This window comes from Rhodohalobacter sp. 614A (assembly GCF_021462415.1).
GTDB lineage: Bacteria > Bacteroidota > Rhodothermia > Balneolales > Balneolaceae > Rhodohalobacter.
This window is the reverse complement of record NZ_JAKEDS010000003.1, coordinates 230,391-276,642: the sequence shown is the minus strand read 5'-3', so window position 1 is coordinate 276,642 and position 46,252 is coordinate 230,391. Positions and strand designations below refer to the sequence as shown.

Annotated in this window: 30 protein-coding genes (1 of these 30 running past the window's edge); 25 read left to right on the top strand and 5 right to left on the bottom strand. The window is 41.9% G+C overall.

The window, feature by feature from the left end; translation table 11 throughout:
- Positions 1-357 precede the first annotated feature (357 nt).
- Complete coding sequence (locus L0B18_RS14960; RefSeq protein WP_234572605.1) at positions 358-930, top strand: RNA polymerase sigma factor; 573 nt, start codon at positions 358-360, stop codon at positions 928-930.
- Between the two features lie 10 nt (positions 931-940).
- Here L0B18_RS14960 and L0B18_RS14955 read toward each other — a convergent pair whose 3' ends face one another.
- Positions 941-1,663 (bottom strand): SAM-dependent methyltransferase, encoded by a 723-nt coding sequence (locus L0B18_RS14955; protein WP_234572604.1) that lies wholly within the window; start codon positions 1,661-1,663, stop codon positions 941-943.
- Positions 1,664-1,739: 76 nt separating this feature from the next.
- On the opposite strand from L0B18_RS14955, the gene fni reads away from it, so the two are divergent.
- The gene (fni, locus tag L0B18_RS14950; protein ID WP_234572603.1) at positions 1,740-2,762 is read left to right on the top strand and encodes a type 2 isopentenyl-diphosphate Delta-isomerase; all 1,023 of its coding nucleotides are present in this window, start codon (positions 1,740-1,742) and stop codon (positions 2,760-2,762) included.
- Between the two features lie 23 nt (positions 2,763-2,785).
- Here the strand turns inward: fni and L0B18_RS14945 are convergent, their stop codons facing one another.
- Positions 2,786-3,667 carry a lytic murein transglycosylase gene (locus L0B18_RS14945; protein WP_234572602.1) on the bottom strand — a complete coding sequence of 294 codons (882 nt, stop codon included), beginning with the start codon at positions 3,665-3,667 and terminating at the stop codon, positions 2,786-2,788.
- A 185-nt stretch (positions 3,668-3,852) separates the two neighbouring features.
- Here L0B18_RS14945 and L0B18_RS14940 point away from each other — a divergent pair, with 185 nt between their 5' ends.
- From L0B18_RS14940 to L0B18_RS14905, 8 genes are all read left to right on the top strand, one after another.
- Positions 3,853-4,344 (top strand): outer membrane beta-barrel protein, encoded by a 492-nt coding sequence (locus tag L0B18_RS14940; RefSeq protein WP_234572601.1) that lies wholly within the window; start codon positions 3,853-3,855, stop codon positions 4,342-4,344.
- 107 nt (positions 4,345-4,451) lie between these two features.
- Positions 4,452-6,638 carry an alpha-glucuronidase family glycosyl hydrolase gene (locus L0B18_RS14935; RefSeq protein ID WP_234572600.1) on the top strand — a complete coding sequence of 729 codons (2,187 nt, stop codon included), beginning with the start codon at positions 4,452-4,454 and terminating at the stop codon, positions 6,636-6,638.
- A gap of 90 nt (positions 6,639-6,728) precedes the next feature.
- Positions 6,729-8,261, top strand: coding sequence for a TolB family protein (locus L0B18_RS14930; protein ID WP_234572599.1), 1,533 nt, complete (start codon positions 6,729-6,731; stop codon positions 8,259-8,261).
- Positions 8,262-8,334: 73 nt separating this feature from the next.
- Entirely contained in the window at positions 8,335-9,576 is a 1,242-nt protein-coding gene (locus tag L0B18_RS14925) for a glycosyltransferase (RefSeq protein ID WP_234572598.1), read from the top strand.
- 181 nt (positions 9,577-9,757) lie between these two features.
- A complete protein-coding gene (locus tag L0B18_RS14920) occupies positions 9,758-11,128 on the top strand; it encodes an Nramp family divalent metal transporter (protein ID WP_234572597.1) in 1,371 nt (456 codons plus the stop codon).
- A gap of 133 nt (positions 11,129-11,261) precedes the next feature.
- Complete coding sequence (locus tag L0B18_RS14915; RefSeq protein WP_234572596.1) at positions 11,262-12,692, top strand: alpha-L-fucosidase; 1,431 nt, start codon at positions 11,262-11,264, stop codon at positions 12,690-12,692.
- Positions 12,693-12,854: 162 nt separating this feature from the next.
- The gene (locus tag L0B18_RS14910; protein WP_234572595.1) at positions 12,855-14,438 is read left to right on the top strand and encodes an aspartate:alanine exchanger family transporter; all 1,584 of its coding nucleotides are present in this window, start codon (positions 12,855-12,857) and stop codon (positions 14,436-14,438) included.
- A gap of 88 nt (positions 14,439-14,526) precedes the next feature.
- Positions 14,527-17,331, top strand: coding sequence for a family 78 glycoside hydrolase catalytic domain (locus L0B18_RS14905; protein WP_234572594.1), 2,805 nt, complete (start codon positions 14,527-14,529; stop codon positions 17,329-17,331).
- Positions 17,332-17,410: 79 nt separating this feature from the next.
- Here L0B18_RS14905 and L0B18_RS14900 read toward each other — a convergent pair whose 3' ends face one another.
- Complete coding sequence (locus L0B18_RS14900) at positions 17,411-18,370, bottom strand: sugar-binding transcriptional regulator (protein WP_234572593.1); 960 nt, start codon at positions 18,368-18,370, stop codon at positions 17,411-17,413.
- 155 nt (positions 18,371-18,525) lie between these two features.
- Here L0B18_RS14900 and L0B18_RS14895 point away from each other — a divergent pair, with 155 nt between their 5' ends.
- The 15 genes from L0B18_RS14895 to L0B18_RS14825 all read left to right on the top strand — a co-directional run bounded on the left by L0B18_RS14895 (position 18,526) and on the right by L0B18_RS14825 (position 44,604).
- On the top strand, positions 18,526-21,756 hold the full coding sequence (locus tag L0B18_RS14895) for an alpha-L-rhamnosidase (protein ID WP_234572592.1): 3,231 nt from the start codon (positions 18,526-18,528) through the stop codon (positions 21,754-21,756).
- A gap of 140 nt (positions 21,757-21,896) precedes the next feature.
- Positions 21,897-25,343 carry a ThuA domain-containing protein gene (locus tag L0B18_RS14890; RefSeq protein WP_234572591.1) on the top strand — a complete coding sequence of 1,149 codons (3,447 nt, stop codon included), beginning with the start codon at positions 21,897-21,899 and terminating at the stop codon, positions 25,341-25,343.
- 470 nt (positions 25,344-25,813) lie between these two features.
- Complete coding sequence (locus L0B18_RS14885) at positions 25,814-26,407, top strand: RNA polymerase sigma factor (RefSeq protein ID WP_234572590.1); 594 nt, start codon at positions 25,814-25,816, stop codon at positions 26,405-26,407.
- Between the two features lie 207 nt (positions 26,408-26,614).
- On the top strand, positions 26,615-26,902 hold the full coding sequence (locus L0B18_RS14880; protein WP_234572589.1) for a hypothetical protein: 288 nt from the start codon (positions 26,615-26,617) through the stop codon (positions 26,900-26,902).
- A gap of 382 nt (positions 26,903-27,284) precedes the next feature.
- Positions 27,285-30,386, top strand: a complete 3,102-nt coding sequence (locus tag L0B18_RS14875; protein WP_234572588.1) for a SusC/RagA family TonB-linked outer membrane protein — start codon at positions 27,285-27,287, stop codon at positions 30,384-30,386.
- Between the two features lie 20 nt (positions 30,387-30,406).
- A complete protein-coding gene (locus L0B18_RS14870) occupies positions 30,407-31,915 on the top strand; it encodes a RagB/SusD family nutrient uptake outer membrane protein (protein WP_234572587.1) in 1,509 nt (502 codons plus the stop codon).
- Between the two features lie 339 nt (positions 31,916-32,254).
- Positions 32,255-34,615 carry an alpha-L-rhamnosidase-related protein gene (locus L0B18_RS14865; protein WP_234572586.1) on the top strand — a complete coding sequence of 787 codons (2,361 nt, stop codon included), beginning with the start codon at positions 32,255-32,257 and terminating at the stop codon, positions 34,613-34,615.
- Positions 34,616-34,856: 241 nt separating this feature from the next.
- Positions 34,857-36,266, top strand: coding sequence for a purine-cytosine permease family protein (locus L0B18_RS14860; protein ID WP_234572585.1), 1,410 nt, complete (start codon positions 34,857-34,859; stop codon positions 36,264-36,266).
- A 183-nt stretch (positions 36,267-36,449) separates the two neighbouring features.
- The gene (locus L0B18_RS14855; RefSeq protein ID WP_370647600.1) at positions 36,450-38,648 is read left to right on the top strand and encodes a bifunctional rhamnulose-1-phosphate aldolase/short-chain dehydrogenase; all 2,199 of its coding nucleotides are present in this window, start codon (positions 36,450-36,452) and stop codon (positions 38,646-38,648) included.
- Between the two features lie 22 nt (positions 38,649-38,670).
- A complete protein-coding gene (locus tag L0B18_RS14850) occupies positions 38,671-38,844 on the top strand; it encodes a hypothetical protein (protein WP_234572583.1) in 174 nt (57 codons plus the stop codon).
- A gap of 45 nt (positions 38,845-38,889) precedes the next feature.
- Positions 38,890-40,173, top strand: coding sequence for a TIM barrel protein (locus L0B18_RS14845; protein WP_234572582.1), 1,284 nt, complete (start codon positions 38,890-38,892; stop codon positions 40,171-40,173).
- A 93-nt stretch (positions 40,174-40,266) separates the two neighbouring features.
- Complete coding sequence (locus L0B18_RS14840) at positions 40,267-41,754, top strand: FGGY-family carbohydrate kinase (RefSeq protein WP_234572581.1); 1,488 nt, start codon at positions 40,267-40,269, stop codon at positions 41,752-41,754.
- 41 nt (positions 41,755-41,795) lie between these two features.
- A complete protein-coding gene (locus L0B18_RS14835; protein WP_234572580.1) occupies positions 41,796-42,527 on the top strand; it encodes a (Fe-S)-binding protein in 732 nt (243 codons plus the stop codon).
- Between the two features lie 3 nt (positions 42,528-42,530).
- Entirely contained in the window at positions 42,531-43,952 is a 1,422-nt protein-coding gene (locus L0B18_RS14830; protein ID WP_234572579.1) for a LutB/LldF family L-lactate oxidation iron-sulfur protein, read from the top strand.
- A gap of 13 nt (positions 43,953-43,965) precedes the next feature.
- Positions 43,966-44,604, top strand: a complete 639-nt coding sequence (locus L0B18_RS14825; RefSeq protein WP_234572578.1) for a LutC/YkgG family protein — start codon at positions 43,966-43,968, stop codon at positions 44,602-44,604.
- A 32-nt stretch (positions 44,605-44,636) separates the two neighbouring features.
- Here the strand turns inward: L0B18_RS14825 and L0B18_RS14820 are convergent, their stop codons facing one another.
- Positions 44,637-45,728 carry an InlB B-repeat-containing protein gene (locus L0B18_RS14820; protein ID WP_234572577.1) on the bottom strand — a complete coding sequence of 364 codons (1,092 nt, stop codon included), beginning with the start codon at positions 45,726-45,728 and terminating at the stop codon, positions 44,637-44,639.
- Positions 45,729-45,789: 61 nt separating this feature from the next.
- Positions 45,790-46,252 carry the final stretch of a hypothetical protein gene (locus L0B18_RS14815; RefSeq protein WP_234572576.1) on the bottom strand. 2,030 nt of this gene lie beyond the right edge of the window, so the window shows 463 of its 2,493 coding nt (coding positions 2,031-2,493); the start codon falls outside the window, past its right edge; it ends in the stop codon at positions 45,790-45,792.

The window sequence follows — 46,252 nt, the reverse complement described above, 5'->3', positions numbered from 1 at the left end:
GTGATACCGGCACATCCGGTGAACAGGGCTACGATTAAAGAGGCGGTTGCAAGTCGGAGGTTAAGTTTTGCTTTCATATCAGTAAGGTTTGTTGTTTTTATTGAATATTAATTTGAATTCTACTGCTCAATGCCAAAATTTTTGATATACTATACATAAGTAGGATGCACAAGAAGGCAGTTTGTTACAGAATAAATATGGAAATTAGAATATATTTTATATTAGTTTTTATAACATAAATATATACAAAGAATATTAAATTTTTTTAAATATATTCATGTATGATGGCTTTCTGCAAAGCATTTTTTAAAAATGATTTTTTTGTAAAGCATAAAGAATCAGACAGTTATCTCTTTTTTGGAACAGAAAAATATTTCGAGTAAAGAATTTTACGAGTTAATTACGTCGGCTAACACCTCTGAAATAAATCGAATATCTAATTTATTTATTCAAAGGATGGCGTTGTATTTGGCTTCTGTCATGAAGGCAAATGACGAGACTGCGAAAGATTGTGCTCAACAAGCTTTTGAAAAAGTTTATACAAAAATCATTGAAGGTTCCATCACCGAAATCAATGATATTTTTGGATATTTAATCCGTTCTGCCCGCAATGAATATCTCATGATTCTCAGAAAAGACAAGGTTGAGGTGCCAAGTGAATACTCTTATTTTTCGGGAGTTATTGGAACAACTGGAGATGAAATAGTGGGCTCTATTTATTCCGAAGAGAGAGAAAAATTACTCGAGTATTGCATCAGTAAATTAAAGAAGGGTAAGCGGACGTTTTTTTTGCAGGTTCTGAAATTTATAAATGAAAAAGACAAAGACGTTGCAAAAAAACTGAATATGAGTCACGGTAATTTTAGAACAAGGAAATCAAGAGTTATAGATGCTCTTAGAGATTGTGTAAAGAATGCGGCCAAAGCCTAATGCATGAAGTTTATTTGGCATTTATCAAGAAAAGAGCTGGGATTTTTTGTAAATCAGGGCGTTTCTCTTCAATCCAATTCCTGATCACTTTTGTTTTTATGTACTCTTCGTCAGAGGTTAAATTTGCTGCAATACACAACTTTGTCGATGGCCGAAGAGTCTCTAATAGTAAAGAGTAGATGGAACTGTTTCTGTGCGGAGTTTCCATAAATACATGTGTAAATCCTGATCTGAATGAATCTCTTTCAAGCTCCTGAATTTTTTGAACACGTTTTGAATCATCTAATGGCAAGTACCCGTGAAATGAAAACTGCTGGCCATTTAGTCCTGATGCCATCAAAGCAAGTAAAATTGAGGAAGGGCCAACAAGTGGAACAATTTCAATATCCTTTTCATGAACCAACTTTGTAAAAACTGCGCCGGGATCGGCAACCCCAGGCGCTCCGGCTTCCGACATGAGGCCAACAGATTGATCTTCCAACAGCTTAAGAAAACTGATGACCTCATGTTCAGGTGTTTTTTTATTTAAAACTCTGAAAGTAATTTCGTGCAGTGGGGTAGGGTGATCTATCCATTGTAAAAAGCTCTGGGCTGTTTGAACTTTCTCAACAATGAAACAATTAAGTTTTTTTATCAATTGAACGGTATAATCCGGTAAAACTGAATTATTCTTACTTTTAGCTATTGGTGTTGGTATTAAATAAAGCGTATTGGTAGATCTCAATGTTTGCATTATGAATGATGAAATAATTCAATTGGTTTGGGAATATAATCGGGTAAAAGCCATTTTATATTCTGTACTATAAACTATGTCAATTCAGAAACGAAAAAAAGAGCATGTTGATTTAAGTGTAAACCAGCAGGTTGCTTATGATAAAAGTGCTGGTTTTAATCAGTTCGACTTTCTTCATAACGCCTTACCTGAGATTAATGTATCGGATGTTGACCTGACAGCTCGTTTTTTGAATAGAGAATTCTCCTTTCCTCTTTTTATATCATCAATGACGGGAGGATATGCAGAAGCAGGAGCGGTAAACACTATTATTGCCGAATTCTGTGAGGAGAAGAACTTGCCTTTTGGGGTAGGTAGCCAACGGGTAATGTTGGAAGATCCTCAACAGGTAGAATCCTTTTCTATTGTACGATCACATGCCCCAACAGCTTTTATTGCGGCAAATATTGGAGGGGCTCAATTAATTGGAGGATTAGAAGAGAAAAAAATTCGCATGATGATTGATAGTATTGAAGCCGATGCAGTCATCGTTCATTTAAATCCGCTTCAGGAATTGATGCAACAGGAAGGAGATCGGAAATTTTCAGGTATAGAAGACGGGATTGCTGACCTGATCAAAAAAGTGGAATGCCCGGTGATTGTTAAGGAAACGGGCGCGGGTATATCATCCCAAGTAGCTCAACGGTTATTAGATCATGGAGTATCTGTAATTGATGTAGCCGGTGCAGGGGGAACAAGCTGGGCAAAAGTGGAAAATCTGCGAGACAATCAAATGGATCCAATGCATGAATTTGATGATTGGGGATTATCGACCGTGGAATGCATTTGCCAGGTTGACTCATTAAGAACAAACTATTCCTTTGAGATGATAGCCTCTGGCGGAATACGTAGCGCTTTTGATATTTTAAAAGCCATGGCTTTAGGAGCTGATTTTACGGCATCGGCTCAACCTATCATAAAAGCGATTGTAGAAGGAGGTTTTGATTCACTTGATGAACTATTTTGCAATTGGGAAAAACAGGCCAGATATATATTAACATTGGTTGGTTGTTCCAAAATCGATGACCTGAAGCCAAACGTTCTTATCAAGAGAACCTAAATCAAACAATAAGAGCGAATGTATTACTCAGAACCGGACGTACTTACGTATTCTTTCTCAGCTTCATCTGCCAGGGCTAATATGGCATCCCGATATAAACTGCTGGGATTGTACCGGTAAACAGCGCCTTCCAGCGAACCTGTCACTTCATAAAAGTGAGCCAGGTAATTGGCAATGGAATGGATATTATTTGTCATGTCGAAAATATCCTCTCCCACAAACCATCGATTAATGGAATACGGGATAAACTGACCGTATGACATCGCTCCTGCATAACTCGATTTGAGCTCAAAAACATCGATATTATTCCGGTTTGTAAAGATCAGAAGTTCTTCCAACTGGGCTTTTGCAAAATCTGCACGATAATCTTCATTATACATAGATACGTAAACATTCAGAGGATTATAGCGACCGATATTTTTCCCGAAATCAGACTCTATTCCAATAATTGCAGCAATAACATATTTAGGAATTTGGTATGTCTCCTGAGCTTCTTGGAGAGGGCTGGAATAGGTTGTCATAAATGCTCCGATACGTCCTTTTTTATCATCGAAGCCCAATACCCGTTTGTAGTCTTCCAGAGTTCCGATTTTCTTTTCGGCTGATTTTCGAAAGCGATCTCCAATTCCATCGTAAATCTCAAATTGCGGATCATCGAGTAGCGATTTTAAATCCAGATCTTTTGATTCGAAATACTCAATCAGAGAATTCAATCTTGTCGGATAAACCTGGTCTGCTGAATCCTCAGAAATTTCTTCCTGAACCATTATTGTACGAAGCGATTCTTCATTTTTTGGCGACGTATTATCAACAGAAACCGGATTAATCAGTAAAAGTTGGCTCGCAAACAGGGGAATAAGAATATTGAATGAATAGGGGTGCATGGTACTTTCTTGTCGGTTCAATGATATTTTTATCATTAATAACAAAAAATGAGCCATAAGTCAAAGTAATTTCGCATAGCTTAAAAAGTAGCTATGACAAACAATGATTATATTTAATTTTGGATAGCTATTTACACTTTGAAATATTGAAATTGATTTTCATATTCATTCAATAAAATTAAAAACTAACACACAGAGTAAACGAGATGAATAAATTTACATATGCTATTATTCTATCATTAGGTATGTTTTTGTTGGCAGCCATTTCTGCACAGGCACAAACAATTACTGCAGGGGGAGGAGTCGGATACGGGAGTAAATCCGAAGATTTTAATTTCCAGGTAAATGCTTATTACAGCATTCCGAATTTGCCACTAAGAATTGGAGGGGATGTGGGTTTTTCAAAACCGGAAGATAATCTTACCCAAATTGAAGGAAATGCAAATGTTCACCTGATGCTGCTGGATAAAGAACTGATAAGTATTTATGGACTGACCGGCTTGAATGTGCTTTATTCGAAAATTTCTGTTGGTGATGTTTCTGATTCCAGCACAGATACCGGATTAAATGTTGGTGGCGGTGCTGAGGTCGACCTGGGTTTCGGAAGGGCATTCGGTGAAGCTAAATATGTTTTGGGCAGCGAAAGAGAAGAACAACTGGTACTTGGAGTAGGTGTTCGTGTAGCTATAACTAATTAGTATTTGAGAGTTTCCGTTTCTAAAAAAAGCCTGATTGTTTAATCAGGCTTTTTTTTTATAAAATAAAGGGTCTCGTAATACAGTATTCTTTTAAAAAAGCCATAACTATGAAAGTATCTGTTTTAACCTTTTTATTACTAGTACTCACCTCAATTTCAATCCATCCAACAGTAACTTTTGGCCAAAATATAGATGATGGATATAGAGCATGGCTTAACTACGAAAAAGTAGAGAATCAAGAATTACTAAATGATTATCGGAATGTTTTGAGTTCCGTGGTGCTGAAGGGAAACTCTCCGACGATGGCTGTAATTAAGGAAGAATTAAATATAGCTCTTCCAGATTTATTGGGTCTTGAGATTTCTTTTTCTGATCAGGTTCAAAATAACGGTACGCTACTGATTGGAACGCCTGAATCTTCCTCTCAAATATCATCGCTTAATTTTGATGAAAAACTGGCTCAAATCGGAGATGAAGGTTACCTGATCGAACACGCTGATTTGGATGGATATCGCTCTCTAGTAATTACTGCGAATACAGATATTGGATTATTATATGGCGTGTTCGGGTTATTAAAACAGATTCAAACTCACCAAAATATTTCTGAGATATCCATTCAAAGTGCTCCAAAAGTGGAATATAGAATGGTCAATCATTGGGATAATTTAAGTCGCCTCGTTGAACGTGGGTACGCCGGACTTTCTATTTGGGATTGGGGAACTTTGCCTGAATACAAACATCCGCGTTATACCGATTACGCCAGGTTAAATGCTTCCATTGGGATTAATGCTACAGCCGTTAATAATGTAAATGCTGATCCCCGAATGTTATCCGATCAATTTTTGGAGAAGCTTGTGGTTCTTGCAGATATTTTTCGTCCGTATGGTATTAAAGTTTTCATATCCATCAATTACCAGGCGCCGATATCGGTTGGAGGGTTGGATACGGCCGATCCTCTTGATCCAAATGTTCGAAATTGGTGGGCAGAAAAAGCGGATCAAATTTATGATATGATACCGGATTTTGGTGGTTTTCTTGTGAAAGCTGATTCCGAAGGACAGCCGGGGCCGTTCGCGTATGATAGAAATCACGCTGAAGGCGCGAATGTTTTGGCAGAAGCTCTTGAACCTCATGGCGGTGTGGTGATCTGGCGTGCATTTGTGTACAGTCCGGAACAGGAGGACCGTTTCCGTGAAGCTTATGATGAATTTGTTCCTCTTGACGGTCAATTTAAAGACAATGTAATTCTTCAGGTTAAAAACGGCCCGATTGATTTCCAGCCAAGGGAACCGTTTTCGCCGCTGTTTGGAGCAATGGAGGAGACGAACACAATGCTCGAACTCCAGATCACTCAGGAATATTTCGGCTTTTCATATCATCTGGCCTATCAGGGAACACTTTTTGAGGAAGCTTTGGACTCCGATACATTCGCGAATGGAGAAGGATCTACGGTCGGAAAAGTTGTGGCCGGAGAAGTTTTTGATTACGAGCACACTGGAATGGCCGGGGTTTTGAACATTGGAACGGATCGTAATTGGACCGGGCATCCGTTTGTTCAATCCAGTTGGTATGCTTTTGGCCGGTTGGCCTGGGATTACACACTTTCTGCCGGCGAAATTGCTGATGAGTGGCTGAAAATGACGTTTACAAATAAACCGGAATTTCTTGATCCCATTAGCGAAGTCATGATGATTTCTCGAGAAGCCGGTGTTAATTATCGATCCCCTCTGGGCTTAACACATCTTTACGCCCAGGGACATCATTATGGTCCCGCACCGTGGACGTCTGATTTGCCACGCCCCGATTGGACGGCAGTTTACTATCACAAAGCAGATGTGGATGGAATTGGATTTGATCGCACCCAGAGCGGTTCAAACGCTATTGAACAGTATCATGAACCGGTTAGGAAACGATTTAATAAAATAGAATCAACACCAGAAGATTACCTGCTGTGGTTTCATCATGTTGACTGGAATTACGAGATGAATTCCGGACGGACACTTTGGGAGGAATTGGTTCATAAATATTACGAAGGAGTTGAACAGGTCCGGTGGATGCAAGAGCAGTGGAATTCTATAGAAGGATTGATTGATGAACATCGGTTTGAACATGTGAAGGCACTACTTGAAATCCAGGAGAAAGACGCTGTTCGATGGCGGGATTCGTGTGTGCTCTATTTTCAAACTTTTTCCGACATGCCGATTCCTGACCAATATGAAAAACCGGAGCATGATTTAGAGTATTATAAATCGCTTGAGAGAAGTTTGTATATCCCGTCACCGCGTTATGACTAGTGCAGCTTTCTGAATTACTTTTTCAAGCCAAAAGATAGTATAATGACAATACAGCCACTGTCTACCTGAACATTTTAAAAATGAAGCGCTATGGTTAAATCGTTTTTTTATTTAATAATTCCGATTCTATTCAGCCTGATCATTGGATTTACAGGATCATTTTCCAGTCACAAAATTAATGATCTGGGAATCTTTGAGAACACACTCGACATCGGTGATGTAAAACATGAGGGGCGTGTATCGTACGATCCGAAAACAGGAGGGTATACTCTCATTGGTTCTGGCGAGAATATGTGGTTTGATCATGATGAATTTCGATATCTCTGGGCTCCCATTCAGGGTGATTTTATCCTTCGTGCCGAACTCGAATTCATAGGTGAAGGTGTAGATCCACACCGGAAAATTGGCTGGACGGTTCGGAATACACTCACTCCTAATTCTGCGATGGTAAATGCGGCGGTTCATGGAAATGGGCTGACATCCCTTCAATATCGAAAAGAAGTGGGTGCAGAAACCCTGGAAAGTGTCTCTTCTGATAGTTTACCGAATGTTGTTGAGTTATCAAGGATTGGCGGTACATTTATCATGAAAACTGCAAAAAAAGGAGAGCCTTTTACCATTGTGGAAGTTTCGGATGTGGAGTTGAGAAACGAGGTGTTTGCCGGTATCTATATCAGTGCTCACAATGCAGACGTGGTTGAAACGGCAGTGTTCAAGAATGTAAGAATTACCAAACCGGCCCCGGCTGATATGACTCAATATCAGCAATATCTGGGAAGCCGATTGGAGATACTCGATATCGAAACGGGAATTCAGAAAGTAATTCACAGAAGTGAACATTCCATTCAGGCTCCAAATTGGACGGTAGATGATAAGCGTCTAGTTTTTAATTCGAATGGATATTTATACAATTATTGGTTTGATGACGGTAAAATTACGTATCTGAATACCGGAAATATTACCAATAATAACAACGATCATGTTCTTTCTTTGGATGGCACCATGATCGGGATCAGTAGCCAACATCCTGAGACGGGAAGTTCCACGATCTATATCATGCCTGTTGAGGGAAGCGACAATCCGAAACAAGTTACAAAACCAGAGGCTGGCCATTCGTTTCTACATGGAATTTCGCCGGATAATCAAACCGTGATATTTACCGGTTTCCGAAATGGCAATCCCAACCTTTTTGGTGCTGATGTAAATACCGGGGAGGAAACTCAGCTGACCGATACACCTACTTTGGATGACGGATCGGAATATTCACCGGATGGAAAGTATATTTACTTCAATTCCAATCGAACAGGAGCAATGCAAATTTGGCGAATGGATGCCGACGGAAGTAATGAAACACAGCTCACTTTTGATGAGGATTTCAACGATTGGTTTCCGCATATTTCGCCGGACGGTAAAAAGATGGTTTTTGTGAGTTTTGGAACCGATGTAGATTCCGGAGACCATCCTTTCTACAAAAATGTAACGCTCCGCATGATGCCTGTTGAAGGTGGAGAACCGAAAATTATTGCATATTTGTATGGTGGACAAGGAACCATCAATGTGCCGAGTTGGTCACCCGATAGCAAAAAAATTGCGTTTGTAAGCAATACCGGCCGATTTTTTTAAAAATTCACATTCCTTCACATTCTGTTGTGATGGATAATCCGCGAAGTTTATAAAGATAACGAAGGCGATGAGCATGCCTGTTCAGAAAAATTTACTCATCATCGGAAAAGTGTGGCCAGAACCGAAATCTTCGGCAGCAGGCAGCCGGATGATTCAACTTATTGAATTATTTCTTGATGATGGGTGGGACATTACATTTTCGAGCCCGGCGGCAAAAAGTGATTATTCATTTGACCTTTCTGAAATTGGCGTAGATGAACAACCGATACTTCTGAACGATTCTTCATTTGATGATTTCATCCGTCAATTAAACCCGGATGCAGTGCTTTTCGACCGCTACATGACCGAAGAACAATTTGGTTGGAGAGTTGCGGAAAACTGTCCTGATGCGCTACGAATTCTTGATACGGAAGATCTCCACTGTTTGCGGAATGCACGTCAAAATGCATGGAAAAAAAACTTGAAATTTGAAGTAGATGATCTGCTTTCTGAAGAGACGGCAAAAAGAGAAATTGCCAGCATTTTGAGATGTGACTTGTCGCTGATTATCTCTGATGTTGAAATTCAAATTCTAAAAGATGCTTTTCATATTGATGAGAAATTACTTCTCTATCTGCCGTTTCTTTTGAATTTTGATAAAGAACCGTTTCATGAACCCACGCTTAGTTTTGAAGAGCGAAATGGATTTGTTGCTATCGGAAATTTCAGACATGAGCCAAATTGGAACGCCGTTCTGTGGTTGAAAGAGGAAATCTGGCCGTTCATTCGGGCGAAGTTGCCATCAGCGAAACTGTATGTCTATGGTTCCTATCCCGCAAAAAAAAACTTTCAACTCAGCAATCCTGATGATGGTTTTTTGATTAAAGGCAGGGCAAGCGATGCAAAAGAGGTAATCGGAAAAGCAAAAGTTCTGTTGGCACCTTTACGATTTGGTGCTGGAATTAAAGGAAAATTAGTAGAAGCGATGTTGTGCGGAACTCCTTCTGTCACCACAACCGTTGGTGCGGAAGGGATCGTGTTGGGCTGCAAATGGAATGGTGCAATCGCCGATGATCCTGAACAGTTTGCAAATGCTTCTGCCGAGCTTTATCAGGATTCAGATTTTTGGAAAACGTCACAGAATACAGGATTTGAATTGCTCAAAAGCAGGTTTGACCGGTCAAAATTTGAGCCGGAATTATTAACCCGGATCAAATCAATCATGGAAAACCTCGAAAAGCACCGGAAAAATAATTTTATGGGATCCATGCTGATGCATCACACCATGAATAGCACAAAATTCATGAGTAAGTGGATCGAAGAAAAAAACAAGTAGGTTCGTGTAAATCACAGGATCAAAGTGCAGATTAAGGATAGTCTTTTTCTGAAATCTGAAGAATTTGTCTTGTCGATTAAAATAAACTACTATTTGTTGGGATGCGGGAACCTGCCAAAACATGATTTTAAGCCTGCATACTTGGTACCGTTTCAAAAAAGGGTTGACTTAAAAAATACGAATGAAGGATGAAAACAGGGATCGTCCCAAAGATCCTTACATACTAACCGAAGAGGAAATCAAAGATCCCCCCGAAACTTTTTGGGGAACTCTCAAACATCTTGGCCCTGGTTTTGTAATGTCAGCAGCGATTGTAGGATCTGGGGAATTGATCGCCACCACAACGTTGGGTGCAAGAGCAGGATTCGTAACCTTTTGGGTGATAATACTGAGTTGCCTGATCAAAGTGACCCTCCAGTTAGAATTCGGCAACCATGCCATCAGTAATGGTGAAACCGTAATGAGTGCGTTTAACCGTTTGCCGGGTTGGAAATACAGAGATATTAACTGGACAATTTGGACGTGGCTTTTTATCCAGCTTTTTAAGCTTTTGCAAGTTGGCGGAATTGTGGGAGGCGTAGCCATCACCATGAATATTTTCTTCCCCTCCTTAAATGTTACAATCTGGACATTTATCGCGGCGATACTCGCGGCATTGCTTGTCTTTAGGGGCTATTACACATTTGTTGAGCGGTTCTCGCTGGTGATGATCGCTTTCTTTACTGTGCTCACATTTCTATCGGTTTACTTTTTACAGTTTACGGATTTTGCTTACTCGTGGCAGGATATTGCATATGGTCTCAAGTTCAATCTGCCAACCGCAACGGTTGGGGTGGCCATTGCCGCTTTTGGTTTGACGGGTGTTGGCGGGGACGAAATCATGTATTATCACTACTGGTGTATCGAAAAAGGATACGCAGCTTATACCGGTCCGGCAGCAAATAACCCGGAATGGGTGAAGCGGGCGAAAGGCTGGATTAAAGTGATGTATTGGGATGCCGTACTTTCCATGATTGTTTACACCCTGGTTACAGCGGCATTCTATATTTTGGGAGCTGCGGTTTTACATGCACAAGATCGCGTTCCGGAAGGATACCAAATGATCGAAACTCTTTCGGGGATGTATACAGAAACCCTCGGCCCCGGTGCCAGGAATATGTTTTTGATTTGTGCCGTAGTTGTTCTCTTCTCTACGCTTTTTAGTGCGTTGGCCAGCTGGACCCGAATCTTTGCTGATGCCTTTGGCAAACTTGGGTTTCTAAATTTCCATGATATTGAACAAAGAAGAAAAGCCATTGCCATTTTTGCGTGGGTATTTCCTTTGCTTTGGGCATTGATGTTTTTGTTTGTTCAATTGCCTGTGTTGATGGTAATCATCGGTGGATTCTTTACATCAGTCCTTCTTCTGATTGTCGTTTTTGCAGCTATCCACTTCCGTTACAAACAATTAAAAGTGGAATTAAAACCGACCATTTTTTACGATATTGCTTTTTGGGTAAGTGTAATCGCCATTTTGATGGCGGCGATTTACAGTATTTTCAGGTTTTTCTGATGACATATAAATATGAATGACTCATTGCGAACAAAATGAAAAAAAGTGAATGAAGTTTGGCAATCCTAACCTTTTATTCAGATTGATGATTGATTCACTCTGTTTATAATGACGATTCAAATAAAGTAACCACATGATGAAAAGGACTATATTTCTCATTCTAGCTATATGTTTTATAACGCTGCTTTCTGCCTGCCAGGAATCAGAAGAAAAGGACTCCAAAGAGGAAACAGCTCTCACCCGTGAACAAATTCTCAACGAATCCGAAGAAGATTTTGATGACCGAATGGAGTGGTGGCGTGATGCAAAATTCGGCCTTTTCATCCACTGGGGACCCTATGCAGTACCAGCAGGTGTTTATAATGGCAAACGAATTGACAATACCACCGGAGAATGGATTATGAACGGTGCTCAAATCCCGATTGAAGAATATGAGGAGTATTCCCGGCAATTTAATCCTACTCAATACAATGCAGAAGAATGGGTACAAATCGCGAAAGATGCAGGGATGAAATACATCATTATAACGTCCAAGCATCACGATGGATTTGGTTTGTGGGAATCAGAGGTTGGGGATTATAACTCGGCCGAATATGCAGAAATTCAAAAAGACCTTTTAGATGATCTGAAAGTTGCCGCTGACAGACACGACATAAAACTCGGTTTTTATCACTCCATTATGGATTGGCATCATCCGGATGCTCAGGCGCCTCATTATCCAACCTACAATACCAGTGAAAAATCAAACCCCAATTTCGACAGCTATGTTGAAAATTACCTGATTCCGCAGGTTCGCGAATTGGTAGAAGAGTACGATCCCGCTGTTATGTGGTTTGATGGAGAATGGATTCCGGAATGGAAACACGAACAAGCAGTAGATATGTACGTGATGCTTCGCCAGATGGACCCTGAAATGATCATCAATAATCGTGTGGATGTAGGCAGAAAGGGAATGCAGGGAATGAACGAAGAAGGCGGTGCATTCGTCGGCGATTTTGGTACGCCTGAGCAGGAGATTCTTGAGAGCACCAGCGATTTTGACTGGGAATCCTGCATGACAATGAATGATACCTGGGGATATAAAGAATACGATGACAACTGGAAATCCTCAGAAAACCTGATTTTTAATCTTGTTGATGTTGCTGCAAAAGGAGGGAATTACCTCCTGAATGTAGGGCCAACTGCAGAAGGATTGATTCCACAGCCAAGCGTTGAGCGTCTTGCAGATATGGGCGACTGGATGGCCATAAACTCGGAAGCCATTTATGCCACAGAACGTCTTCAAAATCATTTCAGTGAAGGAGAAAATATTCGATACACAAAAAAGAAAGGCGAACCGGTTTACTACGGAATAACTTTTGACACTTCAGGTGAATCCGTTCAATTCAGCTATCTTCAACCGGAGGAAGGTTCCGAAGTAACTCTTCTTGGGCATGATCAACCTTTGAATTGGGAGTTTACAGATGAGGGTGGGCTTACCATTCAGATACCACAGAAAGTGATGGATAATCAGTCAGCTGAAACAGCGTTGGTCTTCAAAATCACGGGGAAAGAAGTTAGCTAAAATGAACCAGGAAAATATGTAGCAATTGTATGGGGTTAATGGGAAAAATTTTGGTCCGGACCTTTTTTTGGTAATACTTTTATTGATTCATCATTTCTTCAGATAACTCTGAGAATTTATAACAGAGAGATCATCTCCTTCAAATAGTAAAAAAATCATCAAATGGATTTCTTGTCACACACCTATTTTGCCCTGTTTTTTATCATTGTTTGTGGTTTTCTATTAGGTAGAATTCAAATCAGGGGAGTTTCGCTGGATGTTTCTGCCGTCATTTTTGTGGCCCTGATTTTTGGACATTTTGGAATTCAGATTCCCGCAGATTTTCAATACCTGGGTCTCGTACTTTTTATATTCACGATTGGGATTCAGGCTGGTCCCGGATTCTTCACATCTTTCAAAAAGCATGGGAGAGAACTGGCAATTTTAGCAACTTTTTTGATTTTGATTTCAGCTGTAATCACTTTTCTGATCTTTACATTTTTAGGAGTTGATAAAAACCTTTGTATTGGTCTGTTAACCGGAGCGCTGACAAGTACTCCCGGCCTTGCAGCAGCCATTGATATTACGGGGTCCTCACTCGCATCTATTGGCTATGGAATTGCCTATCCGTTTGGTGTAATAGGTGTGATTCTGTTTGTAAACTTTCTGCCGCGTATTCTTCGCAAGTCGGTTTCTGAAGCAGAAGAGAAGTATAAAGAAGAACAGATTGAAGAATATCCCGAAGTAGTTACGAAAAATTTTATTGTTGAAAATGAGAATGTAACCGGCCAAAGTATTGGTGAACTGAGGATACGAAGTATGACTAAAGCGGTCGTCTCGCGGGTAATGCATGGAGATATCTCAATTACCCCAAAACAGGATACCATTTTACACAAAGGTGATCTGATTAAGGCCGTTGGCACAAAAGATGCACTTGAAAAAGTAGAGCTGTTAATCGGATCACCAACTGATGTGCACATACCATTGAGCAAAGAGTATGATGTTCGCTCCATTCTTGTCACGAATAAAGAGGTCGTGAATAAGTCGCTGCTTCAATTGAATATTCTTCAAACCTACAATGCCACAGTAACCCGTGTGAGGCGTTCAGGAATTTCATTTTCGCCAAATTCCACACTTCGTTTGCAGATGGGAGATAAGTTGATGGTTGCCTGTAATAAAGAAGATATGAAACAGGTAAGTCGCTTCTTTGGTGATAATGATACTCGGCTATCTGATACGGATTTTCTTCCAATAGCCGTCGGAATTATAATTGGTATTCTTGCGGGGAAGTTCAGTATCAGTTTTGGGTCGTTTACATTTAGCCTGGGACTAACAGGTGGAATTTTACTGACAGCTTTGTGGCTTGGCCGAATGGGGAAAACCGGTCCATTTATATGGACGATGTCAGGCGGAGCCAATCAGCTTTTACGGCAGCTGGGTTTACTTTTTTTTCTGGCTGCAGTAGGTACAAGTGCAGGTTCCAGTTTAGTTTATACATTTACAGAATATGGATTATCCCTATTTATTTACGGGCTCTTAATCACATTGGTTCCGCTGATCCTCACAACGATAATCGCTCAATATTTCTTTGAGATAAATCTGTTAACTTTTTTGGGAACGCTAACGGGTAGTATGACCAGTACTCCCGGCCTGGCTACGGTCGATAGTATGTCAGATTCCGATGCAGCGTCCATTGCATACGCAACTGTATATCCTGTTGCAATGGTATTATTAATTGTGGCTGTACAAATTTTAAGTTTGATTTGAACTGGAAAATTTATAATCAGTGGTTATTTTTAAAATTCATGAACAAAAAGTAGATTAATGAGAATCTGATCACTCACTCATTAATACGATGAAAAAAATCATTATTCTACTTCTGCTCGGTGGTTTTATTTTTTTATTTACCAACTGTTCTAAAGATGAAAATCTTTCAGGGATTCGAAGTTTAGAGGTTGAGCATCTTTCTAATCCTTTGGGTCTTGATGTGAAAGATCCGCAATTTTCCTGGATTTACGAGAATGGTTCACGCGGTGCTTCCCAGTCAGCATATAGAATTATAGTTTCTGAAAATCCTGATGATCTTGAAAATGAAGAAGGCAGTCTATGGGATTCAGGAAAGGTAAACAGTTCGAGTACGATTAATAATCCATATGAAGGTTCGGCTCTGGAGAGTGGACAGAAATATTTCTGGAAGGCCAGGGTGTGGGATCAGAATGGGAATCCCACGTCTTGGAGTGAAACGCAGCATTTTCAAATGAGCTTGCTGGATGCAGACGATTGGCAAGCCCGGTGGATTACCACTCCCGACAGCACGGTTTCATCGCCATTGTTACGAAATGAGTTTACGATTAATCAGGGAATTCAATCGGCAACCGCGTTTATAACCGGAGTGGGTTACTACGAATTCTATCTAAATGGCGAAAAAGTTGGGGATCATGTACTTGATCCGGCCATTACAGATTTTAGCAAACGGATCCTATACGAAACGTATGATGTAACGGATCATCTGAATGAAGGAACAAACGCCGCTGGTTTTTGGCTTGGAAATAGTGCTTTCCGAATCAAACCGGAAGAGGGGCGATGGACCTGGTTTGGTTCGAACAATCAATTTGGAACACCAATGGGGATTCTTCAGCTACACATTCTTTACGAAGATGGCTCAGAAGAGGTTATTTGGAGCAACAATGAGTGGAAAACAGATGCAAGTCCCATTCTTTACAACAACGTTTACGGGGGTGAAGATTACGATGCCCGGCTGGAACAGGAGGGATGGAATCAAGTGGATTTTGATGATGCACACTGGCAACCTGTGAAAGTTGTAGAAGATCCGGATGTTCTTATGGATTCCCAGATTATGCCGCCAATCCGTGTTGTAGAAACGATTGAACCGGCCACGCGAACCAATCCGAAATCCGGTATTTACCTGTTTGATCTCGAACAAAATATACCCGGATGGTGGAAATTATCAGTTGATGGGGAGCAGGGAACGGAGATCAAAATTCGGGCAGCAGAAACCCTGAATAATGAGCTTTTTCCAAACGCGCTTGAGCCGGGAGACAGTCTTAGTACCAGCGAGCAATATCATGCGAATGTCTGGACAACATATATCTTAAAAGGAGACGGAACCGAAACCTACGAACCAAAGTTTTTCTATTCAGGATTTCGATACATTGAAGTTCAGGTAGATAATCCCGACGCGATTGGATCGCTGGAAGTTGACGGACAGGTGGTTCATTCTGACTTGGAGCGAAATGGACATTTTGCTTCTTCTGATACACTTCTGAATCAAATTTACGAGGCGGCGATATGGTCACAACGAGGAAATCTGCACGGCTATCCCGAAGATTGTCCGCATCGGGAAAAGGGCGGATATAACGGAGACGGTCAGGTTATCGCTGAGACATCCATTCACGATTTTCAGATGCATTCTTTCTATCAAAAATGGCTGAATGACATGAAAGACGCTCAATATGAAAACGGCCGTATTCCCAACACATCTCCGTTGATGTTAGGCGGCGTTGGCGGAGGAATCGCCTGGGGAAGTGCATACATTTTACTTCCCTGGTGGATGTATCAATACTATGAGGATACCCGGATTCTTGAGGATCACTACGAGAGCATGAAAAGATATATGAGCTATCTTGAAAATCTTGCTTCGGAAAATGATGAAAACCCGGATGAAGATTACATAATCAACGAATTTGGTGGCTATTGGGATTCACTGGGAGAATGGGAAGCCCCGGTTCGCGATCGAACCGGCCCCAACAATCCATTGACAAATACTTACTACTGGTATCTTGATGTTTTAACGTTTGCGGATATTGCAGAAGTTTTGGGGAGTGATGAAGACCGACAAAATTATCTGGCATTGGCCGATTCTATCAAGGAGGCCTTTAACGAGAAGTTTTTCCTTGAGGAGCAAAACTTGTATGGAACAGAAGAACTTTACCAGGGATATTTGCTCTTTGCTTTGAGTGGAGATTTAGTGCCGGAAGAAAACCGCCAGGCCGTTCTGGAAAACTTAATTCACGATATTCAGGTTACAAGCAACGGCCATCTGGGAACAGGAATTCTGGGTACCAAACACCTGATTAATGTCTTGGCTGAAGAGGGAAGAGAGGATGTTCTTCACGAAGTAGTAACCAAAAAAACATTTCCAAGCTGGGGCCATTGGATTGAAAATGGAGCCACCACGCTTTGGGAAAGCTGGGATGCCGAAAGCTCTCATAATCACCAAATGTTTGGAACTGTCAATGAATATTTCTACAAGTATTTAGCGGGAATTCAGGCCCCGACAAATGCTGGAACATCCATCGGTTACAAGGAAATTCATATCAAACCATATATTCCGGATGACATGAATTGGGCGGAAGCCTCGGTTGAAACGGTTCGGGGAACGGTATCATCCAGGTGGGAAAAATCGGAGAACAGTTTGACTCTGGAAATAACAATTCCTGCAAATACAACAGGCAAAGTTAGTATTCCAACTATGAGTTGGAATAATGTTCAAATTTCAGAAGGTGGAGAGACGGTTTGGAGTGAAGGAGAAGTTGTAGAAAGCGATACACAAATTATCAGCGGGCGAGAAGAAAACGGTTTTGTAGAACTTGATGTGACATCAGGACGCTACGAGTTTGAATTGACAGCTGAAGAATAAGAAATCAGCTGTCGATTTTTACATTGCGGACTCAATGATTTACAGAGGTTCGTCCCACTTTAAAAAAAAGATAATTGTATCAGATTTCTAATACTTTTTTGGCAGTAAGGCTATCCGAAATCAATACGTTTATATTTTTTCCCAATAGTGCGGCATGAATCACTTCCTCTTTTTCGGGTCCCCCTGCAATGCCCACAACCGTTTCAATTTGCATGACCTGCTCCGGAGAAACTCCAAGTATAAGATCTTTCAAGCGGGTTTTAGCCTCATTACCATTCGCATCAAAGAAATGAAGTGCGATATCGCCAACAGCATCAGAATTCAATATTTCCCGACAAGTTGATTCTGAGAGCTCTTTGCTCTTTTTATTTAAAACGGGGTTGGTTTTTAAAGCGCCAATTCCAACAAAAAGAGTGTTGATTATGGGAAATAAATCAAGGGCATTTTTTACTTGTGGGTCATCCATCAAAACCTCTTTGGCCTGAACACTTCCCACAATTCCCGGAGCCGGGAGAAGAGTCAGTTTTGCATTAAGGAGCTGAGAGAGCCGCCGGGAGATATCCGCAGCATGGGCTTTTGCTTCAGGAGGCCCAACTCCTCCCAGGGCCTGAACAATATGCAAGCCGTTAATAGGTTTAGGCTGCATGGATTCAACCATTGCCTGTAAAGTAGTTCCCCAGGTTACGCCAATCACATCTCCTTCCTGGGCGGTGCGGTTCAGGTAGTTTGCCGCTGCCGACCCGATCTGACGTTTGATCACATCTGCCGACATATCAGCGTCGGATTCAACGAGAATCACCTCTTTCAGCCCAAACTTATTTTCAAGAGAATGTTCAAGTTCAACAAAATTGCTGTTCGGCGTTGTAATTGTAATCTGCACAATTCCCTGTTCCCGGGCTTGTTTAAGCATGCGAGACACTTTCGGCCGGGAGAGGTGAAGCCTGTTCGCAATTTGCTGCTGGTTATAATCCTGGTTGTAATACATTGTGCTGATCTTACTGATCAGCCTAATATCAATCGGGTCTTTGGTTCTTGCCATTCTCTTTGATTATCAAAGTGTTACATCATGAAAATAATGTTGATTTTCAGAGTCGGTTTCATAAATTGAATATTGACAATTATTCGAAAATGAACAAATGTTCAATTCATTTTTGTTTCCATTTCGAAACCAACTGAATTCGAAAATCTATCTGTATGAATAACATGAAAATTTTTCACTTCTTCATCTCTTTTTCTCTGTATGTGGTAATAATGTCAGCCGGAAGTTTTTTTGAGGCCAACGCTCAACCTGCTAATGATTTGGAACTCTACGATTTTCAAGTGGAATATTTCACCAATCCGATAGGAATTGATGATCCTAATCCACGATTTTCCTGGAAAATAATGAGCGACCGTAGAAATACGCATCAAACCTCCTATCAAATACAGGTATCTGAAAGCGAAGATTTTTTAAATGTGGTTTGGGATACAGGAGAAATCGGGTCTGATCAGTCGACTCAAATAGCATACGACGGACCTGAATTGGAATCTCGTAAAAGATATTATTGGAGAGTGAAAATTCAGGATAATCACGGGAATGAGGCTGGTTGGAGTGAGGCTTCTTTTTGGGAAATGGGATTGTTGAGTTCAGATGACTGGCAAGCCGATTGGATAGAGCCGGGTTTTGAACAGGATTCAACCATATCTCCGCCAAGCCCTATGTTCCGCAATGAATTTGAGTTGGATAAACAAGTGGAATCCGCGCGGATTTATATCACAAGTCACGGCATCTACGAGATGGAAATTAATGGAGAACGAGTGGGTGATCGCTATTTTACTCCGGGTTGGACAAGTTATCACAATCGGTTGCAGTATCAGGTTTATGATATTACCGATTTTCTGGAAACCGGAGAAAATGCAGTTGGCGTTATGTTGGGCGATGGCTGGTATCGCGGGTATTTGGCTTGGGGAGATGCGCGAAATCACTATGGAAAAACATTGGGTCTTCTGGCTCAGATCGAAGTAACTTATGAAGATGGTAGTGTTGCCACATTTGGCACGGATGATAATTGGATGTCCTCGACCGGTCCCATTCTGAAATCAGACATCTATAATGGTGAAATGTATGATGCCCGTCTCGAAAAAGAAGGATGGACAAAAACCGGCTATGATGATAGTGATTGGTTTGGGGTAAACGTTGCCCATCACACCAAAGAAAATCTGGTTGCACCGGAAGGTCCGCCGGTTCGCAAGATTCAGACCTTAAACCCCATCGAAATATTTGAAACTCCCGGAGGAGATACCGTTGTAGATTTTGGGCAAAACCTGGTAGGCTGGGTTAAAATAAGTGCCGAAGGGAAAGCCGGAACCGAGATTTCGCTTGTACACGCAGAAGTTTTAGATAAGGAAGGAAATTTTTATACGGCAAACATTCGCGCCGCCGAACAGACAAACCGATTTATTCTTAAAGGCGAAGGAGTAGAAACCTTTGAACCTCATTTTACATTTCAGGGATTTAGATATGTAAAAATAGAGGGATATCCCGGAGAGCTCTCCGAAGATGATTTAACGGCTGTTGTTCTCCATTCAGACATGAAGCCTACCGGTCATTTTGAGACATCCAATGCGTTGCTCAATCAGCTTCAGCATAACATTGTTTGGGGACAAAAAGGAAATTTTGTGGATATCCCAACAGATTGTCCACAACGAGATGAGCGGCTTGGATGGACGGGTGATATCCAGGTATTTGCATCAACGGCCTGTTATAATATGGACGCCTCGGGATTTCTTTCAAAATGGATGAGAGATGTGGATGCCGATCAAAATGAAGATGGAAGTGTGCCGTATGTTGTTCCAAATGTGTTGGGGCCTCAGGCAGCCGGTTCATCGGGGTGGGCAGATGCGAGCGTGATTGTACCCTGGACGATTTACCAGGCGTATGGCGATGAGCAGATTCTTGAAACCCAATACGAAAGCATGAAGGATTGGGTAGAATACATGAAAACCCGGGCTGCAATGGACAGTACTACGTATTTGTGGGATAATAATTTCACATTCGGCGACTGGCTTTCTTTTAACAGCACGGCCTCTGATTATCCCGGTGCGTATACAGATAAAGCTCTGATATCAACCGCGTTCTTTGGTCATTCAACGGATTTACTGGCTCGATCTGCCAGAATTCTCGGGAAGGATATGGATGCACAAGAGTACGAAGAACTTTTTGAAAATATCAGAGAAGCGTTTCAGCATGAGTATATGACATCAAGCGGGCGGATAATGTCGAATACTCAAACGGCTTACCTGTTGGCTCTTCAGTTTGATCTGCTTACTGAAGATATGGAATCAAAAGCTGTAGAGTATCTTTTGGCAAGAGTTAATGAACGCGGGCATTTAACAACCGGGTTTTTAGGGACACCGCATCTCAACCCGATTTTAACACAGTACGGGCATACCGGCGAAGCCTATGAGTTATTGCTGAGAAAAGAGTATCCGTCATGGCTCTATCCGGTCACAATGGGTGCAACTACCATTTGGGAACGTTGGGACGGCATTAAGCCGGATGGTTCATTCCAGGATCCGGGGATGAACTCCTATAACCATTACGCCTACGGTGCCATTGGAGAATGGCTTTATAAATCTGTTGCGGGAATTGATCAGGAAACTGCGGGATATAAGAGAATCTCCATTCATCCACATTTTGGAGGTGGATTGAATTACGTAAGGAGTTTTCTTGATTCCATGTATGGCAAGGTGGAATCGCAATGGCATTATAAAGATGACCAAATGCATTTGATCGTTGAAATTCCATCCAATACAACCACCGTAGTTACACTTCCTTTTGCGAACGTGAATGGCGTTCGGGAAAGTGAGAATGTACTGGATCAAGCCGAAGAAATTCTTGGATTTTCCCAGTCAGGTGAGAATGTACAAGTAGAAGTTGGATCCGGACGTTATCAATTCGTGTATTCATCGAACAGGCTTGAATCTCTGTTGGCCACCAGTGAGTTTAGCACCAATACGGAGTTATGGGCTTTGATGGAAAATGAAGAAGCGCGAAGTATTCTGGAAGAACATATTCCCGAATTACTGGAAAGTGAATCATTTGATATCGCATCAACAATGCCGTTGGTACAAGTAGCTCAATTTACGCCGGATATTGTGACTGCTGATATTCTGGAGGCTATCAATCAGGAATTGAAAATGATTGAATCTGAATTTCAGCCAAGACTGCATGTGGATCAAAAAATAGCAGAATTGATTGCTTATGAGGAAGGCAGAGAACTTCTCAGAGAACACTTGCCGGGTTTGATGGATTCTCCATGGCTCAGCCAGGTGATGGGCTATCCAATCGAATATGCAAGTCATTCCTTGCCTGCATCGTTTGGCTTAGATAGCGAGGCCATAAACAAAATTCTGAATGATTTAAAAGCGATGAGCCCCAATTAATTACTATAAAATCAGATATTTACTCTAAAAAGTGTAAAAATTATAAATCCATTTTTCTCAATGGAATAAAAAATGTATATAAATAGGTCTTTTTAACACAATGGCATGAGTTCCATATTCTATCATAAATAAATCATAGCATGAAGATCTATTTCAATTCAATTGGCTTACTGAGTTTACTGCTCATTTCACTTTTTTTGTTAACATCTTGCTCAAACGAACGACCGGGAGATCCAAAAATCCTTGTTTTCAGTAAAACTGCGGGCTTTCATCATCAATCCATTGCTGATGGAATTATAGCCATACAACAGTTAGGCGAGGAAAATGGTTTTGAAGTGGATACAACCACCGATGCCAATATGTTCACGGAAGGTTCACTTGAACAGTACTCTGCGGTTGTATTTCTGAGTACCACCGGAGATGTTTTGAACCACTATCAGGAAGCCGATTTTGAGCGCTACATTCAGTCCGGTGGCGGCTATGTTGGAATTCATGCAGCCGCCGATACTGAATACAATTGGGGCTGGTACGGCCGAATGGTGGGAGGATATTTTCTTGATCACCCAGGTATTAACGATCCTCATCCAAATGTGCAAGAAGGAGTTTTAACTGTTGAGGATCCCACTCATTCATCTACAGAGTTTCTGCCGGAACAGTGGACCCGAACGGACGAATGGTACAGCTATAAAAATTTCAATGAAGATGTAAATGTACTTCTGTCATTGGATGAAGCAAGTTACCAAGGCGGGGTGGATATGGGATATCATCCGATGGCCTGGTATCACGAATTTGATGGCGGACGTATTTTTTACACCGGTCTGGGACACACCAGCGAATCTTTTTATGAGGATGAGTATTTGCAGCACATTCTCGCGGGAATCCAATATGCAATCGGGGAGAATGAAATACTTGATTATGATGAAGCGACTACCTTGCAGGTGCCGGCCGAAAACAGGTTCACCAAAACCCCACTGGTGTTAGGGGAATTTTTCGAACCCACTGAAATGACGATCCTTCCAAATCTGGATATTCTGATTGCTCAACGCCGCGGAGAAATTCTCCATTTTGATAACGAAGATTCAACTCTTAACCAAGTGGCATTGCTGGATGTGTATCATCAAACCGATGTTGAGGGGGTGAATGCGGAAGAAGGTGTACTTGGTCTTAAAGCCGATCCAAACTTTGAAGACAACAACTTCGTCTACATTTTTTACAGTCCCTCCGATACGTCTGTGAACAGGCTCTCAAGATTTGTGTTTGAAAATGACGAACTGGACATGAACTCAGAGACCACCATTCTCGAGTTTTATTCCCAGCGCAATATTTGCTGCCATACAGGTGGTTCCATTGCGTTCGATGGAGACGGCCTTCTGTACGTTTCAACCGGAGATAACTCAACACCATTTAACCAGGAAGGAAGATACGTAACGAGTGGTTTTGCTCCTTTGGATCAGCGAGAAGGCAATGAGCAGTTTGATGCCATGCGGTCATCAGGAAACGCCAATGATCTTCGCGGCAAAATTTTACGAATTCGCGTGAATGATGACGGGACTTATGATATTCCTGAAGGAAATCTCTATGCGCCAGGCACAGAAGGCACACGGCCTGAGATTTATGTTCAGGGGAACCGGAATCCATACCGGATCCAGGTGGATAAAAAAACCAATTTTCTCTATTGGGGTGAAGTTGGACCCGATGCCAATAACGACAGTCTTCAAACCCGTGGACCTCGTGGATATGATGAAGTAAACCAGGCACGTGAAGCCGGTTTCTTCGGTTGGCCTATGTTTGTTGGAAATAACTATCCATATGTGCGCTATAATTATTCGACAGGTGAATCGGGCGAAGCTTTCGATCCTGAGAGTCCTGTTAATAATTCTCCAAACAATACCGGAATTGAGCAACTTCCACCTGCGCAGCCTGCATTCATTTGGTATCCGTATGCAGCGTCGCCGGACTTTCCGACTGTGGGAACAGGCGGTCGAAATGCCATGGCCGGACCGGTTTATTATTCCGATATGTACCCGGAGGAACACCGGCTGCCGGATTATTATGATGGCAAATTCTTTATTTACGATTGGGTTCGCGGATGGATGAAAGCTGTTACCATGTGGCCAAACGGCGATTTTTCCAAGATGGAACCATTTATGCCAAACACAAAATTAAACGCTCTGATTGATTTGGAAATGGGACCAGATGGCCGCCTTTACATGCTTGAATATGGCAGTGGTTGGTTTTCCAAAAACCCGGATGCAGGTTTATCCAGAATTGATTTCAATGCAGGAAACAGACCACCCGTTGTAGATGATGTTCTGGTTGATAAAACCTCGGGAGTTCTTCCGCTAACAGTACAAGTGACTGCAAATGCAGGTGACCCTGAAGATACCGAACTAACCTATATCTGGGATTTTGGAAATGGAGAAACCACCGAGACCAGTGGACCGGAAACGGAAATTACATATAATGAAATTGGGGAATATGAAATCACTCTTGAAGTTCAGGATCCCGGTGGACTCACAGGTATTGGCCGTTCTGTTCCGGTATATGCTGGAAATGCTGCTCCCATTGTGAATATCAATATCGAGGGTAACAGCACATTTTATTTTCCAGGCGTGCCGGTATCATATTCGGTGAATATTGAAGATCCCAATGATCCGTCTGCATCGGAGGATCTTTCCAGCCTGATTGTCTCAGCTGATTATATTGAAGGCACTGATATGGCCGTGGCTTCTCAGGGACACCAAATAATGACGCAGGCTATGGTTGGCAGAAACCTGGTTGAGACGTTGGATTGCCAGGCATGCCATAGCGTTAGCGAAGCCTCCATTGGGCCTTCGTACACGGAGGTGGCTGCGTTATACGAAGATTCTACGGGAGTCACTCCGTATTTAGTTAATAAAATTATCAATGGTGGTTCGGGGGTATGGGGAGAAACCGTAATGCCGGGGCATCTTGAGTTGAACGAATCCGATGCACGAAGCATTGTCTCCTGGATTCAATCGCTTGCGGGAGAACAAGAGAATGAAACGCTGCCGGCGAGCGGAACAATAGATCCAACTCTTGGAGAAGATCCGGCACCAAACGGATTACTCATACTGTCGGCAAGTTATACAGATAAAGGAAGTTCAGAAACGAAGCCGTTGACCGGAAATACGAGTATTTATTTACAAAATAACACGATGAGTTTTGAAAGAGCTTCCAATCTTGATGGTTTTTCCACCATGACGTTCGGCGGTAATTTCCTGATGATGGTTCCCGATCCCACTGGTTCTTTTAGCTTGCAGAATATTGATTTGACGGATGTCGGATCCGTAACAATTGTGGCCGGACTACAAGAACCTTTATCCGGAGAAATTGACTTTGAATTGCGGCTTGGTTCTCCAGAGGGTGAAGTGATTGGTGAAGCTACCTATGAAGCAGGCGGAGGATTCCAAACTCCACAAGGATTTTTGGGCTATACCCTGACATTCAATTTATCTTCCCCAATCGATGAAGGGTCGCACGATTTATATGTTATTAGCCGACGCGCTGACGGTGCTGGCGGAACATTTATTCTCTCGAGCATTCAATTTGATCCGGTTCAATAACAGGGCTGGACTAAATTATTCTTTTGGGATGGTGAATCTGGTTAAAAAAAAGGGTAGTGATGAACCACTAAAATCTCTATTAAACCAGGTTCACCCCAAATGCCTTTCTGCTTTTTAAAAATATCGCTAGACCTGTGGCGGTTGGAAAGGAAATGATTGTCATTTATGGCCGATTCTCTCCCGATTGAATAAAATGAATGAATCCCACCTATTAATTACGAATCCATTTGGGGCACAGTGAACGAACTTTTCTTGGTAAAAAAGTCACCTGACTTCATTTTAAAATATAGATATGGCTTTGAATAGTGATGCGGAAAAATGATGGGAGAGAACTATTTATACAACTATTTACAGAAAAGTTGTTGACATTCGCTTTAGATTTTCTAAATTAGATATAACATTAATTCATTAATGAACATTTGTTCATTAATTATAGTTTCTAAACCAAAGTAAAAATTGAGGAAGCCAATATGCATCTTCAGGTTACAAAACCTTTGACTCTTAGTAATCCGGGGAAATTAGAATATGAAGAGCTTTGGACTGAAGTTCGTCATGGGGATAAAGATGCCCTCGCCAGGCTTTTTTGTTTAAATTATTCGTTGCTGTTTAATTACGGATATAAAATTATTGCGAATGAGGCCTTGGTCAAAGACTGTATACAAGATCTGTTTTTGATAATATGGCGCAGGCATGAACATTTAAATGATGCCTATTCAGTAAAAGCTTATTTGATACAATCACTGAGACGACTTCTGTTGAAAGATCTTTCAAAACAAGAAAACCGGTCCGAACGCAATGAGGTATTCATGTATCGTGCTTTTGAAAATATATATAATGTGGAAGAGCTTATGATTCACTTTGAAGTAGAAGTGGAGCAAAAGCAAAAATTAAAGGAAGCCATTCAATCTTTAAACAATCGTGAGAGAGAGGCTATTTTTTTAAAATTCTATGGAGGCGCTTCCAATCAGGAAATCGCTCAAATTATGAACATAAATATTCAGAGTGTTTACAACCATATCTCTAAGGCGCTTAATAATTTAAAAGCTTTTATTAATTTCGTTTAAGCTTTTGCCTTCGAATTCTATTTAACCTTTAGTACCGGTTCAATCTACTCTTAATGGGAGAAAAGATGAGTAGGTTTCTATCTGTTGCCACTCTTTATAAACAGATAAAGTTTTGCTGATCAAAATCAGAGAAATTTATTTATATTATTTAAATAGAGTTGTCCGTCTTTTAAAAAGACCAGGGAAATAGGTTAAAACTATCAAGCCATGACTTTTCAAAATTCTATGCTTATCGAATTACTTAATGATGATACTTTTGTGGCTTGGGTAAAAGGGGAGAATAATATTACAAACGCTGAGAGAGAGAAATGGAACGACTGGTTAGAGGAAAATCCATATCATGCCATTCTGATAGAGCAGGTAAATAGAATTTTAGAGATGCCATTCAACGAGGTAGAAATTGGTTGTGAGAGTTCAGGAGAGTTAGAAAGACTTTTGAGAGTAATAGAAGAAGAGGACAGAATAAATATCTTACCCAATATGAAGAGAGATTAGGCCCATTATTTGCCTTCCTGCACAGTTAATTTCCTTTAGGTTTACACATCTAACTACACGTATATCTTTGTCCCAAAAATTCCTTCTGACAGATCAAATTCGGTAGTTATTCTTTTTGTACGATGAAATAAAAAGCCCTTTTCTGTTAATCCTACCTATAATCTCTGGTCTTTTCATGATAGAAATGCCTTTGTGAAAAAAAGATTAAATCAAAAAGAGTAGAAATAAAATAAAGCAACCTCTCTAAAAATGAACAGACAGTAAGTTTACCATAACACACTTCTGTTTTAAAATTACAGCAGCCTGGCTTATGGAGTCGATAGTAGCAAAAAAATAAGTCCATTGTTGTAACCATTTGAACCCGTAACCACAAACAAATACTATGGAAAAAGATAAAAAGCTACGGTCTCAGTTTTTTTTCGATTCTGTATGCAACTACTCAACGAGCTATTTGCGTCTGACAGTTACTCTTCTTCTTACTTTATTCTTTACCGGAACTACGCTGGCACAAACAATTGAAATTTCAGGAACTGTTACTTCAACTACAGGAGAAACACTTCCAGGTGTGTCAATAGTTTTAGACGGCACTGATACTGGAACCACCACAAATCTGGATGGGGAATATTCTCTTGATGCACCTTCTGATGGTGTGTTGGTATTCTCATATATCGGTTTTCAAGCCGTGAGAGAACAGATTAATGGTCGTACCGCTATTGATGTAGTGTTGGAAGAAAGTATCGCGAATCTTAATGAACTTGTAGTCGTTGGGTACGGAACCCAATCGACGCGACAGATGACTGGGTCCATCCAAAATATTTCTACTGAGGACTTTCAGGATTTTCCTGTTGCCCAATTAACACAAAAATTACAGGGAAAACTTGCCGGGGTAAGTATCAATCAAAATACCGGTATTCCCGGGGAAGGAATGGCTGTGCGAATTAGGGGCGCGGCTTCGATTACTGCCGGAAGCGAACCCCTTTATGTAGTAGACGGCATGCCCATTACCGGAAATATCAGCAATATTAATCCAAATGAGATTGAAAGTATTAGCGTATTAAAAGATGCATCGGCTACTTCTCTTTATGGATCGAGAGCTGCAAATGGAGTGGTATTGGTAGAAACCAAAAAAGCACGCCCCGGAGAAACGCAGGTTAGTTTCAATGCCAGCTATGGAGTTCAGCAAATTCCACAAAGAGGGCGGCCGGATGTGATGAACGCCAGAGAATACGCCCAGTTCCAAAAAGATATCGCTGAGTTTAATGGCAATTCTGTAGATCCAGTTTTCCAGAATCCGGATCAATATGGTGAGGGAACTGACTGGTATGAAGAAGTGACTCAAATCGCTCCAATGCAGGATTATAGTCTTTCTTTAAGTACCGGAGGCGAAACCTTCAGTACAACTGCTATTCTTGGTTATTTGAACCAGGAAGGTGTTGTAATAGAAACCGGTTACGAAAGATATTCTTTACGGGTTAATACTGAATTTCGTCCCATTGAAGGATTGAATTTTCGGTTCAACGTTGCACCAAATGTTTCATTTAACACGAATTCAGCCACCAATGGCGCACCATGGGCAAATGCTATTCTTAGTGGTGCTTTGTTGTCTACACCTTTGGCTCCTGCAAGAAATCCGGATGGTACCATGCCGTTAACAGCAACAGACCCGGCTACATTCGGTAATCCAAACTTTTTGCGCACCGCCAAGGAAAGGGTGAATGATGATAAGAGTTCACAGATTATTTCTAATGCAATTATTGAGTATGAAATAATAGACGGAGTGCGTTTAAAAACTTCTGCTAACGTGGATATTGGTACGGACCGGTTTTTTACTTTCAATCCATCTACAACAGGAGCTCTGTTTAGCCCGCCTCCAATCATACCAAACGCAACACTGCTGGAAAGAGAGTATCAATCATGGGTGAATGAAAACACGCTGACTTTTCAGCGGAATATCGGGGATCATAGTTTTGATGGTTTAGCCGGATTTACAGCCCAGCAATATAAAATGGAGGACACCGATATAACGGCATCAAATTATCCTGATGATAAAGTACAGACGATCAGTGCCGCCGGGCAACAAACTATTGAGTCGGATGTACAGGAATGGACTCTTTTATCGTACCTGGCAAGAGTAAATTACTCGTATAAAGACAAGTATCTTTTTTCTGCATCAATCAGAAGAGATGGTTCCTCACGATTTGGTGAAGACAACCGCTGGGGTAATTTCCCTTCACTTTCAGTCGGATGGATCGTATCCGAAGAATCGTTTATGCCGGAATCCGAACTGATTAGTTTCCTCAAATTGAGAGGAAGTTACGGGGTTGTTGGTAACTTCAACATTGGCAATTACACCCACATCTCAACAATCAGCCCTGAAAATGCTAATTATGCTTTTGGCAATGGATTGTCAGCTGGACGGGGAGTAGATAACCTGGGCGACAGAAATCTTGGCTGGGAAACAAATAAAGAGTATAACATTGGGATGGATGTTTACTTGCTTAATGACAGGATTCAGTTTTCCTATGATTACTACAACAAGCGAACCGAAGATCTTCTCTATAATGTAGAGGTTCCTTTAGCTTCCGGGTTTGATAACATCCAAACCAACATTGGAGAATTGAAGTTTTGGGGACATGAGTTCACTGTAAGAACATTCAATATCGAAAATAGTGATATGTCCTGGAGTACAGACTTTAATCTTTCTTTCGATAGAAATGAAGTGGTGGCATTGGGAACAGAAAATGCTGCATTATTTACCGGAGGTGGAAATAACCCCAGTAACATCACCCGGGTCGGATCACCCATTGGTATGTTTTATGGGATGGTTTTCGAAGGTATCTACAACAATCAGCAGGAATACGACAATTCCCCTAAACACGCTACTTCGATTGTGGGATCCGCAAAATACAGAGATGTAAACGGTGATGGAGTTATTACTACTGGTGATGATCTTACGATTATCGGAAATCCTCATCCGGATTTTACAATGGGAATCACAAATACGGTTCAGTACAAAAACTTTGATTTTTCACTCACCCTAAATGCCTCTTACGGGAACGATATTCTCCGTACAGAAGAGCAGTATCTCACAAATCTCGACGGGGTATTCAATGTCTATAGCGACATCAACAACAGGTGGAGATCACCTGAAGATCCCGGCGATGGAAGATATGGTAGCGTAGCTGCCGGATCTACATTCATTGAGCGTGACTACTGGTCTTCTCGGTTTGTATATGACGGTAGCTATCTGGCAGCTAGAAATATAACTCTGGGGTATACATTCCCGGTAAATGACAGTGGCTTCATCAACAGGCTTCGAATATATGGAAGTGTTCAAAATGCATTCATATTAACAGACTATCCCGGTCCGAATCCTGAGGTAAATACAGCCGCAGCTGCTGAAGGCGATACTCAGTTGGGTATTGATCAAACATCATATCCCATACCCCGAACATTCAGTTTTGGAGTTAATCTGAACTTCTAACATTTAATCGAGTGATTATTATGAAATTCAAAAGTATTTATATAGTACTTGTCATTTTTTTGTTGAGCGGCTGCGAGGACTTCCTAAGCGTTAGCCCGGAAACATCCGTAACACCGGGCAACTTCTTTGAAACGCAGTCTGATTTTGAGCAGGCAGTAATCGGCACATACGCTCCTCTGCAAACAATCTACGATACCCGTGCCGTTTTTGGTGCTGGCAGTGATTGGGCGATGGGCGAAATGAGGTCAGATAACACACACTTCAATTATAATTCAGCCCAGCGCGGGGCTATTACATTAGAAAACGTTGCTACTTTTTTGATTGAGTCTATGAATGGAACCGTAGCAAATAAGTACAACAATAATTTTCTGATTATTGCCCGCGCCAATGATGTCATTTCCAGAATTGATGACGTTGAGTTCGACCAAAGTGCGAAGGATAATCTGAAAGGCCAGGCACTGTTCCTTCGGGCATTTGCGTACTTCGATTTGGTAACGAATTACGGTGGTGTTCCGTTACATCTTGAGCCTTCCAGTTCACTCGAAGAAACATCGCTACCCCGATCTTCAGAGAGTGAGGTTTATAATCAGATTATAAGTGATGCCACAGCAGCTGCTGGTTTACTTCCTTCAACCGGCAGTGCTCCCGGCAGAGCCACTTCCGGAGCAGCCTACACACTTTTAGCGGATGTAAACATGCGGCTTGAACAATGGGCGGCTGCCGAAGCAGCATTGCGCAATGTTACCAATTATTCCTTACTGCCTAACTACGCGGATATTTTTAATCCGGGAAATGAAGGCAATAGTGAAATGATTTTTCAAGTTGAATATGCGGCAGGAACTTCTGCAGATGTTCATAGCTTATTTCCATACCACTTCCTTCCGCGATTGGACGATCCGTCTGTAATAACCGGTGTTACTCCGGCACAGATGAATGATGGTGGCTGGAATACTCCAACTCCGGATCTTCTTGCGGCTTATGAAGAAGGAGATGAACGGCATGACGCTTCTGTAGGATATTTTTCCGGAGTAAATCAGGCTTTAGTCTATGATAATATTCCTTATATCAAGAAGTATCAGCACAGCCATGCTACTTTTGGACAAACAAATCAAAACTGGCCGGTTTACAGATATGCAGAAGTTCTGCTAATGTTAGCTGAATCTATTAATGAGCAAGGTGGTGATATTGCCGAAGCCCAGGGTTATTTAAACCAGGTTCGCCGGCGTGCCGGGTTGGAGGATTATGTTGCCTCTGGTCAGGCCGATCTTCGCGAAGCCATTATGAATGAACGAAGAATTGAACTTGCCTTTGAGAACAAGCGATGGGACGACCTGGTAAGAAGTGGAAGTGCTGTTGAAGTAATGAATGCATTCGGTAATCGCGTTAAAGAAAATCCTGATGCATATTACTATTTCGGAAATAGCCCGACAGGAGCTTCATTTAACGTTACCCAGGATAAGTTACTCTACCCGATTCCTTTCAGGGAGATCAATTTGAATCCGGAACTGACTCAAAACCCGGGTTATTAATCAAAAAAACAGTTCAAATAGATATCATTCAGGTAGAATAATAATTTGTTGTGAGCTGAAAATTAACAGACGTCCCTCTCTCACCAGAAAAAATCTTAACTGGTGAGAGAGGTCTGTTTTTAGGGATTGATAGTATTAACCTTTTTGGTCGTAACAGAACCAAGAACATTGTGCATTTAATCAAAAGAAGACAATTGGCAAGACAAAACCACGATGAAGATCGATACTGGTTGCGATGTGATTTACAACAGACATACCAAAGAACTTGCAATGGGGAGATCTAAAGGAAACCTACAACTACTTTAAACTCAATAAATTGATTAACCAAAACTCAGTAAAATGAAAAACCTGCTAATCTTTGTTTTTTTATTTTTTGTCTCAACATCTATAACTGTGAATGCGCAGTTTGGAAATTCCAATCAAGGTGACCAATGGGATGCACAGTGGGTAGCAGTTCCTGATGCTCCGGAAAATGAGGCCGGTCTCTATTTATTCAGAAAAACACTGGATTTAAGTGCTGTTCCTGAAGAATTTGAAATTCATGTTTCAGCAGATAACCGATACAAACTTTACGTAAACGAGACACTGGTTGCTCTCGGTCCTGTTTGGGGAGACATCGACAACTGGAATTATGATACAATTGATCTGGCTCCTTACCTGCAAGCCGGAGAAAATATAGTTGCAGCAGAGGTGTGGAATGAAGGTGATCTGAGGGCGGTTGCACAGTTTTCTTATCGAACAGGTTTCATCCTGCAAGGTGCTACAGAAGAAACCAAGGTTTTAAATACCAATGAGTCCTGGAAGTCAATTGAGGATGAAAGTTACACTCCCATCAGCCAGAGTGTACGCGGTTACTACGCCGCCGGTGCAGGTGACAAAATTGATATGAATCTGAAAGTAAAAGGATGGAAAGAATTGAACTTTGATGACAGCAACTGGAAGCCGGCAGATCCTGTTTTTGAGCAGTCGCAAAGTGGTTTTGGTTTTAATACCCGTGGCGGTTGGGATTTGATTCCATCCCTGGTTCCCCAAATGGAAATGACCAAAGAAAGACTTGCTGCTACCAGGAGATCCGAAGGAGTTTCAGTGCCATCTTCATTTCCGGCTGAAAAAGCACAAGTCACAATTCCAGCAAATACAACGGCAAGTATTCTTCTTGACCAGTCAATTCTTACCAACGCCTATCCAACACTCATTTTTAGCGGGGGAGAGAATGCCACCGTTGTGATTACATATGCCGAAGCACTTTATGATGAAGAGGGTGCAAAAGATAACCGGGATGTGATTGAAGGCAAAACAATTTCAGGGCGTCAGGATACCGTGCTTTCCGATGGTTCTCAAAATCAGAATTTTACAACTCTTAGCTGGAGGACATATCGCTATTTACAGGTTGAAGTCCAAACAGGGAATGATCCCCTGGTGATTGAAGATATTTATGGCACATTTACCGGCTATCCGTTTGAAATGAATGCCAAGCTGGAATCCGATAATGAAGAGATGGATGCCATGATGGATATTGGCTGGCGAACAGCCCGGCTATGTGCCGTTGATACGTATATGGACTGTCCGTATTACGAGCGATTGCAGTATATCGGGGATGCCAGAATCCAGATGATGTTATCTTACTATAACAGTGGCGACGACCGGCTTGCAAAATATGCCCTTAACCTTTGGGATAATTCAAGACAACCCAACGGATATACTCTAAGTCGTTATCCCGATACGCAAGGACAGGTCATTCCAACCTACTCGCTGTGGCATGTTAGTGCTTTGTACGACTATTTGATGTATGGAAAAGACCAAGAGTTTGTGAAGACCAAGCTTTTGGGAACACGCCAGATTTTGAACTATTTCATAAGCTACGTACGTGAGGATGGATCGCTGAAGAATGTTCCCGGCTGGAATTTTACGGATTGGGTGCCTGAATGGAACTTTGGGACAGCTCCGGCCGCAGAAGACGGCAGTTCTGCACTTTTAGATCTGCAATTGTTATATGCGTTACAGTCGGCCGAAGTATTAGAAAGAAATGAAGGTTCTTTAGAATTCGCTGAACTGTACAGTACATTTGCTGATGAAATGGTAAAAACCATTCAGGAAAAATATTGGGATGGATCAAGAAATTTATATGCCGATACACCACAGAAAGATAAATTCTCTCAGCATGCCAACTCTTTAGCTATCCTGACCGGATTGGTTGAAGGGGAGAGGGCAAATGAGATCGCTGAAACCATGTTATCCGATACTACACTCGCTCCGGCATCCATATATTTCAAATATTATCTGCATTTGGCTTTAGCAGAAGCGGGTTTGGGGGATGACTATCTTGACTGGCTGGACATTTGGCGGAAAAATATTGAACTCGGGCTTACAACGTGGGGAGAAACTTCCCAGGTTGAGACAACCCGATCTGACAGCCATGCCTGGGGATCAAGCCCGAATATTGAATTTTTCAGGATTATCCTTGGTATCGAGAGTGATGGACCTTATTTCTCAAAAGTAAAAATCCAACCCAATTTAGGTGAGATTGGAGATATTAGTGGAGAAATGCCACACCCGTTAGGAAAAATTTCTGTTAATTACACCAGGTCAGGCGAAGAATTAAAGGCTGAAATTAACTTGCCGGAAGATGTAACAGGTACATTTGTCTGGGAAGGTGAAAATCATAACCTTTCTGGCGGTGAAAATATTTTAGAATTATAAAGAAATTATAGCCGAATCATTCAGGCCATAAGTATTTGATTTAAAATCAGGTAGGCCGTGGTGAGTAAAAAAGAGGCTGGTTAATCACATAAAAAAATTGAAATTTAAAAGTAGATTATTAGTGTAGCAGCCTCTTTTTAATTAGACAGAACGATATTTAGAAAATACGTTTCGTAAAGTTAAAATAAGTATTGGGCAAGCCACATCTTATTAAGCATTAGAATCTTATTAATAAGGATTGATGAGCAATTTTTTTAAGAAATTAGACGCCAGGTTAGACACAATTGATGAGTATGAACGCGAACCAGTTCCGGATAATAAACTCAAAGGCTGGAAAGGCTTCTTGGGGATGTATGCCGGTGAGCATACGGCTGGAACGGAGTTCGTTATCGGGCCGCTTTTTGTTGCTCATGGAGTGGCTGCCGGTGAACTGATTTGGGGACTAATTGCCGGTAATGTATTAGCCGTACTAAGCTGGGCTTTTTTATGTGCCCCCGTTGCAGTTCAAACAAAGTTAACTCTCTATGAGCAGCTAAAGAAAATTTGCGGCCCAAAGCTCTCCTCGATATATAACGTTGTAAATGCCGTGATGTTCTGTTTTTTAGCCGGGTCGATGATTGCCGTCTCAGCTACCGCAGTAGGATTGCCGTTTGGCATCCCGATGCCGGAACTCGGCGACTGGCTTCCAACAAGCATTGGATGGGTTGTGACAGTTTTCCTGGTGGGCCTTGTGATAACGGTTGTTGCCATTCTCGGGTACGATTTTGTCGCCCGATTTGCCAACATTGCTTTTCCCTGGATGATTTTAGTATTTATTGCAGCCGGTTTGGCCGTTTTACCTGACCTTGGCGTTAACTCCATCTCGGACTTCTGGTCGGTTGCTCAAGAACGGATTTGGACAGGAGTTCCGGCTGAGGGACAAAGTAAGTTTACATTCTGGCATGTTATGTTTTTTGCCTGGTTTGCCAATATGGCGATGCACATCGGGATGTCTGATATGTCCATTCTGCGATTCGCAAAAAAATGGCAGATGGGCTTCTCTTCAGCTACCGGGATGTTTTGCGGGCATTTCATCGCATGGATTGCATCCGGAATTTTGACGGCAGCAGCGGCCGGCGCCATTGCTCCCGGAATCATCGCTTACAATAGTGCAGGTGTGGCCGGCGCCATTTGCGTGGTTATAGCGGGATGGACAACGGCAAACCCAACGATTTACCGGGCGGGACTTGCATTTCAATCTGTAACGCCAAACTGGAAGCGCTGGAAGGTGACCCTCTTTACCGGATTTGTAACCTCGATCGCAGCATGTTTTCCTGCATTAGTGATGCTTTTACTTGATTTTGTTGCGCTTTATGGATTGGTTCTTATGCCAATGGGTGCGGTTATTTTCCTGGATATCATTGTATTCCCAAGAATAGGATTGAAGAGCAACTTTGCTGAATTAGTGAATCTTGATTTTAACTGGTCGGCCGGATTAACATGGTTTGTAACCCTGCTTTTATGCCTTTTTATAAACTTGTATATGGGTATTGAAATTTTCTTCCTTGGGCTTCCGGGATGGTTTATCGCGATCATTCTATACTTTGGTTTGAGTACCTATTATCAAAAGCAGTTCAATAAATCTCAGATTTTAGGAAATGCCCAGGTGTAAAAAATGTTAGTTATAAAAGAACCCGGAAATGGAGAGTTATTTTTTGCAACCTGTTTACTGAGTTCAAAATAATTTTTTAATAGGGTTGATGACAGAACCGAGAGACTCCGTCGATTATTATCAATTGAATTTAAATGGAAAAAAATGGATACGGATATTTTAAAAACTACAGACACCGAAAAAATGAATATCAGTACTACAGAAAATTACTTTAGAATTGTTGAAAGCAAATGGAAAGACGAAGTAGCCAGCGGAAAAGATCCGTTGGCACGCCTCGTTTATCGATCCAATTTATTGGGAAGTGATGCCTACATCAATAATACGGGTGGAGGAAATACTTCCAGTAAATTGACTGAGAAAGATCCTCTCACAAATGAGGAAGTGGAGATTCTTTGGGTAAAAGGATCCGGGGGCGATCTCCGAACAGCAAAGAAACCCAACTTTGCTTCACTCTATCAACAAAAACTGTTGAAACTCCAGGATGTTTACGATGCCATGGAGAATACCGGACTGAAAACTCCAGCTGAAGATTCCATGACGGAAATGTATCCGCATTGCACATATAATCTCAATCCGCGTGCTCCATCAATTGATACCCCGCTTCACAGTTTTATTCCTTACAAATTTGTAGACCACACACATCCGGTTCCGGTTATTGCAATTGCCACCGCTGATAATGGTCCAGAGTTAACCGAAAAGATTTATGGGGATGAAGTAGTTTGGGTGGATTGGATGCGGCCCGGTTTTGAATTAGGATTAAAACTCCAGGAAACCATTGAAAATAATCCTGGCATTAAAGGCATCATTCTTGGCGGCCATGGCCTGATAAATTGGGCAAATGATGATAAAGAATGCTATGAACTTAGCCTGGATTTAATCAACAAAGCAGCGCAATATCTTGCCAATCATGAAAAAGGAGAAGACTCATTTGGCGGAGCCAAATACGAATCCCTAGGCAAGGCAGAAAGAAGAGCTGTCTTTTTTGAAATCCTGCCGTTTTTACGCGGACAAGTCAGCCAGCAGAACCAGTTTATCGGAACCATTCAGGATGATGAAACAACTCTCCAGTTTATCAATTCGAAAGATGCTCCCGAGCTTGCCGAGTTGGGTACTTCGTGTCCGGATCACTTTTTGAGGACAAAAATCAAACCATTATATGTAACCTGGGATCCAGGCGAAGATTCTCTCGAAGACCTTAAAAGCGAAATAAAATCGGGACTGGAAACCTACCGTAGCGATTATGCAGATTATTACGGCAATCACAGTGATGAGAATTCACCGAATATGCGTGATCCGAATCCAACCGTAATTCTGATTCCCGGATTGGGAATGATTACCTGGGGCAAGAATAAAAGCGAATCCAGGGTAACAGCCGAATTTTATACAGCTGCCATTGGCGTGATGAGAGGAGCAGAATCCGTTGCCACGTATACCGCTCTTCCCAAACAAGAAGCTTATGATATTGAGTATTGGGCACTTGAGGAAGCGAAGTTACAGCGAATGCCGCCAGAAGCGGAACTTTCACGACAAATTGTTGCTGTCATTGGTGCCGGCAGTGGAATTGGAAGAGATTTGGTCCCGCGGCTTATCGATGAAGGAGCAACTGTTGTAGCTCTGGATTTAGATGAGAACGCCGCCGGGCAAATTGCAGATGAAATCCTTGATCATATCGGGATGGGAGTTGGTGTGGCCGGATCCGACATTAGCGGATCCGGCGATATCATTGGCTTGAAGTGTGATATAACGGATCGGAAATCTGTACAGGAAGCTATGCACGAGATTGTTATCGCCTATGGAGGTTTGGACAATGTCGCTGTGACAGCCGGACTTTATCCCACACCCGATCAGGCCGGAAACGTAAGCGATTCTGCATGGGATAAAAGCTTTGCCGTAAATGTGAAAGGAAACTTTATTGTAGCGGACGAAGCTTCCAAGATTTGGAAAGCTCAAAACCTGAAGGGGAGCATGGTGATTACAACCAGCGCGAATGCCGTGGTTCCGAAAGACGGTAGTTTTGCCTACGATACCAGCAAATCAGCCGCAAACCATTTAATCCGGGAACTCTCTGTTGCACTTTCGCCAAATGTACGGGTTAATGGAGTTGCTCCGGCAACCGTTGTAGAAGGCAGCAGTATGTTCCCGCGCGACCGCGTTATCGCTTCTCTCTCTAAATATGGAATAGAATTTACAGATGATGAAAGCACGGAATCACTCCGGGATAAATTAGCCGGATTTTATGCCGGAAGAACTCTGACCAAAAAGCCGATTACTCTCAAGCAGCAAAGTGAAGCGATTTACCAGTTATTGAGCTCCAAATTCGAGAACACATCCGGTCATATCATTCCGGTTGACGGAGGTTTAAAAGAAGCATTTTTGAGATAATCTCATTCAAAATCTGAATACTATGAAAGCTCTGTTAATCACACTATCAATCATCGGTCTGGGGATGACGATAATCCCGTCTGTGCTGGTTTTTATCCAGGAAATTTCTTTTGAATCTCACAAACAGTGGATGCTTATCGGGATGATCTTATGGTTTGCTACTGCACCGCTGTGGATCAGAGAGCAAAAGCTTTAACCAACATCTTCAGCTAAAATGACTCGAAATTGAAATCCGGTTTACATGAGAATTACTAAAGACCAGATACTTGCACACAATGATGAAAAAGCCAAACCCCACAAAGAGTCATACGAAGTATTGGCTGGTCATTTGGCGGGCAAAGGCATTGATGTTGAATCACTTGTAAATCAACTTTCTACATTTCAGGTAGCTATTCCAAGTTGGGCGTTGGGAGCTGGAGGGACCCGTTTTGGGCGCTTCCCAATCGGTGGAGAGCCAGGCAGCCTTGAGCAAAAGATTGAAGATGTAGGGTTGATTCATGCTTTGAATCAATCCAGTGGCGCTATTTCACTTCATATTCCGTGGGATATCCCGGAAGATACGGCTGCGATTAAAGAACTGGCAGATGATTTGGACATCCTTTTTGATGCGGTAAATTCAAACACCTTCCAGGATCAAAAGGACCAGGAATATTCGTACAAATTTGGATCACTCTCACATACGGACAGAAGTGTAAGAAAACAGGCAATCGATCATAATATCGAAGTCATCAAATATGGAGATGCTCTTGGTTCCAAAGCTTTGACCATTTGGCTGGCTGATGGTTCTGTTTTCCCGGGCCAGCAAAATTTCAGCAAAGCTTTGGAGAGAACCCATCAGTCTTTGGAAGAGATTTACGCAGAATTGCCTGACGATTGGAAACTGCTGATTGAATATAAACCGTACGAACCCAATTTTTACTCGATGGTGATTCCCGACTGGGGAACTTCTTTTTTACTTGCCAATAAGCTCGGTGAAAAAGCTAAAACCTTGGTTGATCTTGGGCATCATCTGCCCAATACAAATATTGAACAAATTGTTTCTATTTTATTGGCTGAAAATAAGTTAGGTGGTTTTCATTTCAATGATTCGAAATATGGAGACGATGATTTGACGACCGGCTCTATCAAACCGTATCAACTGTTTTTGATTTACAATGAATTGGTTGAAGGAACAAGCGGAAAAGACGATTTAGAGCAGAACATTTCATGGATGATTGATGCGAGTCATAACGTGAAAGATCCGTTGGAAGACTTATTACAGTCGGTTGAAGCCATCAAAAAATCATATGCTCAGGCACTTTTGATTGATCGAGAAAAACTCTCGGAGGCAAGAGAATCCAATGATCCTGTTTTGGCGCAGGAATGTTTGCAGGATGCCTTTCAAACGGATGTACGCCCATTGCTTCGGGAATCACGGATAAAGACCGGTGGTGCTGCCAATCCGATTGATCTGTTCAGGAAACTGGAAGTCCGTAAGAATTTGATCAATGAACGTGGCTCCGAGACAATCGCGACCGGGCTTTAGAAGTTCAATCAGAGTTTGCCCAGACCAGTGTGAATATGCTTTTAGAAAAGTTTTCGGGTCTGATTTTTTGTAATTATTACTTGTAAAGCAACAATGTCATCACCCAAACAAGTAACAGCTATTTTTGATATCGGCAAGACCAACAAGAAGTTTTTGTTGTTTGATGAGAAATATGCCGTAATCGAGAAACATCAAACCGAACTGGAAGAATCCACGGACGATGACGGCGATTCTTGTGAAGATCTCGCAAAACTGACAGATTGGATAAAGGATCAAATCAGCGAAGCGAACAAGAGATATGATATCCAGGCGATGAACTTCTCTGCGTATGGAGCCAGTCTTGTACATCTCGATAAAAATGGAGAACCAGTCACAGATCTGTATAACTACCTGAAAAATTATCCGGACGAACTTCTTTCAGAATTTTATGAGTCAGCAGGGGGAAAGGAGACGTTTTCTTTACAAACGGCTTCTCCGCCGATGGGAATGCTCAATTCCGGTTTGCAGCTTTATTGGCTGAAACATCGAAAGCCTGGATTATTTTCCTCCATTGAGACTTCTCTTCATTTTCCAAATTACCTGAGTTACTTGTTTACGGGAAGAAAAGTTTCTGAATTAACCAGTATTGGTTGCCATACGGGTTTGTGGGATTTTGATAAAATGAACTACCATCAATGGGTAGATCGTGAAGAGGTTCGCAATCTTTTGCCATCACCAAAAGCGATTTCGGAGTTTTCTGTAAATGATCAGGACATCAAAGTCGGGCCGGGAATTCATGACAGTTCAGCGGCGCTTGCACCTTACCTGATGGGAATGAATGATTCGTTCCTGCTGGTTTCTACCGGAACTTGGAGTATTACGCTAAATCCGTTTAATGACGAGCCTTTAACCTATGAGGAGTTAGAGCGGGACTGTCTCTGTTATCTGGATATTTATGGAAACCAGGTCAAAGCATCCCGGTTCTTTTTGGGAGCTGAATATTCCCATCAAAAGAAAAAGATTGAAGATTTTTTTGGTGAATCTGTTGATGAGAATAGTTCTGCTTTTGATGTAGCATTAATGAAAGAGACCATTAAAAACAGGAAATCAGGACAAGGACTTGACCTTGAAAAAGCGTACAGTTCGGGCCCGTTTCCACAGGAAAAACAAGGTGACTGGCAATTGGATCAGTTTTCATCTGCGAAGGAAGCTTATAATCAGCTTGTGTTGGATTTGGTTTATATCCAGTCCGAATCGATCAAACTTGCAGAAGGAAATAATAAAATCGGGAAACTAATCGTGACCGGTGGATTTAGTCAAAATGTGCTCTTCTTGTCATTATTGGCCACTTTTTTTGAGGATAAAGAAATCTATACGTCTTCATTGCCAAATGCCTCAGCGCTTGGGGCTGCACTGGTTGTAAATGAAGAATCGGTTATTAGGAATGAAGTGGAGCAATCTCATGTCAGCAAACTTGAATCTCATTTGGGTCAGACTTCTCCCGACAAGAGTCGGGATCTCGATGACATCAAAAAGCTTTTGGACTTAAAACTGGTTAAGCCACTTGGTAATTTAAACCTGGAAAATTATTCATGGGTTTAGATTGTCTCCATACTCAATACCTGCTACTTTAGATTTAGCCTATGCAGATATCCCTTTTCATAACATGCTTTAACGATACGTTGTATCCCGAAACCGGGCAGGCCATGGTGCGATTATTGGAGCGATTGGGACATTCGGTGGATTTCCCCCTCGAACAAACTTGCTGTGGACAGATGCATTATAATACCGGTTACCAAGATGAGGCAATTCCCCTGGTGAGGCGGTTTGTGGATGTTTTTGGAGATGCTGAAGTAATTGTGGCGCCGTCAGCTTCGTGTGTTGGAATGGTTCATGAGTTTTATGGAAAACTGGCTGAAAGATCCGGGGATGAAAATCTGATAAGAAAAGTAAACGAGATCATCCCAAAGGTGTTTGAACTCACGCAATTTATTGTCGATAAACTCGGGATTTTAGATGTGGGCGCATATTATCCGCACCGGGTAACTTACCACCCAACCTGCCATTCTATGCGTGTTTTAAGGATTGGGGATTCACCTTTAAAACTTTTGCGAAATGTAAAAGGAATTGACCTTGTAGAGCTTCCGGGCGCTGAGGAATGCTGTGGATTCGGAGGCACTTTTTCCGTTAAGAATGCGGATACCTCGATGGCAATGCTGGGCGATAAAGTTCGACATGTAAAAGAAACCGGCGCCGAAGTTTGCTCCGCGGCAGACAACTCTTGTTTGATGCACATCGGAGGAGCTTTAAGCCGTCAGCGAAGTGGTGTAAAACCGGTACATATTGCTGAAATTTTAGCTTCAACGGAGGAATAAATAATGAATTCTCCAACATTTGAAGAATCGGCACAGGCATATTTATCAAACACCCAGTTGCGAAAAAATATCGGTCATGCCACTCATACTATTCGTGAGAAACGGAAAGTAACTGTAGGGGAGATGCCGGATTGGGAAGACTTGAGGGAAGCAGGGAGCCGAATTAAAACCCGGGTGATGCGCCATCTGGACAAATACCTGTTGCAACTTGAAGAGTCCGTTCAAAAAGCGGGTGGGCATGTCCATTGGGCCAAAGATGCGGAAGAGGCTAACAAAATCATTGTTGGACTGGTTAATCAAAAAAAGGTGGAAGAAGTTGTAAAAGTAAAATCGATTACAACGGATGAAATCAAACTGAATCAGGCGCTTGCCAATGAAGGCGTCCGGGCTTTGGAAACCGATCTTGCAGAATTGATTGTGCAACTGGCCGAAGATGAGCCTTCACATATTTTGGTCCCGGCCATTCATAAAAACAGGGCAGAAATTCGTGAGCTTTTCCGAAAAAAACTGAATCAGAAGGAGTTAAGCGACCGACCGGAAGACCTTGCAGAAGCTGCACGTCTCTATCTTCGAAAGAAATTTTTAAATGCTAAAGTCGGAATCAGCGGAGCAAATTTTGGTGTAGCTGAAACCGGGACGATTGCTGTCGTTGAATCGGAAGGAAATGGAAGGATGTGTACAACACTGCCGGAAACATTGATTACAGTTATGGGGATTGAGAAAATCATTCCGACCTGGCAGGACTTTGAGGTATTTATGCAGTTGCTGCCACGGTCATCAACAGCGGAACGGATGAATCCCTATAATTCTTTCTGGACAGGTGTTACCGAAGGGGATGGTCCACAGGAGTTTCATTTGGTTTTATTGGATAATGGCCGCACGAAAGTATTGGCAGATGAGGTGGGAAGGCAAACACTACATTGCATTCGTTGCAGCGCCTGTTTGAATGTCTGCCCCGTTTATGAACGAACGGGCGGACATGCCTATCACTCCGTATATCCAGGCCCGATTGGCGCGATTTTAACTCCTCAGCTTAAAGGCCTTGACGATAAGAGCGCGGCTTCCTTGCCGTATGCATCATCACTTTGTGGTGCATGTTACGAGGTTTGTCCCGTAAAAATTAATATTCCTGATGTGCTACTGCATCTTCGGGGAAAGATTGTGGATCATAAAAAAAGCAAGGATGGTTTCAGGCAGAAAGCAAATCCCGAACAGATCGGGATGAAAATCATGGCCCGAGCTTTTCAAAGCCGATCGCGGTATGAGCGCGGCCAGAAATTAGCTCGGACCGGTCAATCTTTTTTCACCAAAGATGGCAGGATTTCAAAACTGCCGGGGAAACTTTCCGGCTGGACGGATATGCGTGATCTGAAGGCAATACCGGATCAAACATTCAGAGAGTGGTGGAGGAAACGGGATGAATGAGGCGAAAGAAAAAATGCTTGATACAATTAGACAAGCACTCTCAGGCGTACCCGATACTGAAAAACCTTATGACATTGAAATCCCAAGAACATACCGGAAAAAGGGAGAACTGCCGCATGCAGAAATCGTTGAATTATTTGCAGAAAGAGTAGGTGAGTACAAAGCAACTGTAAAGCGAGTGAAGGAGAGTAACTTGAAAGAAGTAATTTCTGAAAGTTGCAAAAGAGAACATGTAAAGAAACTGGTAATACCGGCTGGTTTTCCGGAAAAACTGTTGCCGGATGATTTAAAACTTATTTTTGATGATTCAATTAATAGTCTGTCTCACAATGAATTAGATAATTCTGACGGTGTTATCACTACCTGTGCACATGCGGTAGCTCAAACCGGTACAATCATTCTTGATGCCGGTGACGGGCAAGGACGCCGGGCACTGACTTTACTGCCCGACTACCATCTCTGTATTGTTTATGAGAAGCAAATCGTTGAATTGATCCCGGAAGGTTTTTCCGCGTTAGAAACCGCCGTAAAAAAAGAGGAGCGACCAATCACATTTATCTCCGGCCCTTCAGCCACGTCAGACATTGAACTCAGCCGTGTAGAGGGAGTTCACGGTCCGAGGCGTTTAGAGGTTTTGATTGTCGCTCACTGATAACCGTGATAAATTGAATCACTATCAACGTATCACTTTTTTTCGCCCATCAGATCATATTCCCTTATACAAAATACATCTTCCGGTTCACTGCCTACGGAGTATTCAACAAGTGAATTTCCTTCCAAATATATAATTCCATCTACTAAGCGAAACTGTACATCCCAAAATTCCTGGGCATAATAGCCTCCAAGATCAACCATACCTGTCATACCTGTAAACCAACCCGCATCAGGACCTGACTGGGTATTGTAAATTCCACGAATCAAATCGGGGGCATCCGGGAATTGAACGCCAATTTCATTGGTTGGTTCATCCAAAAGCAAGACTTCTGCAGGGACTGAAAATTCTCCAGTTTGTCCATCACAGGTATTATTTGTGAAAGCGTAAAAGTATTGCCACGCCCCGGTTATGTCGGCTATTAATGGTGCCTGGAATCCCTCAATAAAATGTGCCGTAATTTCTGTGGGATTATCTATTGTGAATGTACAAGTTGGACTATCTGCGGAGCATGATTCCGGTATGTTTCCACTCCATCGATCAAAGATCCATCCATCAGCAGCTTCGGCAGTGATGGTAACTTCTGTTCCTTCTTCATATTCTTCGGAACAATCGCCGCCACAATTAATACCGTTATCATGGCTCGTTACCGTTCCATTTCCATTAACGCTGATGTTTAAGATGTGTGCGGTAATAGGTTCGTCCATGGTTGCAAAACTGTATTCCAAACTGTATTCGCCAACAAGATTTGCAGACACAGCACGGACACGCCACCAATAGATTTCACTATATTGGAGTTCCTCCATATCGTATTGGTTTTCCGTAATACCCGTTACTGTTAAACTGTTTTCGTCTCCGTAATTTCCACCATCAATTTTCAAGTCTAAATCATAGCTCGTGGCATCCGGAACTTGTGTCCATTCAAGGGTTAAATTTCGTCCCAGATTCGAAGATCCATTTGAAGGATACGTTAATACCGGGATACCTAACATGGGGTCTTCTCCCGGAATGGAACTGGTGGGAGCGAAAAAACCAGAATCTTTATAGTTGCAGGAATTGATTCCTAAAAGAATTAAAAACAACAAAAAGTACAGTTTAATATGAGAGAATGGTTTTTTATCCATGTCTGTATAAAGTTTCGCAGTTTATTCTTGTCGTATTTTTCTTAGATGTTTGATTCAGTTTTTAGAATGAATAAGTGAAACCCAATCCAAATCGAAAGTTAGCATCTGCTCCGCCGGCTGTATAATCAAGGTTGAACCGAGTGCCCCAGGTTTCCCCAAATTTCATGTCCAATCCCGCACCGCCTTTAAAGTGCACACCATGGTGTTTTCGGTGATAATCATAGGTTTCATTATCGGACGTAAACTCAAAATCACCGCAGTTCCAGAGGTTGCTTATTCCCAGATTAAAGAAAGGTGTTAATTCAGGTGCTCCCGGAAGGCTCTGTACAGGGCTAAATGTGCGGGCCGCTTTTCCATACACATCAAAACCCAAAATGCCTGTCTTTCCTTTGATATTGTTTGGCATTGAAGATGCAGCACCATAGTCAAAGCTTTGTTTGAAATCTACCTGACTTAGAGAAAAGGATGCTCCCAACGATATGGGAAGTACACCCAGCCCATTGTCAGTAAGATCCCAATCAAAA

What these genes read in the sequence shown, in the direction of transcription:
- L0B18_RS14925 (WP_234572598.1), top strand. Translation starts at nt 8,335, where the DNA reads ATGCCTGTTCAGAAAAATTTACTCATCATCGGAAAAGTGTGGCCAGAA.
- L0B18_RS14820 (WP_234572577.1), bottom strand. Translation starts at nt 45,728, where the DNA reads ATGGATAAAAAACCATTCTCTCATATTAAACTGTACTTTTTGTTGTTT.
- L0B18_RS14900 (WP_234572593.1), bottom strand. Translation starts at nt 18,370, where the DNA reads ATGGCAAGAACCAAAGACCCGATTGATATTAGGCTGATCAGTAAGATC.
- L0B18_RS14845 (WP_234572582.1), top strand. Translation starts at nt 38,890, where the DNA reads ATGAGAATTACTAAAGACCAGATACTTGCACACAATGATGAAAAAGCC.
- L0B18_RS14935 (WP_234572600.1), top strand. Translation starts at nt 4,452, where the DNA reads ATGAAAGTATCTGTTTTAACCTTTTTATTACTAGTACTCACCTCAATT.
- L0B18_RS14920 (WP_234572597.1), top strand. Translation starts at nt 9,758, where the DNA reads ATGAAGGATGAAAACAGGGATCGTCCCAAAGATCCTTACATACTAACC.
- L0B18_RS14870 (WP_234572587.1), top strand. Translation starts at nt 30,407, where the DNA reads ATGAAATTCAAAAGTATTTATATAGTACTTGTCATTTTTTTGTTGAGC.
- L0B18_RS14905 (WP_234572594.1), top strand. Translation starts at nt 14,527, where the DNA reads ATGAAAAAAATCATTATTCTACTTCTGCTCGGTGGTTTTATTTTTTTA.
- L0B18_RS14880 (WP_234572589.1), top strand. Translation starts at nt 26,615, where the DNA reads ATGACTTTTCAAAATTCTATGCTTATCGAATTACTTAATGATGATACT.
- L0B18_RS14885 (WP_234572590.1), top strand. Translation starts at nt 25,814, where the DNA reads ATGCATCTTCAGGTTACAAAACCTTTGACTCTTAGTAATCCGGGGAAA.
- L0B18_RS14855 (WP_370647600.1), top strand. Translation starts at nt 36,450, where the DNA reads ATGAATATCAGTACTACAGAAAATTACTTTAGAATTGTTGAAAGCAAA.
- L0B18_RS14940 (WP_234572601.1), top strand. Translation starts at nt 3,853, where the DNA reads ATGAATAAATTTACATATGCTATTATTCTATCATTAGGTATGTTTTTG.
- L0B18_RS14825 (WP_234572578.1), top strand. Translation starts at nt 43,966, where the DNA reads ATGCTTGATACAATTAGACAAGCACTCTCAGGCGTACCCGATACTGAA.
- L0B18_RS14890 (WP_234572591.1), top strand. Translation starts at nt 21,897, where the DNA reads ATGAAGATCTATTTCAATTCAATTGGCTTACTGAGTTTACTGCTCATT.
- L0B18_RS14860 (WP_234572585.1), top strand. Translation starts at nt 34,857, where the DNA reads ATGAGCAATTTTTTTAAGAAATTAGACGCCAGGTTAGACACAATTGAT.
- L0B18_RS14895 (WP_234572592.1), top strand. Translation starts at nt 18,526, where the DNA reads ATGAATAACATGAAAATTTTTCACTTCTTCATCTCTTTTTCTCTGTAT.
- L0B18_RS14930 (WP_234572599.1), top strand. Translation starts at nt 6,729, where the DNA reads ATGGTTAAATCGTTTTTTTATTTAATAATTCCGATTCTATTCAGCCTG.
- L0B18_RS14830 (WP_234572579.1), top strand. Translation starts at nt 42,531, where the DNA reads ATGAATTCTCCAACATTTGAAGAATCGGCACAGGCATATTTATCAAAC.
- L0B18_RS14850 (WP_234572583.1), top strand. Translation starts at nt 38,671, where the DNA reads ATGAAAGCTCTGTTAATCACACTATCAATCATCGGTCTGGGGATGACG.
- L0B18_RS14910 (WP_234572595.1), top strand. Translation starts at nt 12,855, where the DNA reads ATGGATTTCTTGTCACACACCTATTTTGCCCTGTTTTTTATCATTGTT.
- L0B18_RS14840 (WP_234572581.1), top strand. Translation starts at nt 40,267, where the DNA reads ATGTCATCACCCAAACAAGTAACAGCTATTTTTGATATCGGCAAGACC.
- L0B18_RS14915 (WP_234572596.1), top strand. Translation starts at nt 11,262, where the DNA reads ATGATGAAAAGGACTATATTTCTCATTCTAGCTATATGTTTTATAACG.
- fni (WP_234572603.1), top strand. Translation starts at nt 1,740, where the DNA reads ATGTCAATTCAGAAACGAAAAAAAGAGCATGTTGATTTAAGTGTAAAC.
- L0B18_RS14835 (WP_234572580.1), top strand. Translation starts at nt 41,796, where the DNA reads ATGCAGATATCCCTTTTCATAACATGCTTTAACGATACGTTGTATCCC.
- L0B18_RS14865 (WP_234572586.1), top strand. Translation starts at nt 32,255, where the DNA reads ATGAAAAACCTGCTAATCTTTGTTTTTTTATTTTTTGTCTCAACATCT.
- L0B18_RS14875 (WP_234572588.1), top strand. Translation starts at nt 27,285, where the DNA reads ATGGAAAAAGATAAAAAGCTACGGTCTCAGTTTTTTTTCGATTCTGTA.
- L0B18_RS14955 (WP_234572604.1), bottom strand. Translation starts at nt 1,663, where the DNA reads ATGCAAACATTGAGATCTACCAATACGCTTTATTTAATACCAACACCA.